This is a genomic window from Ruminococcus sp., assembly GCF_019423705.1.
Classification (GTDB): Bacteria; Bacillota; Clostridia; order Oscillospirales; family Ruminococcaceae; genus Hominimerdicola.
Map to the genome: position 1 here is coordinate 155,420 of NZ_JAHZAX010000005.1, position 57,671 is coordinate 213,090.

Genomic DNA, 57,671 nt, shown 5'->3' on the forward strand with positions numbered 1-57,671 from the left:
ATACGTCTATTTTGTCTTTCCATAATAGTGCCTCCTTTGCGAAATGCTTAAATGTCCGTTGTTCTACTAACTACATTATAATGTGGCTGAGATATTCTGTCAATGGCAAGTCTGACAAATTTGACAGGCTATTTACAGCATTTTGCATAAAAAGCCTCCGCAATCATTAGACTGCGGAGGTCGATTTTATTTGTCAGCAGGTTCTATAACTTCAACGTCTTTCGGGTCAAGGGTCTCTGCTTCGTCAGCTTCGGCGGCTCTTTTTACCGCCTCTTCCTGTGACTTTTTCAAAGCGCCTTGGATATCCTCACCGAGAAAGTCGGGGAGCGACATTCCTGCCTGCTTGAACAGATCGTTCAGAGGAGGAACTGACTGCATAAGTCCGCTGAGAAAGTTAGCTGTTGAGCCTTTTCCGTCAGCGCCTGCGCCTGTGTCCCACACTGTGATCTTGTCGATCTTGATGTTCTTGATAGCTTCTACCTGAATAGAGATGAGCTCTTCAAGCTTGTCGGCAACGATGAGCTTAACGGCGGCGTTTGCGTCTCCGCCTGCTGCTTCAACAAGCTTTCTCATACCTTCTGCCTGCTTTGTAAGTATCTCTTGATTACCTTTAGCCTCAGCTTCCATTTTTGCGAATATAGCGTCAGCTTCACCCTTTGCCTTGCGTCTTACGACTTCGGCCTGTGCTTCGGCTTCGATCTCAGCCTGCTGCTTGGATATCTGCGCCTTTACGATAACGTCAGCCGTCTGTGTTGCTTTTTCAAGCTCTGCTCTTGTCTGCTCGGCTGACTGCTGAGCGATGTAAGCTTCCTGTTTTGCCTTTGCGGCCTGAACGGCTTCGGCAGCGGTAGCTTGTCTGAGAGCTTCCGCCTCACGTTCACGTCTGAGGGCTTCTGACTGTGCAACTTCGATCTTCGCTTGGTTCTCACCGTCGATAGCGGAAGCGTTTGCGGCAGCCACTTGGATACGCTGATCCTTCTGAGCGTTTGCCTGACCGATCTCACCGTCTCTGTGCTTTTCGGCAACGGACTTCTTAGCGTCGTTGATAGCCTTTGCAGCGGCCTCTTTACCGAGGGCTTCAAGATATCCGGACTCGTCCGTGATGTCCGTTACGTTTACGTTGATGAGTTTAAGACCGATCTTTTTCAGCTCGATCTCAACGTTGTTTGATACCGCAAGCAGGAATTTATCTCTGTCGGAGTTGATCTCCTCGATATCCATTGTTGCGATGATAAGTCTCAGCTGACCAAAGATGATATCTTTTGCAAGCTCCTGTATCTCGATGAGCTTCAAGCCGAGAAGTCTCTCAGCGGCGTTTTGCATAACGCCAGGCTCTGTTGAGATACCAACAGTAAATCTTGAAGGTACGTCGATCCTGATGTTCTGCTTTGACAGAGCGTTTTTAAGATCCACATTGATCGAGATAGGCGTAAGATCCATATACTCGTATGAATGGATTATCGGCACGATGAAAGCCGCACCGCCGTGGATACATCTTGCGCTTCTTGCCTGTCCGTTCTTGTCTGTTCCGACTTTACCGTAAATGACCAGCACCTTGTCGGAAGGGCATTTTCTGTAACGTGACAGAATTGCGATCAATGCTGCAAAGAGCACGGCAACTATCACGCAAACAATAATGATAGGTGGCATAATTTTTCCTCCGTAAATTTATTTTTATAACCCATATGACCCCAATGGGAATATAAACTATTTGATCTTGTCCGTTTTGTTCTAATTTTTATTATACTATAATAATGTATATTCTATTCTTTTTCTACAACGACCGTGTCGCCTTGCAAGTCGATAACACGCACCTGCGCACCTGTTTTTATAAGCTCGTCGCCGTTATTTATCGCCGTAAGCTCGGTAAGCTGTCCGTTCACGATGACGTTTACCTTGCCAAGACCTTGATTTTTCGGCGGACAGGGGATATATACTGTTGCGGCTTCACCGATAGCGTTTTTGTAATCGGCCGTGCCGTTTTCTGTAAGCCTTGCCGACAGCTGAACGATCTTTGCCACAAGAAGCATTGTCGCAAGTCCCAGCACAAAGCCGATAACTGTTGACACAATAGGCAGGATGCCCGAATTTACCAGCACGATAGACGACCAGCTGAATACAGTCAGAAATGTTACGATAGTTTGCAGGGTGAACATTCTCATTGTCGTAAAGTCAGCAGGATTTCCGCCGTCGATATCGTGATCGCCGCCAACGTGGTGAATGCCGTGAACAGGGCAGATATCACCGTGAACGCTTATGTCCGTGTCGATATCCACCGACGTGTTAAGGTCAAGCCCCGAAGTGTCGCTGAGATCGTGCCCTCCGCCGCCGTCGTGCATTCCGAACATCGAGAACAGCGTTTGTATAAGCAGTATCATCGTTGACGGAAATGCAATGCAGTACAGAACTTTCAATATAAGTGATAAACCTTCCCACCACTCACTCATAAAGATAAGCACCTCCTTATGTAAATATTATTTACGCTTATTATATAACGTTTTTTGTCGTTTGTCAATAGGTTTTTTAGTAAAACCTAAAAAAATATTTTGGTGGGTCAAGTTGTTACAATGTTAGGTATAGCCTAACAAAAAATACATATGTTAATTTTTTGTGAAACGCTTGCAATCGGCTCTCAAATCTGTTATTATGTATGTAAATGATATTTACATAGTAAAGAGAGGTGCGATATATGGACAGCGTAACTTTGGGCAAGCGCATAAAGGAAGCAAGGCTTGCGAAGAAAATGACGCAAAGCGAAGTCGTTGGCGATTTCATAACAAGAAATATGCTGTCGCAGATAGAGAGCGGTGCGGCTGCGCCCTCAATAAAAACGCTGGAGTATCTGTGCAGAGTGCTTGAGATCGAGCCTAACGCACTTATGCCGGACGAAAACGACTGCCGCTCGGCTTACAGTGCTGACGACTATATCAATATACGAAAGGCTTTTGAGCAAAAGAACTATAAAGAGGTAACGCAAGCCGATATACCTGAGAACTTCAAGGACGAGACCGCCGCCCTTAAAGCAGCCGCATATTGCAGGCTTGCGGAGGAAAGTTCGCAGAGCGATGATATCTCCCAGCTTCAAAAAGCTGTTGACCTTGCCAAAAAGGCGGAGGAGCTTTCAAAGACGGGGATATTTGCAAACAAAGCCGTCGCCGATACCGCACAGCAGCTTCTTAAAGCCAATGCTCAGAAGCTCAGCGACTATTACAAGAGCCTGCTTCGATAAGGAGAAAGAAGTAAATGGAATATCTTGTTATAGCGGCTGTGGTGATAGTCCTCGCCCTGTGTCTTGGGGCTGATATCGCTATCGTGCCAATAATGCTGCTGGTGATGATAGCGGCGGCGCTGGTGTTTATATTCGGGTTCTTTGTGTTCAGTCTCGTGCGGCTCATCGGCACAAAGCTTGCTAAGGGCAATTTTACAAGGATAGGCAGAAGCGGCAAGAACCGCTTTGATACGGCTTTTTATATGATCGACGGCGAGGAATATCCAAACGTTTTTCCCTGCGAGATAATCTTCAGAGCAAAGCTTTATCGCACCGACAAGGTGGTAAGGCTTCGGCTGGATAAAAAGCACGGCGCTGTCTATGACGCAAATGCTCTGTGCTGTACGCTGCTTGGCTTTATGCTCAGCGGAATGTCACTTGTGATGATCGTGATGTCCTTGTTGGAAATTATCGGCGTTTTGTCATAGTTTATAATGTTTTCGGCAGACGGTGTTCTGCCGAATTTTTATGCGGTTTTATACTAAATCATAGGCTGTTTATTTTTAGGTGTTGTAAATTTCATAGTATTGTGATATAATAAATCCCGAGTAGGTGATAATTTGAAGCTTGAAAGCATTAACCGCAGGGAAGCCGCAAGATATATGGGCTTCGGCGCAAACAAACCTGATGACAGGACAAATGCTATTATAGATGAATGTGAAAAAGCTCTGCTTGACGTTATAAATCCAAAATACGTTTACAGGGTGTTCGATATCGGGTTGCTTGAGGACGGCGTGAAAGTCATTGGAACGCCGCTTTTTCTTGGCGGCAAGGATATAAGACGGCACCTTGACGGTTGCACAAAATGCGTGCTCTTTGCGGCGACTGTTTCGTCGGGGGTGGATATGCGGCTGCGTGCCTTTGAGGCGGAGGATATGACGAAAGCCGTGGTGGCTGACTGTCTTGCAAGCGCCGCTATCGAGCAGGTGTGCGATCACGTTGACGGCGAAGTCAAAGAGCGGCTGTCGGGCTATAATCAGACTTGGCGCTTTTCGCCAGGCTATGGCGATCTGCCCATAAGCGTGCAGAGGACTTTTCTTGACGTGCTGAACGCTCAGAAGCTTATCGGACTAAATGCAACGGAAAATAATATTCTGACTCCGAGAAAGTCGGTCACGGCTGTTATCGGGCTGTCGGAAAATGAGATATCAAGGGGCAGACGAGGCTGTGCCTGCTGCAATATGCGTGAAGTCTGCCAATTCAGACAAAAGGGGGATCATTGTGGATCTTAGAACATTACTGAAAACAAAGGAATTTATCATACTTGACGGCGCAATGGGCACTATGCTCCAAGCGAAGGGTCTTGAAATGGGCGCAACGCCTGAGGCTCTCAATATCGAAAAGCCCGACTGGCTGGTGGATATCCACAAGCAGTATGTTGAGGCTGGTTCGGACGTCGTTTATGCCAACACATTCGGTGCAAACAGACACAAGCTTGCCAAGTGCGGCTATACAGTTCAGCAGGCTATCCCTGCGGCTATCGAGAACGCAAGAAAGGCCTGTGAGGGTACGGACACACTTGTGGCGCTTGATATCGGCCCTATCGGACAGCTTCTCGAGCCGACAGGCACGCTGACCTTTGAAGAAGCTTATGACGTATACAAAGAGCAGATAATCGCAGGAAAGGGCGCTGACCTCATCGTATTCGAGACGATGACAGACCTTTACGAGCTGAAAGCCGCTGTCCTTGCGGCAAAGGAAAACAGCGATCTGCCGATAATATGCACGATGACATTTGAAGAGAATATGCGAACATTCACGGGCGTTTCCATAAGCTCAATGGCGCTTACCCTCGAGGGTTTGGGCGTTGACGCTATCGGCGTGAACTGTTCCCTCGGGCCGAAGGAGCTTTATCCTGTTGTTGAGGAGCTTTGCAAGTGGACAAATCTTCCTGTTGTGGTAAAGCCTAACGCCGGTCTCCCTGACCCTGTTACAAATGAATATAACTGCTCGCCTGAGGAGTTTGCTGAGTTCGCTGAAAAGCTTATACCACTTGGCGTGAAAGTCCTTGGCGGCTGCTGCGGAACTGATCCTCAGTATATCAAAAAGCTCAGCGAAATGCTTGAGGGCAAGAAGCACGTCAAGATACACCACGATATCCCTGCGGCGTGCTGTTCGGCAACCAGCACAGTCGTTATAGACCAGCCAAGAATAATCGGCGAGCGTATCAACCCGACAGGCAAAAAGCGTTTCAAGGAAGCTCTTCTTGCAGGCGATATCGACTATATCTTGGGACAGGCTATCGAGCAGATACACGCAGGCGCTGATATCCTTGACGTAAACGTTGGTCTCCCGGGTATCGACGAAAAGGCGATGATGGTTAGAGCCGTCAAGGCTTTGCAGGGCGTTGTTGACGTGCCTTTGCAGGTGGATTCGACTATCCCCGAAGTCCTTGAAGCTGCGCTGAGAGTTTACAACGGCAAGCCTATCGTCAACTCAGTAAACGCTGAGGAAAGCTCATTGCAGAACGTTTTGCCGCTGGTAAAGAAATACGGCGCTGCTGTCGTTGGTCTGACCCTTGACGAAAACGGCATACCAAAGACCGCTGACAAGCGTTTCGAGCTTGCAAAGAAAATACTTGACAGAGCGCTTGAATGTGGCATTAGAAAAGAGGACGTTTATATCGACTGTCTGACGCTGACGGCTTCCGCTGAGCAGGAAAACGTTATGCAGACTGTAAATGCAGTCGAGCGTGTTAAAAACGAGCTTGGACTTAAAACAGTTCTCGGCGTTTCAAACATAAGCTTCGGTCTGCCAAGCAGAGAGATCGTTAATCACAACTTCCTTATGATGGCGCTGACAAAGGGTCTTGATCTGCCGATTATGAACCCGAATATCGACTCTATGACCGCAACTGTGCGCTCTTATAAGCTGCTTACGAATATAGACAAGAACTCTGTTGACTTCATTGCACATTACGGCGGAGACAAGAAGCCGCAGGCTGCTGCTCCGTCAGGCGAAAAGGCTGATATCGACCTTACTTACGCTATCGAGAATGGCCTTAAAAAGGAAGCTGCCGACCTTACGGCAAAGCTGCTGAAAGAGACCGACGCTATGAATATCGTCAACGATATGCTCATACCTGCACTTGACAAGGCGGGCGCTGAATTTGAAAAGGGCAAGCTTTTCCTGCCCCAGCTTATCCAGACCGCAGGCACGGCGCAGTCCTGCTTTGAGGTAATAAAGAACCATATCCTTTCAACAGGCGAGAAGAGCGTTTCAAAGGGCAAGATTATCCTTGCCACGGTTAAGGGCGATATCCACGATATTGGCAAGAACATCGTAAAGGTGCTCCTTGAAAACTATGGCTATGACGTTATCGACCTTGGCAAGGATGTTGATTATCAGACTGTCGTTGACTGCGCTATCGAAAACGACGTTCACCTTATCGGACTTTCAGCCCTTATGACCACCACCCTTGTAAGTATGGAGAACACAGTAAAGCTTCTCCGTGAAAACAATGTTGACTGCAAGATAATCGTGGGCGGCGCTGTTGTTACCCCTGATTATGCCGAGCAGATCGGTGCGGATTATTATGCGAAGGACGCAAAGGAATCCGTTGATATTGCAAGAAAATTTTTCGGCAACTAAAAAATATCCAAAAACTGAATAAATCGTTTTAAGACCTCCCATAATCTGATCGAACGGAAATATCAGACGGGAGGTCTTTTTTTATGAGAAAATTCACGATCGCAATCATCTGCGCATTTATCGTATCGGCAAGCACACCGACTGTTCAGGCAAGCTGTACAGCTTCGGGGATAGGTGCGCTTTTTATCTTGCAGGACGCTGTCTGCGATAACGATGAAAGCGAGGATATCAAGGTCATTGACGGCGACAAGAGTGATATAAAGTTTTCTTTCAAGCTTGCGGAGATAATAAGAAGCCTGTTCGACTAAAAAGCTGAATACTGCATTGCTGTCCAAATATTCGGACATATATCAGAATTTCTTTGTTGACTTTTCTGCCTTGTCGTGGTAAAATTGTTGAGAACGATCAAAATTTACACGGAGGGAGTGCAAAGGTTTGGTAACAATTATAAGCGGCGGTTCTCATAGCCAGCGTGACAAGCTTTTTATCGACAGGATAAAAGCTGCGGCGGAAAGCGGCGAACAAGTGCTGGTGCTGATACCCGATCAGTTTTCATTTGAATATGACAAGAAGCTTTATGAAGCAATGGGTGCAAAGCTTTTCAATTCCATTCAGACAGCAGGCTTCAACAGGCTTTCAGATCTGACCGAGAAGCTTTATGGAGGCTCATCAAAGGAAAATGCTGATGAAAATGTAAAGACTATACTTATGTATAAAGCGGTAAGGCGGCTGAAAGAGACAAGGGACGTGCGTTTTTACAAGAGAAGTCTCGACAAGGGCAGCTTTATTGCCGAAGTCAACAAGCTTATAAGCCAGTTCAGAGAAAGCGGCGTCACCCCCGAAGCGTTGCAGATTGCGGCGGAAAAGCAGGGCGGTTCGCTGGCGATGAAGCTTTACGATCTGTCAAGGCTTTACGGCTTTTATATGGAGGAACTTGAAAAGGCAGGAATGCAGGATACGCTTTCGGCTATTGCGAGAAGCGTAAGACAGGTCAAGAACAACGGCTATTTCTGCGGAATGTCAGTGTTCGTGGACGCTTTCAACGATTTTACATATGATGAGCTTAAAATGCTTGATGTTGCGATTGCTCAATGCAAAGAGCTGACGGCCTCCCTTATCATTGATGATGAATGTGTCGATCAGTACGGCAATCACCCCTTTGCGGATACTATCAGAACAAGACAACAGATCATCGAACTTGCGGCAGATCACAATTACAAGGCGCAGCTCATAAGCGCGAAGAATGACGGCAGGCAGAGAGGCGAGCTCGTTTATCTCAGCAAAAATCTTTTCAATACCTGCAAAAAGCCTTATGAAGGCGAATGCAAGACTGTAAGTGTTGTGTCGGCGACAGATATCTATGAAGAGAGCGAATATGCCAGCGCAAAGATATGCGAGCTGGTGCGTGAAAAGGGCTACCATTATAATGAGATAGCCGTTCTTGTCCGTGATATAAAGCAATGTGCTTCTGTATTTGAGGGCACTTTTGAGCGCTATGAGATACCCTGCTTTGTGGATAGCAGCGACAGCGTTTCGGCTTCGTCGCTGGTGCGCTATATGAACGCAATATTCAAGTGCCTGCTCTCAAAGACCTATTCCACCGACAATATTCTCAAATACATAAAATCGCCACTGTGCGAGATGATAAACATTCAGATATCTAACCTTGAAGATTACTGCGTTATGTGGAACGTTGACGGGGATATATGGCTCGAAGATTTCACGGTATCAAATGGCTTGAGCGAGAAGCAGCTTGCGGCGATAAATCAGTCAAGACGTTTCATTATCGAGCCTTTCGAGGCGTTCAAGCACAAGGTAGGCGGCAAGGCTGCCGCACGGGATATCTGTCGGGCTCTTTACGACCTGCTTTCAAAGGTCAAGCTTTCCCAACAGATGTATTCAGTTGTGAAAAAAGCCGGCGCTTCAAGCAACGAGACCCAGCTTGAAATGTCGAGAGGCCTCAAACAGCTTTGGAACTCAGTTTTGTCGGCGATAAAGTCAATATACGATCGTATGGGCGATGAAGTCATATCTCTAAGACAGTTTTACGAGCTTTTCAAGCTTATGCTGGCGCAGATGAGCGTTTCAAGACCGCCGCAGAAGCTTGACAGCGTGAGAGTATGCGACCCCAGCCATTCAAGGCTTGACGGCGTAAAGGCTGTGTTTGCCGTTGAGGTCAACGACGGCATTTTTCCTGCGACTGTAAGCAGTTCGGGACTTATCACCGAAAGCGAAAAACAGCTTTTGCAGGACAGCGATATAACCATAAATCAAAGCGCACGAAAGGCTTTTCAGAGCGAAAAGCTTGTGTGCTATAATGCCTTGACCCTTGCGGACGAAAGGGTATATGTGCTCTATTCAGAGTCAGACCTTGTGGGCAAGGTCAAGCGGCCGTCGTCGCTGGTTGGCGAGCTGACGGCAATGTTTGGCGATATCGTCACAAAGGCGCAGAACGAGAGCCTTGATTTTTACTGCACGTCGTTCAGAACGGCATACTACAAATATATGGAACATTCAAGAGACAACACCACTCAGACGGCTTCTGTCAAGGCGGCGCTTGCCCTCAGCGATGAATATGCCGAGAAGCTGGGACGTTCAAGAAAGCTTCGTGAAAACGGCGATTACAGTCTGTCGGAAGAGACAGCCCACCAGCTTTTCTTTAGTGAAGAGCCGAAAAAGGTCTCACCGACTGCACTTGACGATTACTACAAGTGTCCATTCAAGTTTTTCTGCAAATCGGGGCTGGGTCTTAGGGTCGTGCAGTCAATTCAGATAAACAAGGTCAATAACGGACTTATTATCCACCAGCTGCTTGAAAGCATTATCGGCTGCAAAAATGAAAACGGCGATACTGTATATAATGAAGCTTTTCTGAAAATGAGCGATGATGATATCAGAGATTTCATTCACGATAACATTTCGGCATATATAAAAGACTATCTGGGCGGAACCTTCGGCAAATCGCCGTCCTTCGTGTATTTGCAGGAAAGGCTTGAAAGCAACGCTTTTCATATAGTAAAATTTATGCAGAATGAGCTTTATCATTCAAAGTTCAGACCTGCGCTGCTCGAATACAAGATAGAAAGAACGGAAAATGAGGACAGGCTTATCCTTGACGTCAACGGCAGAGACAAGATAATTCTCACAGGAACCATAGATCGTGTTGACATTTTTGAGGACGAGAACGGCGAAAAATACGTCCGCATAATCGACTACAAGACGGGAAAAATGGAGCTGAAATATTCTTGGCTTTATAATGGTCTAAACTTGCAGATGTTCGTGTATCTGACGGCTTTGCTTGAAAGCAAAAATCCTGTCAATATCGATGGCGGACTTAAACAGGCCGGCATTATCTATTACAAGGTCGGCGAAAGCGCAAAGTTTAAAGCGGAAACTTTCGACGCTGATATCGAAGAGGACGAACACAAGGCACGCCTCAAGGCCTTCAAGCCTGTGGGCAGGACTGTTGACGATAAGGAAGTGCTTGAAGCTTACAACACCGAAGAGAGCTATGCCTATGCGCCTTTTAACGCAAAGAACAATGACATCGTGACAAGTTCGTATTTCACAAAGCTGAGAGACTTTGCCACAAAGAAAGTTACAGAGTTCGGCAAAGACCTTTGCAAAGGCAGGATAGAAGCACGTCCCGTTGGCGGCGCTTGTGGATACTGCGATTACAGAGAGATATGCGGCAGGCTCAACCAAGAGGACGTTATCAATATCGACGATAAGGTCTATGGGGAAATGCTTGAGCAGGAATTGTCTGAGGGAAAGGAGGAAGAGTAAATGGCTGATGTTAAGTGGACAGATGAACAGCGGCAGGCGATAGAAGAGCGTGGCAAGGGCATAATCGTTTCGGCGGCGGCAGGAAGCGGCAAGACCGCCGTGCTCATACAGCGAATGATAGACCTTTTGTCTGACGAGAAAAACAAGATACCTGCGGACAGACTGCTTGCGGTAACATTCACAAACGAAGCTGCGGCGCAGATGAGAGACAAGCTTGCGCAGGCTTTTGAAGAAAAACTAAGACGTGAGCCCGATAACAAATGGCTGCTCAGTCAGCAGAACCTTTTGCAGCTTGCAAAGGTCTGCACCATAGACTCTTTCTGCCTTGACCTTGTAAAAAGCAACTTGCAGGAATTTGATTTTCAAGGCGGAATATCTATCTTAGATGAAAGCATACAGAATATGATCTACGATCAGGCGCAAACAGCAGCACTTGAAAGGCTCTGCCAAGAGGATTACGAAAGCTATAAGCTGCTTAACAACGCTGTTGACGTGAATGGCAACATTATAAAAGGGCTTTATGACTTTCTGCGTTCGCTGCCATTCCCGAAGCGCTGGATAAATTATACACACAGGAATTTCACCGACGACGCTGTATTTGAAGGCTTTGTGGATAATCTCTTTGAACAGATGAAGCGCAAGCTTGACAAAGCACAGGTGCTTTATGAGAAGTTTGAAGCGCTGGCTAGATATGAAAATGATTTTTTCAAGCTGTCTGACTATTCAAAGATACTTGAAACAGTTCTTGATGACGGTGAGTCTATCGGCGAGATAAGAAAGAAGATAGAAGCGAGAGATATCGACTTCTTTGCGAAATATCCTAAAAACGATAACCTTGCAAGGATAAAGCCACTTTCAAAAACAAGCAAGGTTTACAAATCGCTGGAAGATGATATCAAGATGATGTTATCAGACAGCTATGAAACGGCTAAAGCTTGCAGAGACAGCTATAAGAGCATATTGGCGGAGATATTCGTAACATTCAATGTCACAGAAGATATGATGAAAGAGAATATGCTTTTCTCTGACAGGATATTTACTATACTTTGCAATGTCTGTGACTATATCGAAGAGTTTTCACACGAGGAGAAGCTTGAGCGCAACGGATTGACATTCTCTGACGTTGAGATAATGGCAAGAGACTTGCTTGTGATCGACGGCGAGGACGGCATAAAGCGAACGGAGCTTTGCGAAGAGATAAGAAACAACAGGCTTTACGAAGTCATTTTCATTGATGAGTTCCAAGATGTAAACAATTTGCAGGAACTTGTTTTCAGACTGCTTTCCGATACCGATAACATTGAGATAATGGGCAAAAACGTGTTTGTCGTTGGTGATATCAAGCAGGCGATATATCGTTTCAGACTTTCAAACCCAGAACTTTTCAACAAGACCAAGCGTGACGCTCAGAATGAAGCCAACAAAGATCAGCTTATATCAATAAAGCTTAGCAAGAATTTCCGAAGCAGGCGTTGCGTTATCGACTTTGTAAATTACCTTTTCCACAATCTTATGACGCAGGATAACGGCGATGTCGATTATACTGAGGACGAAGAGCTGAGACTTGGCGCAGGCTATGTAGGCGAGGACAAGCCGACGGAGATCATTCTTATCAAGGACGACAGGCAGTATTCAAAGCTCAATGGCTATTCGACTGAGAATTATGCCGTTGCGCAGAAGATAAAGTCGATGATCGCAAGCGGTGAAAAGGTGGACGATCACGGCACGCTGAGAAACTGCCGTCCTGGAGATTTCTGTATACTTACGCAAACAAACAAGGGTGCTGCGCAGGCGGCAAAAGCCCTTGAAGCCGTTGGTCTGAAAGCGTATTCAGAGGACACGGACGGCTATCTGAAGTCAAGAGAGATATCCCTTGTGCTCAGTATGCTTAAAATAATCGACAATCCGATGAATGATGTTGCAATGGCGGCGGTGATGATGTCGCCTGTATTTGAGTTTTCACCAGATGAAATGGCGGCGATATCTCAGCGCACGAAGATAGAAGGCAGCAGGCTTAGAAACCATATTTATCAAGTTGTGGCAGCGGCAGGCTCGGCGGAAAACGGTCACGAAAAAGAAGCAGAACATATGGAGCTTGGCAATGAAAAGCTCCAGCAAAAGTGCATAAAGCTGAACAAATTTCTTGGCGAGCTGCGATATCTTTCGATGAGTATGGGGCTCGAGCGGTTTATAAGAAAGATCTACGATATGACCGACCTTATGGGCGTTGTGTCGCTTTATCTTGATTCGGACAAAAAGCGTGCAAATCTGCGGCTTTTGCTTGAATACGCCGCCGCATATGAGGAAAACAGCCAAGAGGGCGTAACAGGCCTCCTGCGCTATATCAAATCGGTGGAGACCAACGAAAAGGCTTTCAAGCAGGCAATGACCATAACAGAGGGCAGCGATTCGGTTTACATAAAAACGTTCCACGCTTCAAAGGGTCTCGAGTATCCTTTTGTATTCCTTTGTCAGCTTGATATACCGCTTGTTAAAAATCAGAACAGCTTTAAATCACACAATGAATACGGCTTTGCTTTTAAGTTCAAAGACAAAGAAAAGCTTATCGAAAAGACGTCGGTCTATTATGAAAATCTCAGAATGATATGCGATAATGAAGAGAAAAGCGAAAAGCTGAGGCTTCTGTATGTTGCCTGCACGAGAGCAAAGGAGAGGCTGTTTATTTGCTGCGCACCTCAGCACAGCAAAAGCAATACGACTTACGATAGTTATATTGAGAAGAAAGTCCAATACATAGAGAATGCGGCAAATCTCAGCACAAAGGCTGGGGACACTTTGGAAAAGACGGCAATAGAAGCGAATACTATGCTTGATTGGGTAATGCTGGCGCTGTCGCTTCATAAGCAGAAAGGGGAGCTTCTTGACTGGCTGGGCGGAGATACGAGCGTTATGGAGACCTGCGACTATATCCAGCCGGAGCTTGTATATAATGAGTATAGCGTTGACACCAAACAGGACGATCAGGCAGAAGAGCAGCAGATAAGTTTTGCGGCTGTCAACAATCAGCTGGTGCGTGAGCTTCTTGAAAAGTTTGACAGCAAGTATGATATGAAAGGCAGCGAGACCCCGGCAAAAATGACAGTCACTGAGATAACGGCGGCGGAAAAGGAAAAAGAATACGGCGAGAAAAATCCCGAGTTCTATCCAAATCTGCCAAGGCTTGACGATGAACTGGACAAGCTCACGGCGGCGGAGCGTGGAACTTTCACCCACAAGTTTATGGAGCTTGCCGACTACGAAAAGGCAAAGGCTGATACCGAGAGCGAACTTGCGAGACTTGTGGAAAAAGGCTTTTTCACGCAGAAAGAAGCGGACGGAGTGTATCTTGAAGCGCTGAAAGCTTTCTTTGCTTCCGACTTCTTTGGGCGAATGAACAGTTCAGAGAAAATAATGCGAGAGAAAAAGTTTCTTGTGTCTATCGCCGACCTCGACCTTAAAGACAGCCTGCCCGATATCAGCGGACAGGGCGGAATGATACAGGGTATCGCCGACTGCATTTTCAAAGAGCCTGACGGCTATGTGCTGGTGGACTATAAGACCGACAGGTTCGGAGATATCAGCGAACTTATGGGTTATAAGACACAGCTTGCCCTTTACAAGGCGGCTTTTGAGCTCATACTTGGCGAAAAAATAAAAAGCAGCTATATTTATTCTTTCTGGCTCAGAAAAGGGGTTGAAATACCTTTATAAATGTGCTATAATGTTTTGTAGAGGGTTGTTATATGTGTGTTCATAAAAAATTTACAACAGTATTTGTTATTATGCTGTTGACAATGGAGTATGAATGTAGTATAATATTTAGGTAAACAAAGCAGAACTTGATCCGTTCTCACCTTAAGCGCAGAATTATTCTGATGTAAAAAGGTCAACAATGTGCATTTTAATGAGCTTATAAAGTTTATTATGCGGGTACGGATTTTGTCTGTACCCGTTTTATTTTATTTTGGAGGTGCTGCGTCATTAGCAACAGGGAACATCAGATCAACGAAGAGATCCGAGACAAAGAGCTCAGGGTCATTGATGTTGACGGAAATCAGCTTGGTATTTTAAGCGCTGACGAGGCTCTTAAAATTGCAATGGAAAAGGATCTGGATCTTGTTAAGATCGCGCCACAGGCTACACCGCCGGTTTGCCGTATAATGGATTACGGTAAGTTCTGCTTCGAGCAGGCAAAGCGTGCGAAGGAAGCAAGAAAAAATCAGAAAGTGATCGAGATCAAGGAGATCAGAATGTTCTCAACTATCGACACTCACGATTTTAATGTAAAGGTCAATCAGGCTGTTAAATTCCTTAGCGGAGGAGATAAGTTAAAGGTTTCTGTAAGGTTCAAGAAGAGAACCTTCGCTCACCCACAGTTCGCAGAAGAGCTGCTGGTGAAGTTTAAGGACGCTATCTCCGACGTCGGCGTTGTTGACAAGCCATCCAAAATGGAGGGGCGTAACCTTGTAATGTTCGTTTCTCCGAAGGTTAACAAGTAAAATAATTAAGGAGGATAAATCAAATGCCAAAGATTAAGACACATTCCGGCGCAAAGAAGCGTTTCAGCGTAACCGGAAGCGGTAAGGTAAAGTTCCAGCACACAAACAAGAGACACAGACTTACTCAGAAGGATCACAAGCGTAAGAGAATCCTGCGTGGCGCAGCTTATGCAGACGATACCAACATCAAGAACGTAAAGGCTCTTATCCCTTACAAATAAACGAGTTGTAGGGAAAATCAAACATTAAAAATTTCAGGAGGTAATAACTATGGCTCGTGTAAAGGGAGCAATGATGACTCGTAAGAGAAGAAACAAGACTCTTAAGCTGGCTAAGGGATATTTTGGCGCTAAGAGCAAGCACTTTAAGATGGCTAAGCAGGCTGTGATGAAGTCTGGTCAGTACGCATACATCGGCAGAAAGCAGAAGAAGAGAGATTTCAGAAAGCTCTGGATCACAAGAATCTCTGCTGCTGCAAAGCTCAACGGTATGAACTATTCGACGTTTATGAACGGCGTAAACAAGGCAGGCATCACGCTTAACAGAAAGATGCTTTCCGAAATTGCGATCAACGATCCAGCTGGTTTCACAGCTATCGCTGAGAAGGCTAAGGCAGCCCTTTAATAGTAAAAAACACGCACGTTCTTGTAACCTGCGTGTTTTGTTGTATATTAAGGCAATAATATCAGGAATAAGAGGTGACGCAGTTTGCATATCAATAGTAAAGATAATCCTAAGATCAAGCTGTATAAAAAGCTTGCTTCAAACAAGAAATATCGTGACGAGCAGGGACTTTTTACGATCGAAGGTGCAAGAAACTGCGTTGACACCGCTTATGAAGCGCTCTGCGGAAATATAACCATCGAAGCTGTTTTTTATACTGCTCAGGCTCTTGAAAAGTATAAAAATAATCTTTCGGTGGACGATATTTTTCGCTGCGTGGATGATGATAAGATATTCGAGATATCGCAGGAATTGGCTGACAAAATGACCGACGAGGGAAGCTCGCAGGGCATTTTTATGATTGCGAAAAAGCTTGATATACCCTTTTGCGAGGATAATATCGACAAAGGCGGCAAATATCTTGTCCTTGACGGCTTGCAGGATCCGGGCAATCTTGGCACGCTGCTGCGTACGGCTGACGCTGTCGGCGTAAGCGGCGCTGTTATGACGGATAACTGCGTTGATCTTTACAATCCAAAGGTCGTAAGATCGGCAATGGGAAGCATTTCACGATTGAAGATTTTCGTTGTTAAACGGTTTGAGGAAGCGGCTGAGCTTTTCGGAAAAGTCGGCATACTAACGGCTGCGGCTGTTGTTAGAGACGGCGAAAGCATTACGGACTTTGATTTTTCAAAGCCTTGCGCTGTGGTAATAGGCAACGAGGGAAAAGGTCTGCCGAACGAGCACGTTGAGCTTTGCGACAGGAAAATCACTATCACGATGCACGGAAATATCGAATCGCTGAATGCAGCCTGCGCAGGAACTATTATCCTGTGGGAAATGTTCAGAGGTGAAAGCCGTGGATAACAGGACGCTTAAATTGTGGCTGTGGTCGGTGCTGGTGTTTACACCCGGAAGCAAAAGGCTGTGGCAGCTGTCGGCGAATTATGATGATATTTTCGAGTTCACGTCTGCCATAAAAAGCGGTGAGATATCGGGGCTGACTGAGAAAGAGATCGAGAGGGCAGAGAAGATAACCGACAGAGACGTTGATGAAATTCTTGAGCGCTGTGACGATCTCGGTATGAAAGTTTATTGTTACGAAAGTGAGGGCTATCCCAAAAGGCTGAAGGGCATTGCTGATCCGCCTGCTGTGCTGTTTGCATATGGTAACCTTGACTTTTTAAACGATAAATGCGTTATATCGGTGGTCGGCGCACGAAAGCCGTCTGAATATTCCATCGCCACGACTGGACGAATATGTAAAGACCTTATCGGAAGGAATATCCTGCTTGCCTCTGGCTTTGCTGGGGGAATAGATCAGATCGCAAACAACGTGTCTATCGAGTGCGGAAGCTTTCCAATTGCGGTGAGTGGTGCGGCTCTTGACAGCGATTATCCCAAGGGCAGCGGAGAGCTTAAAAATATTATTGCGCAAAAGGGCGTTATGATATCAGAACTTTTCCCCGGCTGCCGTGCTTATGGAAATGCTTTCGTGAACAGAAACCGCATACTTGTGGGCATTTCGGACGCTGTGCTGTTTGCGGAATGTAGCCAGCAGAGTCACGGACTGGACAATTTCGACCACGCTTTGTCACAAGGAAAACAGATATTTGTTATCCCGCCCCACGATATTTATGACAGCAGATATTTCGGGCAGCGTGATCTTATAAGAAACGAATGCCAGCCTGTTTTCGGTGCGGAGGATATAGTTTATTCTCTCGGATGCGAAAGGTTCGAGTTCATAAAAATGGTGAAGAGCCTCGGCGAATTTACTTTGCCGTCAGAGGACTCGGCGATATTCAGCGACGGAGTTAAGGCTGAAAACACAAAGCCTAAGAAGCGCCGCAGACAAAAGGCTGAAAAGAAAAGTAAAGAGCAAACAAAAGAAACGGCGATAAAACCACAGATAGATTATTCATCTTTAGATGAACAGCAGCAGAAGTTGTGCAGAGTGCTCGAGGGCGGCAATATGCTTGCGGACGAGCTTGCGCAGAAGCTTGAATGGGATATTTCAGACGTTCTTGCTGTGCTGACTGAACTGGAAATGTACGGCGTTGTCAGATCATTTCCGGGCAAAATGTTTGGTTTGTAATTTAATTGGAATGGAGAATTTATTTGTCTAATTTGATAATAGTAGAGTCACCGACTAAAATAAAGACGATAAAGAGATATCTCAGCGGAGACTATGAAGTTGTCGCTTCAAAGGGTCACGTCAGAGACCTGCCTAAGTCAAAGCTCGGTGTTGATATAGAGCACGATTTTGAACCTAAATATGTGAATATAAAGGATAAGGAAGGCCTTATCAAGGATATAAAGAAGCTTGCAAAGAAAAGCGATCACGTCTATCTCGCAGGAGACCCAGATCGTGAGGGAGAGGCCATTTCTTGGCATTTGGCGCTTTTGCTGGGCCTTGATCTTAACGACAAGAACAGAGTGACTTTTAATGAGCTCACCGAAACGGGTATCAAAGCTGGAATGAGCCACCCACGTTCTATTGACATCAATCTTGTCAATGCCCAGCAGGCAAGGCGTATCCTTGACAGACTTGTGGGCTATAAGCTTTCGCCTTTCCTTTGGAGAAAGATAAGAAAAGGCCTTTCCGCAGGCAGAGTTCAGTCTGTTGCGGTTAAGATGATTTGCGACAGAGAGAACGAGATACGTTCATTCGTGTCGCAGGAATATTGGTCTATCGACGGAAAGTTTTCTGCAAACGGCGAAAGAAAGACATTTGCGGCAAAGCTCAATACTGTTGACGGCAATAAGGTCGAGATAAAGACCAAAGAAGAAGCTGACGAGATACTTAAAAGGCTCGAGGATGCTGACTTTGTTATCGACAAGGTGAAAAAGAGCGTCCACAGAAAGTCACCGGCAGCTCCATTCACTACCTCGACCCTCCAGCAGGAAGCTTCAAGACGTCTCAGCTTCCAAGCGAGAAGAACGATGAAAACCGCTCAGGAACTTTATGAAGGTGTTGAGATAAAGGATATGGGTCAGACGGGTCTTATCACATATATGCGTACCGACAGCTTGAGAATTTCCGACGAAGCAAGGGCTGCGGCTTATGACTTTATCAGAAATAAATACGGTGATAAGTATATCCCCGATACCCCGAAAAAATATAAGACCAAGGGCAATGCGCAGGACGGTCACGAAGCTATCAGACCGACGCACCCAGAAGTCACCCCAGATATCGTAAAGGCCAGCGGCGTGACCAACGACCAGTACAAGCTTTACAAGCTCATTTGGGAAAGATTTATCGCTTCACAGATGTCAAACTGCCTTATGGATACAGTTTCCGTTGATATTCTTGCCAACGGCTGCAATTTCAAGGCAACAGGTTATTCCGTTAAGTTCGACGGTTTTACCGTGCTTTATGAGGAAGCAAAGGACGAAGAGGGCGAGAAGAAAAACGTTCTGCCGCCAATAAAGGCTGGGGACACGCTGAAAGTTCGCTCACTTGAGGGCAATCAGCATTTCACTCAGCCGCCAGCAAGATACACCGAAGCCACACTTGTAAAGGCTTTTGAAGAAACGGGAATAGGCAGACCGTCAACATATGTGCCGACTATCACAACTATCGTCAACAGAAATTATGTTGAGCGTGACGGAAAGCAGCTCAAGCCAACAGCTCTCGGCGAGGTGACGAACCAGCTTATGAGCGAGCATTTTGACAAGATAGTTGACGTGAAGTTCACGGCGAATATGGAGCACTCGCTTGATGAAGTCGAAAGCGGCAAGAAGAGCTGGGTAAAGACTTTGCAGGACTTTTACGGCGAGTTTGACGACGAGCTCACAAAGGCGGAAGAGGCAATGGACGGCAAGCGTATCAAAGTTCCCGACGAGGAGACCGACCAGGTCTGTGAGGTCTGCGGAAAGCCTATGGTAATAAAGATAGGCAGATACGGCAAGTTTATGGCCTGTTCGGGCTTCCCTGAGTGTACCAACACTAAGAAGATCGTTCAGGAAACAGGCGGCTTCTGCCCATATTGCGGCAAAAAGGTGCTGCTCAAAAAGTCCAAAAAGGGCAAGAAGTATTACGGCTGCGAGGATAACCCCGAGTGCAAGTTTATGACTTGGGACGTTCCGACAGAAGAAAAATGCCCGAAGTGCGGAAGCACCTTGTTCCAAAAGGGCGGCAAGAACGGAATGCTTATTTGTCATAAACCCGATTGCGGATATGAAAGGAATTTGTCCAATGGCGGTTAAGGTTATAGGCGCAGGACTTGCGGGCTGTGAAGCGGCTTGGCAGCTTGCGAACGCAGGGATAGACGTTGAGCTTTATGAAATGAAGCCGAAAAAGTTCACCCCTGCTCATAAATACAAGGGCTTTGCCGAGCTCGTTTGCTCAAATTCCTTGAAGGCGGACAGGATAGATTCTGCCGCAGGAATGTTAAAAGAGGAAATGAGAAGGCTTGGCTCGCTTACAATGGCTTGTGCCGCCGAGACAAAGGTCTCTGCAGGCGGTGCGTTGGCTGTTGACAGGGAAAAGTTTTCCGATATGGTAACGGAAAACATAAGAAATAACGAACACATAAAGGTCATCGAGGAAGAACTGACTGAGATCCCAGAGGGGGACGTTATAATAGCAACAGGCCCTCTTACAAGCGACGGACTTGCCGAGAGCATTGGCAAGATCTGCGGCGATTATCTCTATTTTCACGACGCCGCAGCGCCGATCGTGACTTATGAGAGCCTTGACAAGGACAAGGTTTTCTTTGCCTCACGTTATGGCAAGGGCGAGGCTGATTATATCAATTGCCCGATGAACAAGGAAGAGTATCTGAGATTTTATAACGAGCTTATAAATGCTGAGTCGGCACCGCTCCACGACTTTGATAAGGAGCATTTCTCAAAGGATGGTTTTAAGGTCTACGAGGGCTGTATGCCTGTTGAAGTGCTTGCAAAGCGTGGCGAGGACACAATGCGTTTTGGCCCATTAAAGCCCGTTGGACTTACTGACCCGAGAACGGGCAGCAGACCTTATGCGGTTGTACAGCTCAGAGCGGAGAACGCCGAGGGCAGCCTTTATAACCTTGTGGGATTTCAGACAAATCTGAAATTCGGCGAGCAGAAGCGAGTTTTCTCGTTGATAACAGGTCTTGAAAACGCTGAATTTATGCGCTATGGCGTTATGCACAGGAACACTTTCATAAATTCGCCGAGGCTTTTGAATGCGCAGTTCAATATGCGTGACAGAGAGAACCTTTATTTTGCAGGTCAGATGACAGGCGTTGAGGGTTACATCGAATCGGCGGCAAGCGGAATTTTTGCAGGACTGAGTATGGCAAGACGTTTGCAGGGCAAGACTGCGGTGACGCTGCCTGATACCACAATGCTGGGTGCGCTTTCAAAGTATATAAGCGACCCGACTGTTGAAAAATTCCAGCCAATGGGCTGTAATATGGGCATACTTCCCGAATTGCCCGAGCGTATAAGAGATAAAAAATTGAAGTACAAAGTGATAGCCGAAAGAGGTCTTGCTGATCTTGATAAGGCCATAGCTGAATTTTAAGGAGTTTGTATATGAACATAGTAATTGACGCATTCGGCGGAGATAACGCACCTCTCGAAGTCATCAAGGGCTCAATAGACGCTCAGAAAGATTTCGGCGTTGACGTTACTCTTGTCGGAGATGAAGCAAAGATAAAGAAATGTGCACAGGAAAATGGTCTCGATATCACAGCTTTACATATCAGGCACGCTAACACAGTTATCGAGATATGCGAAGAGCCTACCGAAGTCATCAAGGGCAAGAAAGATTGCTCAATGGCAGTCGGTATGAGAATGCTTGCTGACGGCGAGGGTGACGCCTTTGTTTCCGCAGGCTCAACAGGTGCGCTTGTAGTTGGCGCAACTTTCATCGTTAAGAGAATAAAGGGTATCAAGAGACCAGCTCTTGCAACTATCCTGCCGACAGCTTCAACACCCACAATGCTTCTTGACAGCGGCGCAAATGCAGACTGCCGTCCTGAAATGCTAACACAGTTCGGTATAATGGGTGCGGCTTATATGAACAAGATACTTGGAGTTGAGTCGCCGAGAGTTGGCCTTGCGAATATCGGCGCTGAGGAGTCAAAGGGAAGAGAGCTGGAGCTTGAAACATACAAGCAGCTCAAGAACGCACCTGTAAACTTTGTTGGCAATATCGAAGCAAGACAGCTTCCAATGGGCGATTGCGACGTTTGCGTTGCAGACGGCTTCTGCGGAAACCTTATGCTCAAGCTTTACGAGGGTATGGCAAAGTTCTTCTCAGGCGAGCTTAAGACACTTCTTACAAAGGACACAAAGTCAAAGATCGCAGCACTTATGGTAATGAAGAACGTAAAGGAATTCAAGAAAAAGGTAGACTATTCCGAATACGGCGGAGCACCGCTCCTCGGTACAGCAAAGCCTGTTATCAAGGCTCACGGCTCATCAAATGCCAGAGCATTCTACAATGCGATCAGACAGGCAAAACAGTTCACAGAAACAAAGGTCATTGACGAGATAACTTCTGCCATTGAACAGATGAAAAGCAAACAGGAGATGTTATAATGGACGAACTGACGGCTCTTAAAGAGTTTCAGAAAAGGATCGGCTATACTTTCAAGGACGAAAAGCTGCTTTATGAAGCGCTTTCGCATTCGTCCTTTGCTAATGAAAATAAAAAAGCAAGAAACAGCAACGAGAGACTTGAATTTTTGGGCGACTCCGTGCTTTCGATAGTCGTTTCAGACCATATTTTTGAGCATTACAAGCACCTGCCCGAGGGCGAGCTCACAAAAATGAGAGCGTCGCTGGTATGTGAAAAGGCGCTGTTTGAGTTCTCAAAGAAGATAGAGCTTGGCAAGTATATCTTCCTCGGCAAGGGTGAAGAGCTTACAGGCGGTCGTGAGAGACCTTCAATAATCTCCGACGCCTTTGAAGCTGTTATCGCAGCAATATATCTTGACGGCGGTATCAAGCCTGTAAGCAAGTATATCCTCTCGTTTATCCCCGAGAATATCACGCCTGACGGCTCAGCATTCCACGATTACAAGACGATCTTGCAGGAAGTTATACAGAAAAATCCCGAGGAGCGCATTGAGTATCACCTCAAGAGCGAATCGGGTCCCGATCACAACAAGAAATTTACTGTTCAGGTGCTTCTTAACAGCAACGTTATTGGCGAGGGCACAGGCAGATCAAAGAAGTCTGCGGAGCAGTTCGCCGCAAAGGAAGCATTGGAATTAATGGGCTATGGCGCACAGTAATATTTCGATTTTCGTGCCCCATATCGGCTGTCCGCATATGTGCGCATTCTGCAATCAGCGGACTATCACAGGCACGGAAAAGATTCCCCACGCAGATGATGTGCGGCGCATTTGCTCCCAGGCAATGGGTGAGGTCAAAGACCCGTCACAGACGGAGATAGCGTTTTTCGGCGGAAGCTTTACAGCCGTGCCGAGAGATTATATGCTGGAACTGCTTGAAGCGGCTGACGAGTTTGTTGGCGAGGGAAAATTCAGCGGCATAAGAATATCTACACGCCCCGATTATATCGACAGCGAAATACTTGACATACTCAAAACCCACGGCGTAACGGCAATTGAGCTCGGGGCACAGTCAATGGTGGACAGAGTGCTTGAAGCCAATGAGCGTGGGCACTCGGCGGCGGATATCGAGAACGCTTCAAAGCTTATAAAAAGCTATGGCTGCTTTGAACTTGGGCTGCAAATGATGGTGGGGCTTTATCAAAGCACAAAGGCTGACGAGCTTGAGACTTGGCGGCGGATATCGGCGCTCGAGCCGAGAACAGTTCGCATTTATCCTGTTGTGATACTTGCAGGAACGAAGCTTGGCGAGCTTTATGGAAGCGGTGAGTTCAAGCCGATGGCTTTTGATGATGTTGTCAGCCTGTGTTCTGATTTTCTTGAGGACGCAGAAAAGCGTGGCATAAACGTTATAAAGCTGGGACTTCACGCAAGCGAGGTCGTTGAAGCGCAAATGCTTGGCGGATTTTATCACCCTGCGTTCAGAGAACTTTGCGAGGGCAGGAATTACCTGAAAAAGCTGGAGCGAATGCTCGATGATGAAAACATCAAGTCTGCGGTGATGTCGGTATCACCAAAGGAGCTAAGCAAGGCTATCGGACAGAAAAAGTGCAATATAGAGCATTTCAAAAACAAAGGTATCGAGCTGAAGATCGTGCAGAAAAGCGGTGCTGAGGGCTTGAAAATAGAGGAGATCAAATATAAAGGCGGTGAGAAATAATGTATCTGAGATCGTTGGAGCTTCAAGGCTTCAAGTCATTTCCCGATAAGATAGAGCTTAAATTCAATAAAGGTATCACCGCAGTTGTAGGACCGAATGGCTCCGGCAAGAGCAATATCGGCGACGCTATGCGTTGGGTAATGGGCGAGCAGTCCTCAAAAACTCTCCGTGGCGAAAAGATGTCGGGCGTTATTTTTCACGGAACGCAAACACGCCCTAAAGCGCCTTTTGCACAGGTGACTATCACCATTGATAACGAGGACGGGGCGCTGGAGTACGACAGCGACACAGTTTCCGTTTCAAGAAAGCTTTACCGCAATGGCGACAGCGAATATATGATAAACGGCAAGGGCGTTAGACTTAAAGACGTCGTGGAGCTGTTTATGGACACAGGTCTTGGCCGTGACGGATATTCCATAATCGGACAGGGCAGGATAGCTGATATCGTCAACGGTAAGTCAAACGATCGCCGTGAGATATTTGAAGAAGCTGCTGGTATCTCGAAATTCCGTTTCAAGAAAGAGGAAGCAGAGCGAAAGCTTGTTGCTGCAGAGGATAATATTTCAAGGCTCAACGATATAATCGGCGAGCTTGAAAGCCGTGTTGGGCCGCTGAAAGCTCAGTCTGAAAAGGCGGAAAAATTCCGTGTGCTGGATACTGAAAAAAGACAGCTTGAAGTGTCGGTTTGGGTGTATAAGCTCAACGATTATATGGCGCAGATCTCGGGCTATACTGAAAAGCTCAAGGCTATGAAGAAGCAGTATGACGAGCTGACGGGCGAGCTTGAGACAATTGAAAATGAGATCGACGACAGCTTTGCAAAGAGCGCCGAAAAGGCTGAAGAGGCTGACGAACTCAAGAATAAAATACATCAGGTGGAGCTTGAGAATTCGCAAGCGCTTGCCGATATAAAGGTACTTGAAAATGATATTTCGCACCTTGAAGATAATATTTTGCAGCTCAAAGATCAGATCGAGCAGTCAAAGGCTTCAAAATACTATCTTGAGGCTGAGTTGAAAAAAAGGCGTGAAGACCTTGAAAGCTTGAATGAAAAAAGCGCACAGCAGGATAAGGCTGTTAATGACAAGGAAAACGAGCTTGCGGAGCTGCTTTCAAAAACCGAACAGTCTGACAAGACAGTTAGCGATGCAGGCAGCTTTATAAACGGTCTTTATATGAAAAAGTCTGAGACTTCTTTCAGACTTGAAAATGCTAAAAATAACATTGCTGATATCGAGGAGCAGACTGAAAAAGCTCTCGATTATCAGAGCCAGCTTGAGGAACATTCAAAGCTTTCTTCCAAAGAGCTGAGAGAACTGCGTGAGTCAAAATCAAAGGCTGACGACAGAAAAGAAGAGCTTACAAATCAGCTCGGCGGACTTAACAAGCTTCTTGAATCGAGAAGCACAAAGCTGAAAGACTGCAGCGCAAAGTTCGCAGATACGGACGTTGCGCTTCGTGAAGTAAATTCCAAGATAGGCATTTTGAATGATCTTGAAAACTCAATGGAGGGCTTCGTTTATAGCGTAAAGCACGTTATGAAAGCTTCAAAGCAGGGCAGGATAAGCGGAATATGCGGCTCGGTCGCACAGCTTATCAGCGTTGAATCAAAGTATTCTGTGGCTATCGAGACGGCTTTGGGCGGAGCCTTGCAGAACATTGTCGTTGAGAATGAGGACTCAGCAAAGCGCTGCATGAGACTGCTCAAAGACGACAAGGCGGGCAGAGCTACGTTCTTGCCAATAACTTCGGTAAAGGGCACAAGGCTAAATATGCCGCAGCTCGATAACGAGGACGGATTTGTTGCTCTCGGATGCGAACTTGTAAAATTTGACGGGAAATATAGGGGCATAATCGACAGTCTTCTTGGCAGGATATGTATTGCCGAGGATATCGACTATGCAACGAACATTGCCAAAAAATACGGCTATAAATTCCGTATCGTCACCCTTGACGGACAGGTCATAAATGCAGGCGGTTCGTTCACGGGTGGTAGCGTTTCAAAGAAAACTGGACTTTTGACCCGTAAGAACGAGATCGAAGCGCTGAACAAGAAAAAGGCAAACCTTGAACAAAGCTTTGGCGAGCTTCGTGAAAAGCGTGAAAAGCTCAGCCAAGAAGTGGCAAAGTTCAATGCCGATATCGAGGGCTATAAAGAGCAGCTTTCACAGGTCAGCGGCGATTGCTTGCGGTTTGAAATGGAGATAAAGCGTGTCAGCGAGTATTACAGCGATTATGAGAGCAAGCTCGATGAAAATGATATGCTTATCGAAAGGTTGAAGAAAAAGCTTGTTGCCGCTGAAAGCGACCTTGACAAGGCGCAGACTGATCTTGCGGCCATCGAAACTGAGATAGCTGATAACGAGGGCAAGCTTGCAGATTCGCAAAACGAGCAGGCACAGCTCAGACAGAAGCGTGAAGCAATTAGTCAGGAGCTGTCTGAAATGAAGATAAGCGCCGCTGAGATAGTCAAGGACTGCGAAGCGTGCAGGCTCTCTATCCAGCAGCTTGAAGAGACTATCAGCGGAAGCGACGACGACAGCGGCAGGCTGACACAGAACATTGCCGATTGTGAAAAAACTATCGCTGAGAAAAACAAGCTTATCGAGGATACCCGTAAAAAGCTTGGGGGCGCTGACGAGATAATTGCTTCCATAAACAAGTCTGTTGAGGCGGCTCAGCAGGAGCATTTGGAGCTTGACAACGCCGCAAACAAGCTGCGTTCAAAGCAGAAAATAAAAATGGACGAGAAGGAAACTCTCTCGGGTCAGCTTTCAAGAACTGAGGAGCAGAAAAAGTCTGTCACCGCAGGTTTTGACAAGCTGGTTGCGCAGTTGTGGGACGATTACGAGCTCACAAGAAGCGACGCTGCGGAGATCGCAGAGGAGATCGAGGACTTGACGGCGGCAAATAAGCGACTCAATGAGCTGCGCAGCAAGATAAAGGCTCTCGGTCACGTCAATCTTGGCGCTATCGAAGAGTATGCAGAGGTCTCACAGCGATATGAGCTCATAACAGGCCAGCTCTATGACGTCAACGTCTCCAAATTGAAGCTTGAAGAGCTTATCGAAGACCTGACTGAGAATATGAAAAATATGTTTATCGACACCTTCGAGAAGATAAACAGCAATTTCAAGAAGATATTCACCGAGCTTTTTGGCGGCGGCCAATGCGAGCTCATACTCACAGATATGAATAACGTGCTCACCTGCGGCATAGAGATAAACGTTCAGCCGCCGGGCAAGGTAATAACGAACCTTATGTCGCTTTCGGGCGGCGAGCAGGCGCTTGTGGCGATCGCAATATACTTTGCGATACTCAAGATATCGCCGTCGCCGTTTTGCCTTTTGGACGAGATCGAGGCGGCGCTCGATGATGTGAACGTTTCAAAATATGCGCAGTATCTTCATCACCTTACAGATAAAACACAGTTTATTACCATCACCCACAGACGTGGCACAATGGAAGAAGCCGACGTGCTTTACGGTGTAACGATGCAGGAAAAGGGCGTTTCAAAGCTTCTGAAAATGGACGTTTCACAGACGCATCAAATGGAACTTGAATAGGAGTGATAGAATGGGATTTTTTGAAAAACTGAAAAACGGACTTAAAAAGACCAAAGACTCGATGATGGGCAGGATCGAGAGCCTGCTCAGCTCATTCAGCAAGATCGACGAAGATCTTTTTGAAGAGCTTGAAGAGACTTTGATCCTTTGCGATATAGGCGTTACCACTTCTGAAAAAATATGCGATACGCTGAGGCAGCGTGTTAAGCAGGAGAGCGTTAAAGAACCCGAGAAGATCAAGGATATGCTAAAGGATATCATCACAGAAATGCTGGGAGAGCCACAGCCCCTTGATATGTCCACGACGCCGTCAGTCATTCTTGTTATCGGCGTAAACGGCGTTGGCAAGACGACAACTATCGGCAAGCTTGCTTATCAGCTCCATAATCAGGGCAAAAAGGTCATCGTTGCGGCGGCTGATACTTTCAGAGCGGCAGCTATCGACCAGCTTGAAGTTTGGACAAAGCGTGCAGGGGTCGATATCATCAAGCACAACGAGGGTTCTGACCCTGCGTCTGTTGTATATGACGCACTTTCTGCCGCAAAGGCAAGACAGGCAGATGTTGTTATCTGCGATACGGCAGGACGTCTACACAATAAAAAAAATCTTATGGACGAGCTGAAAAAGATATCTAGGATCGTTCACCAGCAGGCAGAGGGATGTGCCCTTGAGGTACTGCTTGCCCTTGACGCCACAACAGGACAGAACGCAGTCAATCAGGCGAGACAGTTCAATGAGGTTGCAGATATCACAGGCATAATCCTCACAAAGCTTGACGGAACAGCAAAGGGCGGAATAATAATCAGTATCACAGATGATCTTAAAGTGCCTGTTAAGCTTGTTACAGTCGGCGAAAAAATAGACGATATACAGCCGTTCTCTTCAAGAGATTTTGTAGAAGCGCTGTTTGAATAATTTGTATAAAAAATATTTGATTAGAAGAAAGCAATTAATAAAGTATAGTAGGGGGAAATCAAAAAATGGATAAGGTTTTGTTTGTTGTTGATATGCAGGAGATGTATGTTGGCAGGGGCAGAGATAAGTCGGCTTATCCCTATGACGCTGAGGCGCTTATCGAAAATATAAATAAAAGGATAGCGGCATATAAGCCCGAGGAAGTCTTTTATATAGTCAGCTATAAAAAGGGTCTGCTTGGCGGTTCAATGCCGAAAGAGGGAACTCCTGCGGCAAGCTTTCCGGCAAAACTCAAAGTCGTTTCCAAAAATATTTATGCAAAAAATAAACCAGATGCTTTCACAAACAATGCTCTCGAGGACTTTATGAGAGCGAGAAACGTCAAAGAGATAGAGTTTGTAGGCGTTGACGGCGGCGTGTCTATCGGAAACACGGCTATCGGTGCAATGGACTGCGATATGAGGGTCATATTCAACGAAGATTGTATCGGTACTATTTTCAAGGATAAGGCAATGAAATGCCGTGAGAAATTCAGAAAAAACAGAGTGTCATATATACACAGTTAAGGAGAATTTATGAAACTTGTTATTGCAAGCAATAATAAAGGCAAGATAAGAGAATACAAGCAGCTTTTGGAGCCGCTTGGCTATGAGGTTATGTCCCAGTCTGAGGCGGGCATTGATCTTGACGTTGAAGAGACGGGAACTACCTTTGCGGAGAATTCAGCACTTAAGGCAAGAGCCGCTTATAAGCTTTGCGGCTGTGCAGTTCTTGCAGATGACAGCGGTCTTGAGATAGACGCTTTGAACGGCGAACCGGGCGTTTATTCCGCAAGATACGGCGGACTTAGCTCTGATGAGGAGCGTACAGCTCTTGTGCTTGAAAAGCTCAAAGACGTTGCCGATGATAAGCGTGGTGCGCACTTTACCTGCACCATACATTTCATCAAGGCAGACGGCGAGGAGATCGCCGTTGAGGGCAAAGTGTTCGGAAAGATAGGCTATGAGCCTGTTGGCGAAAACGGCTTTGGCTATGACCCTATATTTATGTATGATGGCAAAAGCTTTGCGCAGGTGGACGCCGAGACAAAGAACGCCGTTTCACACAGGGCAAATGCTTTGAAAGCCTTGCTAAAGGAACTTACAAAATAAACCGAAAGGAATTAGAATATGATAACAACTAAGCAGAGAGCGGAACTCAAAGGTATGGCTTCACTTATTCAGCCTGCATTTCAGATAGGCAAGGGCGGAGTGAACGACGCACAGGTGGCTCAGATAGACGATTATCTCAGAGTGCACGAGCTCGTTAAGATAAAGGTGCTTGATAACTCGATGTACACTGCAAGAGAAGCAGCAGAGGAGATATCCGAAAAGATAAACGCCGAAGTGGTACAGGTAATCGGATCAAAGGCTGTGCTTTATAAGCGCAATGAGAAAGAGCCTGTTATAAAGCTCAAGTCCAAGTAATGAATATCGGCATTTTTGGTGGAACGTTCAATCCTGTCCATAAGGGTCACGAAAATTGTCTTGTGAGCGTTATGGCGCAGGCAGGACTTGACAGAGTAATTATTATGCCCGACAGGATACCGCCCCACAAAGAAGCCCCCGACCTTGCTTCATCTGAGGACAGGCTCAATATGTGCAGACTTGCGTTTTCAGATATAAAGGGCACTGAGATATCAGACTGGGAGCTGAGGCAGGAGGGCAAGAGCTATTCTGTCATAACGCTAAGGCATTTGAAAGCGCAGTATCCAGAGGATAAGCTGTTCTTTATTATGGGAGGCGATATGCTGCTTTCATTTGAGGCGTGGTATAACTACCGTGAGATACTGACCCTTGCGGCACTTGTGTGCGTGGCACGTTCAAGGGAAGATATTATGGCGATAGAGCAGAAAGCTGAGGAGCTAAGGGCTATCGGCGGTGATATAATCATCGTGCAGACCGAGCCTTTTGAGATATCTTCCAGCGAGATAAGGGACAGACTGAAAAAAAATCTTGATTGCTCTTGCTATTTGAATAAAAATGTTGTACAATATATAGTGGACAAAAATTTGTATAACAGAGGTTTTCCAAGTGGCAGATAAAAAAACTATCGGAGCTTATAAGGCTTATTTAAAAGAACATCTATCAAAGAAAAGATATACACATTCGGTGAATGTGGCAAATGCGGCGGTGACGCTGGCAAAAAGATACGGCGCAGACGAGGATAAGGCATATGTTGCAGGACTGCTTCACGACGTTGCCAAGGAGATACCGGCGGTGGAGCTTGCAAAAATCGTCGAGAAATCAAGCCTTGACGTTTGCGAGATCGAAAAGAAAGCAATGCCGCTTTTTCACGGCATTGCAGGGGCTGAGCTTGTGCAGACGCTTTTTGATATTCACGACCCCGAGATAATTTCCGCAATAAGATATCATACAGTTGCCTGCGGAAATATGCCGAAGCTTAGCCAGATCGTGTATCTTGCCGACCTTATATCTGAGGACAGAGATTATAAGGATGTAAAGAGAATGAGAAAATATGCCGAGCAGAGCCTTGAAAAAGCAATGCTCGAAGCCCTTAGATTTTCCATAAAGGACTCAGTCGACAAGGGCAATACCATTCCCGTGTCGACCCTTGAGGCATATAATGATTTTGCTTTAATTTCAAAATAAAGGAGATTTTTATGAGTAACATTTCTCAGAATGAAAAGCTTGCTACAATAGTAAAGGCTCTTGATTCCAAGAGAGCTGAGGATATACAGATCATCGAGATCGGCGATCTTACTATCGTTGCGGACTATTTTGTCATCGCAAACGGTACTTCCAGCACTCAGACAAAGGCGCTTGCAGAAGAAGTTGAGTTCAAGATGAGCCAGCAGGGCATCGAACCGAACAGAACTGAGGGCTATCAGGGTGCGACTTGGGTGGTACTGGATTACGGCGATATAATCGTTCACGTTTTTTACAGCGAAACAAGAAACTACTATAATCTTGAAAGACTTTGGTCTGACGGCAAAAATATCGACGTAAAACAGTTTTTGCCTGAAGAGACTCAGGACTGATTTTGACAATTATAATTTAACAAAGGATTGATAAAAATGAAGAACTATGATTTTTCCGCCATTGAAAGCAAATGGCAGAAGTATTGGGACGAGCACGGAACTTTTAAAGCCAGCGATGACTATTCAAAGAAGAAGTTCTATGGTCTTGTAGAGTTCCCATATCCTTCCGGCCACGGTATGCACGTTGGTCATATCAAGGCTTATTCCGGCCTTGAGGTCGTAAGCCGTAAGAGACGTATGCAGGGCTACAACGTTTTGTTCCCGATAGGCTTTGACGCTTATGGTCTGCCGACTGAGAACACAGCTATCAAGACCGGCGTTCACCCAAGACAGGTAACAGATGAGAACATCAAGAAGTTCACAGGTCAGCTCAAGAGAGTTGGTTTTTCTTTCGACTGGTCGAGAGTTATCGACACAACAGACGAAGGATATTATAAGTGGACGCAATGGATATTCCTCAAAATGTTCGAGAACGGCCTTGTTTTCAGAGACAAGACCCTTGTAAACTATTGCCCAAGCTGTAAGGTAGTTCTTTCAAACGAGGACTCACAGGGCGGCCATTGCGACGTTTGTCACAGCGAGATCGTTCAGAAAACAAAGGAAGTTTGGTATCTTAGGATAACAGAGTATGCCGACAAGCTCCTTCAGGGACTTGAAGAAGTTGACTATCTGCCAAATATCAAGCTCCAGCAGCAGAACTGGATAGGCAAGTCAACAGGCGCTTTCGTAAACTTCAAGATCAAGGAGCAGGACGAGCAGCTGAGAATCTATACCACACGTCCTGACACACTTTACGGCGTTACATTTATGGTCATCGCTCCTGAGCACCCTATCATTCAGAAGTACAGAGACAGCATTGCAAATATCGCTGACCTTGACGCTTATAAGACAGAGTGCGCAAAGAAGAGCGAATTTGAAAGAACACAGCTTGTGAAGGACAAGACAGGCGTTAAGATCGACGGCCTGACAGCTATAAATCCTATCACAGGCAAGGAGATCCCTATCTACATTTCAGACTATGTTATGATGGGTTACGGCACAGGCGCAATTATGGCCGTACCTGCTCACGATACAAGAGACTATGATTTCGCAAAGAAATTCGGCATTGATATAATCGAAGTTATCAAGGGCGGCGACATTTCTGAGGAAGCTTATACAGGCGACGGCGAAATGGTAAATTCGGGCGAGCTCAACGGCATTACGAACAAGAAGGAAGCTATAGAAAAAATGCTTACTGTTCTTGACAAGCTGGGCTGCGGCGAAAAGGGCGTACAGTATAAGATGAAGGACTGGGCGTTCAACCGTCAGAGATATTGGGGCGAGCCTATCCCGATCGTTCATTGCCCTCATTGCGGAATGGTACCGGTTCCATATGACGAGCTTCCGCTCAAGCTGCCACCGGTAAAGAACTTTGAGCCTGGTACAGATGGCGAGAGCCCGCTTGCTAAGATCGAGTCATTCGTAAACTGCAAGTGCCCTAAGTGCGGCTGCGACGCTAAGAGAGAAACAGACACAATGCCGCAATGGGCAGGTTCTTCTTGGTACTTCCTCCGCTATTGCGACCCTAAGAACGACAAGGAATTTGCTTCACGGGAAGCTTTGAAATACTGGATGCCTGTTGACTGGTATAACGGAGGTATGGAGCACGTTACACGTCATATGATCTACTCACGTTTCTGGCATAAGTTCCTCTATGATCTCGGCCTTGTTCCGACTTCTGAGCCTTATGCAAAGAGAACAGCACAGGGTCTTATCCTTGGCCCTGACGGCGAGAAGATGAGTAAGTCAAGAGGCAATGTCGTTGACCCTAACGACGTTGTTGACGAGTACGGCGCTGACGTCCTCAGACTTTACGTTCTGTTTATGGGCGACTATGAAAAGGCCGCACCTTGGAGCGAGAGCAGCGTTAAGGGCTGCAAGAGATTTGTTGACAGAGTATGGGCTTTGCAGGATAAGGTCGTTGACAGCAATGAATACAGCGACAAGCTCAAGTCCGCAATGCACAAGACTATCAAGAAGGTATCGGAAGATATCGAGGCAATGAAGTTCAACACAGCTATCGCCGCAATGATGTCTCTGCTCAATGAGATCTACAACGTTGGCTCTATCACAAAGAAGGAATTCAGAGACTTCCTCATTATCCTCAATCCATTCGCACCGCACGTTACTGAGGAGCTTTACCAGCTCATCGGCTGCAAGGGCGTTCTTGACGAGCAGGAGTGGGTATCTTATGATGAAGCACTCTGCAAGGACGATACTATCGAGATCGTTTGTCAGATAAACGGCAAGGTAAAGGCTAAGCTCACCATCGCCGCTGACGCTGCAAAGGACGACGTTATTGCACAGGCAAAGGCTGACGAAGCTATCGTTAAGGCAGTTGACGGAAAGAACATCGTCAAGGAGATCTACGTTCCCGGAAAGCTTGTAAATCTTGTAGTAAAATAAGCCGAAAAAATTCTTCTTATTTTTAAGAAAAATGGGAAAAAGCTATTGACTTTTTGTTCAAAATATAGTATAATTAAATTTGTAATTATATCGGTCATATAAATTCCGCAGATTAAAGACAGAGCGGTCCGAAAGCAGGACTGGGGGAACGTAAAGCGTTTCAGGTTTGCGTATGCAGACGCCTTCACTATCACCGTTGATTTTCGGAAATACCGATACGATTGCCTCTGTCACAGGTGGCAAAGGGAGGGAATAATTTTGGCAGAAATCCGTGTTGGAAAGAACGAAACTTTGGATACAGCGCTTAAGCGTTTCAAGAGATCTTGCGCTAGAGACGGCGTTATCGCTGAGGTTCGTAAAAGAGAACACTACGAAAAGCCTTCGGTAAAGCGTAAGAAGAAGTCCGAAGCTGCTCGTAAGCGTAAATACTAATATGTAATTAAAGGCGGGCATTTTTATGTCCGCTTTTTGTTTTTATAATACAGGAGTTTTTTATGTTTAAACCAACTTATGTTTTTGACAAGGTAGGAGAGATAACCCCCGATTTTCTTGCTAAAAAGCATATCAAGGGGCTGCTCCTCGATCTTGATAATACGCTGACGACACATAATAATCCCGTGCCGCCCCAGTCGAGCCTTGACTGGCTGGCTGAGATGAAAGCCGCAGGGATAAAGCTTATGATCGTTTCAAATAACCACGCACCAAGGGTGGAACCCTTTGCAAAACAGCTTGACCTTGACTTTGTGCCCGAGGGCAAAAAGCCGCTGACGTTCGGCTATACAAAGGCTATCGCAAAGCTGGGACTTGAAAAGAAAAATGTTGCGGCTGTGGGCGATCAGATATTTACTGACGTGCTGGGTTCGAATCTGAAAGGCATTCGCTCTATATTCGTTTTTCCAATAGAGCCAGAAACAAGCCTGCCATTTAGATTTAAAAGAGCCTGCGAAAAACCATTTTTGCCGAAACTTAGAAAGGAGCGCTGACAATGTCTGCACGATTTGGACCTGCGGGAAACAGCGAAGCGTTTTCTGCTAGATATAAAACAACATTGCAAGCCCCCGGCTATCTCGAAGCAATGGGACTTGACCATTACGAATATCAATGCGGCAGGGGAGTTAAGGTGTCGGACAAGATCGCCTTTGCTCTTAAAGATAAGGCTAAGGAGCATAACATCACACTTTCGCTCCACGCACCTTATTTTATTTCGCTTTCAAGCCTTGAAGCCGAGAAGCGTGACAACAGCATAAACTACATCTTGCAGTCCTGCGACGCCGCAAGCAGAATGGGCGCTGAGCGTATCGTTATCCATTCGGGAAGCTGCGCAAAGATAAGCCGTGAGGATGCTCTTGAGCTTGCTAAGGACACACTCACAAGGGCGAGAAAGACCGCCGTTGAACAGGGCTTTGAGCATATCGTTTTCTGTCCCGAAACAATGGGCAAGGTGAACCAGCTTGGCAATCTGACGGAAGTACTTGAGCTTTGCAAGCTTGACGACACATTCCTGCCCACAATAGATTTCGGACACCTTAATGCAAGAGAGTTCGGATATATAAAGGGCAAGGCTGAGTACGAAAAAATGCTTGACGAGGTGGAAAATGCTATCGGCCACGACAGGCTGAAAATTTTCCACAGTCATTTTTCAAAGATAATGTTCACAAACCCTGGCGGAGAAAAGAAGCATTTGACCTTTGATGATAACCAAGGTTTTGGTCCAGATTATGAGCCACTTATGGAGATCGTTGCAAAGAAAGGCCTTTCGCCAACATTTGTCTGCGAAAGCGCAGGCACTCAGGATAAGGACGCCTTGACAATGAAGCAATATTATATGTCAGTCAAATAGATTTGAGAGGATAAATTATGAAGAGAATTTTAGTTATACACGGCCCTAACCTCAACCTTTTGGGCGAGCGTGAGCCGGGAGTTTACGGCACGGATACTTATGAGAGCATCAACAAGGAGATCGTTGAGCACGCAAAGAAATATGATTTTGAGTGCGACGTTTTCCAATCGAACCACGAGGGTGAGATAATCGACGAGCTCCACGCTGCAAGAATTGAGTATGACGGCATTGTGCTCAATGCTGGCGCATATACACATTACAGCTATGCTATCAGAGACGCTATTGCAGCTATCAAAGTGCCTGTTATCGAAGTTCACCTTAGCAATATCCACGCCCGTGATGAGTTTAGACACACGTCTGTTATCGCACCGGTTTGTATGGGTCAGATAAGCGGCTTCGGCAAGTATTCATATTATATGGGTATAGACGCCCTCCATTACAAGCTGTCAGAGGAAAGCGGTGAGGCAAATGTCTGATTTTGAAAAGCTACAGTCAAGGGTCAAAGAAACTGCAGATTGTGCGATCATCACCGACGATGTGAACAGGCGCTATTTCACTTCAATGAAGTCAAGCGCAGGAACTCTTGTGGTTTTCCCTGAGAAGTCCTATTTCATCATTGATTTCCGATATATCGAAAAGGCGAGAAAGTCTGTCACAGCCTGCGAAGTCATTTTGCAGGGCAGGCTTTATGAGCAGATAAACGAGCTTATGGAAAGACACGGCGCAAAGACCGCCGCCATAAATGCGGACACCTGCACGGTTGCTGAGCTTATAGGCTATCAGCAGAGGATAAACGCTGATATCAAGGCTGACGGCAAGCTTGCGGAGATTATCCGTGATATCAGAACTGTTAAATCGCAGGCAGATATCGACAAGATAATAAAGGCGCAGCGCATTGCCGAGAAGGGCTTTGAGCATATGCTTGACTTTATCAAGATTGGCAGGACTGAGAAAGAAATTCAGCTTGAGCTTGATTACTTTATGCTCAGCAACGGTGCAGAGGCGCTGTCATTTGATACCATTGCGCTTTCGGGAAAAAACACATCGCTGCCCCACGGCGTTCCTTCTGATAAGAAGGTCGAAAAGGGCGACTTTGTGCTTATGGATTTCGGCGCAGTTTATGAGGGCTGGCACAGCGATATGACAAGAACTGTCTGCGTTGGCGAGCCAACAGACAAAATGCGCTACGTTTATGAGACCGTTCTGAAAGCGCAGCTTGCAGGTCTAGAAGCTGTCAAAGCCGGAATGAGCGGAAGAGAGCTTGACAAGGTGGCGAGAGATATCATTTCCGCCGCCGGTTATGGTGACAATTTCGGCCATTCCCTTGGTCACGGCGTTGGTATGGAAATTCACGAAAGTCCTTATGCTTCTCCAAGCAGGGAAGATATCTTGCCCGAAAATTCTATCGTGACTGTCGAGCCGGGAATTTACCTTGAGGACGAATTTGGCGTAAGGATAGAGGATTTCGTTATTGTCACAAAAGAGGGCTGCATTAATATGACAAAAGCCCCGAAAAAGCTTATTTGTTTGTAACTTTTTTATCTTTTATATAAAAAAGTTTTAAAAAGCCCTTGCAATAAACAAATAAATATGGTAAAATAATTATATGAGTATGTTTGACTGTTTTTGTTGTTCATACAGATAATCAAGAATGTTTATGGAGGTACTAAATAATGGTAACTGCTGGAGATTTTAGAAACGGCGTAACTTTTGAAGAGGACGGCAACGTAATGCAGATCGTGGAGTTTCAGCACGTTAAGCCTGGTAAGGGCGCTGCTTTCGTAAGAGCCAAGGTTAGAAATGTAATTTCCGGTTCCGTAGTTGAAAAGACTTACAACCCAACTGCAAAATTCCCAACAGCTTATGTTGAGAGAAAGGATATGGAGTATTCTTACAACGACGGCGATCTTTATTACTTTATGGATCCAGAGAGCTATGAGCTCGTTCCTGTAAACAAGGCTGAGCTTTCCGACAACTTTAAGTTCGTAAAGGAAAATATGGTATGTAAGATCCTTTCATACAAGGGCACAGTATTCGGCGTTGAGCCTCCTTACTTTGTAGATCTCGAAGTAACTGAGACTGAGCCTGGTATCAAGGGCGACACAGCTACAAACGCTACTAAGCCTGCAACTGTTGAGACTGGCGCTGAGATCAGAGTTCCTCTGTTCATCAACACAGGCGACAGGATCAGGATCGATACTCGTACTTGCGAGTATATGGAGCGTGCATAATAAGCAATAGCAATTAAAGCTAACGGATATTCAGAAACGGAGGGAATATTATGGAGCTGTCAAAGAAGGTTGCATATTTAAAGGGACTTATGGACGGTCTCAAGATAGACGATTCAACAAACGAGGGTAAGATTCTTTACGCAATGGCAGATATTCTTGATGAAATGGCTGCTACTGTTGAGGACGTTGCTGATGAAGTTGACGAGGCTGTTGAGCTTCTCGATACACTAGATGAAGATCTTGGCGAGCTTGAAGATGACTTCTATTGTGACGATGACGACTGCGATTGTGATGACGATTGCTGCTGCGACGATGACGATGAAGACTATGAAGATGATGACGACGCTATGTACGAGTGCGTTTGCCCTAACTGCGGCGATACGATTATGCTTGGCGAGAACATCATTGCAGAAGGCTCCATTGACTGTCCTAATTGCGGAGAGAGCCTCGAATTCGATTTCTCAGAGATTGACGATGAGGAAGACGAGGATTAATTTCTTATAAGTGTTCAGCTAAAATTTAATAATGTGTTTCAGGGGTGGTGAAATTCCACACCGGAGGTGATCGAATTTATTCGTAAGTCCTCGACCGCAGAAATGCGCTGATTCGGTGAGATTCCGAAACCGACGGTCAAAGTCCGGATGGAAGAAACGACAGATCAATTTTGCATACTTAGGCGCCCTGAAAAGATTTTCAGGGCGTTTTTGCGCTATTTGCTGCTGTTTCTCCCGATAATTTTATTTATTTGGAGGAATTAACAATGACAAGTGAAAACACAATGCCTGTTAAAAAGGCTTTTACAACAAGAAAAATGGTGACGGTGGCTATGCTCAGCGCCATCGCTACTGTGATATATTACCTTGATTTTCCTGTGCCGCTTATGCCAGGATTTATCAAGCTTGACCTTTCAAACGTTATATCCCTGCTGGCAGGATTCTCAATGGGTCCTATAGCAGGCGTGATCGTTTGCCTTATCAAGAACGTTATCCAGCTCATTATAAAAGGTCTTGGCACAACAATGGGTATCGGCAACATTTTCGACTTTGTAACAAGCGCAGCTTTCGTGCTGACGGCTTCGCTTATCTATGTAAAGCACAAGACGAAAAAGGCCGCCGTTATCGGCTGCCTGATCGGCACGCTGGTGTTTACAGTAATAAGCCTGCCGCTTAATTACTTCATCGTTTACCCGATCTACTTCAAGGCTTTCGGCGGCGAGGCTGCTATCCTTGGAATGTACAAAGAGATTATGCCTGGCGTGAAGAACATTTTCTCAGCGCTGTGCATTTTTAATCTGCCGTTTACCTTTGTGAAGGGTATCGTGTGTGCGCTTGTCACTATTCTCATATACAAGCCGCTTTCGCCCGTATTAAAGGGTTGTAACTGATTTTTATTTTAGCTGAACACAAAAAAAGAGCTGAGACATTTTATTGTCCCAGCTCTTTTTCTTATTGTAATTTTCGTTTGCCTTTAAAGTATGCAAATAAACTTGCGGCACCTATCAAGCAACATATGAACGTCCATAAAAAATCTGTTGTTTTAGGTTTTTCGGGCTTGTTTGGATCAATGTAGATCGTAATATTCTTGCCGTCTTTCATTGTAAAGCCATTGTAAGTGTTGATATGCACATCAGAATATATCTTGCCATTATATGTATAAGTCAAATATGCCTGTTTATTTTTTTTTCCCAGAGCTTCTTTGATGTACTTCTATGCTAATAAGTGCTTCAGTTTTGTCACATTTGCTTATTGTTATAATGCTAAACGCAACAAACAATGCACCTACCCCTATTAAAATTATCCCGATTATAAGCCATATTTTATCATTGTTCTTATTCATTTTTCTGCCTCTATAATTTATATATGCTGCAATTATAATAATGATACACCCCTTTCAGAAGTGTATCATTATTGCTATTTATATCTTACTTAACTGCTTCAAGAAGCTGGTCGATCCTGTCTGTCTTTTCCCAAGCAACATCAAGATCTTCACGGCCGATGTGTCCGTAAGCTGCAAGCTTCTTGTACTGTGGCTTTCTCAAGTCAAGTGTCTTGATGATAGCCGCAGGTCTGAGGTCGAATACCTTTTCAACTGCTGCTTCGATCTTTTCATCTGAAACCTTACCTGTGCCGTATGTGTCGACCATAATAGATACAGGGTGTGCAACGCCGATAGCGTAAGCAAGCTCAACTTCGCACTTCTTAGCAAGACCTGCTGCAACAATGTTCTTTGCAACGTATCTTGCAGCGTATGTTGCGCTTCTATCAACCTTTGTAGGATCCTTGCCCGAGAATGCTCCGCCGCCGTGACGAGCGTATCCGCCGTAAGTATCAACGATGATCTTTCTGCCTGTCAGACCGCTGTCGCCCTGTGGGCCGCCTACAACAAATCTGCCTGTTGGGTTTACAAAATATGTTGTGTTGTCGTCAAGAAGCTCAGCGGGGATAACTGGCTTTATTACCTTTTCGATGACATCCGCTCTGATCTGCTCAAGTGTAACAGCGTCATCGTGCTGTGATGAAACTACAACAGCGTCAACTCTTGTTGGCTTGCCGTCGTCATATTCAACTGTTACCTGTGTCTTGCCGTCCGGTCTAAGATATGGCAGAGTGCCGTTCTTTCTTACTTCTGTGAGCTTGAGGGCAAGCTTGTGAGCAAGTGAGATAGGCATTGGCATAAGCTCAGGTGTCTCATCGCAAGCAAAGCCGAACATCATGCCCTGATCGCCTGCGCCTGTGTCGAATGCGTTTTCAGCTCTGCCTTCAAGTGCATTGTCAACGCCCATTGCGATATCAGGGGACTGCTTGTCGATAGTTGTGAGAACTGAGCAAGTGTGTCCGTCAAAGCCGTACTTAGCTCTGTCATAACCGATCTCGATAACAGTATCACGAACGATCTGTGGGATATCAATTACAGCCTTAGTTGTGATCTCGCCCATACACATTACAACTCCTGTTGTTGTAACAGTCTCGCAGGCAACTCTTGACATTGGATCCTGCTCAAGAAGAGCGTCAAGTATAGCGTCAGATATCTGATCGCATATCTTATCTGGGTGTCCTTCAGTAACTGATTCTGAAGTGAACAAGTACTTTGACATAAAATTACCTCTTTTCTTAAATTTTGTTAATTTATAAACAGCCGCAAAAAAAGCGCTTCATTCCGAAACGCTTGAAAATTCTCAATTTCCTCATCTTTCGGAAATAACCGCAGGATTTAGCACCTTAGCTGAAAGCTAGGTTGCCGGGCTTCAAAGGACCTGTTTCCTCCACCACTCTTGATAAGGCTATTTAATTTTAACAAACTATATTATACTACACCCATCTGCATTTGTCAACAGTTTTAAACATATTTATCTAAATGTTTACCCTTTAGTAATGTTTTAAGTGCCGCTAACTTTTATAATAAAAGAAAAGCCGCCTGTTTCCAAGCGGCTTTGTATATTTTAGTCGTGCACTTTAAGTGTGCTTATCCCTCGATAGGCATTTCAACGCCGTTGTTAAGCTTTACAAATTCAATAGAGTGACCTCCTTATTTAAGTGCTGCGCCGTCCTTGAAAGCATTTCCGACCTTTTCGCCAAGTCTGTAATAATTGTTTCCTGCCATATCGAATGTGATAGGGAAGAACTTTTCAAGGGATACGTTTCCGTTTTCGAGAATGCTTTCATCTGCGCTTACGTTTTTGATCGTGCCGAGATATTTGCCGCCCTCATAAACTGTTACGAGCTCGCACTCGAGAGCCAAAGGCAGTTCCTTTATGATCGGAGCGTCAACAAATTCGCTCTTTTCAGCGGTGAAACCAGTCTTCTTGAACTTGTCGGGATCGCTGTTTGCCGAAACGATACCAACATAATCGCAGGCAATAACGTGATCCACGTCAGCAATGCTTATAGTGAAAGCCTTTTTGAGCATAATGTTGTCGGTTGTCTTGTGGCTGCCGAGGTCAACAATGATCTTATCAGCGCCAACAATGCCGCCCCAAGCTGCATTCATAACGTTAGGATTGCCGTCCTTATCGTATGTGCCTATCATCATAACAGGCTGTGGGAACAAATATGGCTTTGCGCCTAAATTCTTTCTGCTCATAAAAAACACTCCTTTTTTATTTTCTGATCATATTTTACCACAAAATGCGGCGATTGTACAATGCCGATTTTTCATAACGCTATAACTGGAAGTTATAGTGAAAAGTGGCTGTATAAGATCATCAACATTTATTATCATAAAGCTAATTTTTCTCCCTGCATAACTTGACATTACATCTGAGATATGGTATAATATCAATGTTTGATATTTGAATAATGCCGCTGTGGTGGAATAGGCAGACACAAGGGACTTAAAATCCCTCGGGGTAAAACCCGTACCGGTTCAAGTCCGGTTAGCGGCACCAGAAAAACGAGTTCTTATGAGCTCGTTTTTTTGTGCCTATTTTTGCCTACATTTTTGAAGCCTTGCGATAAATGAATACCGAAGCGACAGCCGTCAGAACTTCCGTTATCCAGAATGCGTGCCATACGCCGACTGCGCCAATAGATCTGCTGATGATAAAGGCTATCGGGAGTATCAGTACGATAAATCTTAGCAGGGATATTACAAGTGAGGGCAGACCTTTCCCGAGACCCTCAAGCGCACCCGATGAAGTCACCGAAACGGCAGAGATTATGAAGCCTATGCAGATGTATCGCAGAGCTGTTTCGCCGATCTTGATAGTTTCGGGGGTTGATGTGAAAAGCCCCATAAGCTGTGCTGGAAGCGCAAAGCATATCGCCGTGCCGATAGCCATAATAATTCCCGTCATACACAGCACAACTTTGTATATCTCCTTAACACGCTGCTTTTCCCCTGCGCCGTAATTGAAGCCGATAACAGGGCGCATTCCCTGTATAACGCCGTTTGCAGGCAGATAAAGGAACGTTTGCAGCTTGTAATAAATGCCCAGAACCAGCACATAGCTTTGTGAAAATGCCGCAAGTATCGCATTAAGGGCTGAAATGAGTATGGACGGCAGAGCAAGATTAAGCGTGGCAGGAATGCCGATAGCGTACATTTTGCCGATTATCCTGCCGTCGGGTCGAATATGTTTAAGGCTGATCTCAACGGGAATGTTGGTGAGCTTGTAAGCCACGATGTAAATAACAAGGGTGAGTGTCTGCCCGATACCCGTTGCGAGGGCGGCGCCTTTAATGCCCATTTTCGGGAAAAAGCCGATACCGAAGATCAGCATCGGGTCAAGGATAATGTTTGCGATACAGCCGCACATCATACTCATCATCGTGATCTTCATTCTGCCGACTGACTGGAATATCTTTTCAAATGATATCCCAAGCATTATTATTGTGGAGAACGAAAACGCTATCTGCGAATACTGCACGCCGAGGTCGATAACGTTCTGTTGCTTTGTGAATATTCCCAAGAACCACGGCATTGCGATAATGCTTATGACCATAAGTATTATGCCGTGAATGAAGGACAGGGCTAACCCCTGTGTAGCGGCAAGGTCTGCCTTTTCGCTTTTTCCTGCGCCGAGATATATTGCGATAACGGCGTTGATGCCGATACCAAAGCCGATAGCTGTTGCGCTGATGAAGTTCTGAACAGGGAACACAAGTGAAAGTGCTGTCATTGCGTCTTCACTTATCTTTGCGACAAAAAAGCTGTCGATTATGTTGTAAAGCGAGTTCACCAGCATTGATATTACCATTGGCAAAGACATTGACAATAGCAGCGGGAAAACAGGCTTTGTTTTCATAAAATTGTTATCCATATATTTCTCCTTGATCTGCTGGGCATAAAAATACCACCCAGCCAAATTTAGCTGTGTGGCGAAAAGGTGACTGTATTGCCCGGAAAAATCCACTACAAGTTTTCAGTCAATATTTTAACATACATCACGACATTTGTCAAATAAATTTCTGTGAATAAAAAGCGCACAAAGCCAATCATTGACTTTGTGCGCTTTTGTTATTTTTCTTTTGGCAGATAAAATCTTCCCGATAGCTTTTGGGTCTTGACCTCGTTGATGAAAGCCTTCGGGTCGGTCTCTTTGATTGCGTGGATAACTTTCTTGCTTTGTGCGGCGGAGACAACCGAATAAACAACGTTTCGCTCGCAATGCTCATATGAGCCTTCTCCTTCAAGGATCGTTGCGCCGTGCTGGCTGACGGAGTAAATGACCTCTGAGACCTCTTTAGGCTTATTGGTGACGATGAGAAAAGTGCTTTGCTGGAACTTTTTGTAGAGCATATGGAGCACCGCTGTTGAAGCGTACTGGAAGATTATCGAATACAGAGCCTTATCCCAGCCGAAAATAAAGCCTGCCACGCAGAGGATAACGGCATTGAAGCCGAGGATAATGTTGAAGGAGTCCATATTGCTTTTTTCGGAAAGATATATGGAAATAAAGTCCGTTCCCCCCGAGGTCGCCCCACGATTTAGGCAAAGGCTTATGGCAACGCCGTTTATCATTCCGCCGAAAATGCTTATAAGCAAAACGTCCTCTGTGACGATATGATCGGGTATGATATCGGTGAAAAAGCTGTTTAGAAGTATCATCACGCAGGAATAGGCGGTGAATTTCTTGCCGATAAACCGAAATCCGATATAGGCAGGGAAGATGTTGAGGATAATGTTAATCAAGCTGAATGGCAGGCTGATATCTGCAAGCTGCTTGAATGCACGCTGGATAAGGATAGTCATTCCCGTTATGCCGCCCGGATAAAGTCCTCCTGTGTTTACGAAAGTTTTGGTGTTGAGCGCCATTAAAAATGCGGCGGCTGTCACCGATAGAAGTGTGAATATGTCCTTTTTGATATCTGTTTTCATTTATGTTCTCCCGCAAATTTTGCAATTGTGTTTTTTATTTCTTACGCTCATTATATCATAAAATCGGCTTGATTTCAATAAATCGCCCTGTGTATATTATACAGCATTTTGACCAAAATAATACCATAAAATTTTACACGGAGGCTATTATAATGAACGAAATGTTTTGCTTTCAATGTCAGCAAACTGCCCACAACAAGGGCTGTGACGGCAAGGTGGGCGTATGCGGTAAAAAGGCTGATACCGCCAATTTGCAGGACGAGCTCATCGGTGCGCTGATAGCAATGTCAAAAGCGGCTGAAAACGGTTCGCCAGCAGAAAAAACTGACGAACTTATGCTGAAAGGCCTGTTCACAACGATAACAAATGTGAATTTCAATGACGTCACGATCAAGCAAATGACCACCGCTGTCAGAGAAGAAAAGGGCAGGATAAACAGCAACAGGTTTGAAGACCACGATATGAAAGAGCTTTGGAAAGAGCACGAGGATATCCGCTCGCTGAAATCCCTTATCCTCTTTGGTATCAAGGGTATGGCGGCTTATGCTTATCACGCCCTTGCTCTGGGCAAGAAAGATGATGAGGTCAACGGCTTTTTCTATAAGGCTCTGCGTGCTATCGCCGACGAAAAGGACGCCGACAAGCTTCTTGCATTGGTGCTTGAAACGGGCAAAGTGAATTTCAAATGTATGGCAATGCTTGACGCCGCCAACACGGAAGCTTACGGCGACCCTGTGCCAACGAAAGTTCCTCTCACTATCGAGAAAGGTCCATTTATCGTTGTCAGCGGTCACGATCTGCACGATATGAAGCTTCTGCTGGAGCAGACAAAGGGCAAAGGCATAAATATCTACACCCACAGCGAAATGCTGCCTGCTCACGGATATCCGAAGCTAAAGGCGTACCCGCACCTCAAAGGCAATTTCGGCACGGGCTGGCAGAACCAGCAGTCAGAGTTTCACAATATCCCTGCGCCGATTCTCTTCACCACAAACTGCATTATGCCCGTGAGACAAAGCTATTGCGACAGAGTTTTCACCACCTCTGTTGTGTCCTATCCTGAGCTTGTCCACATCGGCGATGACAAGGACTTTACGCCTGTTATCGAAAAGGCTATCGAGTGCGGCGGTTATGATGAGGACAAGGAAATGACGGGAATGAACGGCGGACACGTTGTCACGACTGGTTTTGCCCACAATTCTGTTCTTGAAAACGCTGGAAAGATCGTGGAGCTCGTGAAAGTAGGAAAGATAAGCCATTTCTTCCTTATCGGCGGCTGCGACGGCGCTTCACCAAGCAGAAGCTATTACACGGATTTTGCAAAACTTACGCCAAAGGACAGCATTATTCTCACACTTGCCTGCGGAAAATACCGTATCAACGATCTTGACCTGGGCAACATCGAGGGTATCCCGAGGATACTCGACTGCGGTCAATGCAACGACGCTTACTCGGCAATAAAGATCGCACTTGCATTGGCTGAGGCTTTTGACTGCGGCGTCAACGATCTGCCGCTGACGCTGGTGCTTTCTTGGTATGAGCAAAAGGCAGTCTGTATCCTGCTGACGCTTTTGTATCTCGGTATCAAGAACATCTACCTTGGCCCGACCATACCTGCGTTCGTGTCGAGCGGTGTGCTGAACGTGCTGGTGGACAAATTCCAGCTTATGCCAATTAGCACGCCTGAGGAGGATATCAAGAAAATACTTGGCTGATAAAACAAGGCTCGGAGAAATTCTGAGCCTTGTTTTATTTGAAAAAATATGCTATAATTTAATTATGATAGCGATTTGTGACGAAGTTATTATGGACGGAGGTAACAAAATATGTCTGAGATAAAATGCCCTCATTGCGGTGAGGTCTTTAAAGTAGATGAACAGGGCTATGCTGCCATCGTTTCACAGGTGCGCAACGAGCAGTTCAATGACGAAGTTGACAAGCGTGTCAAGGACGAGAAAGAGAAAGCTTTGCAGCTTGCACAGCTGGATTTTGACAGCCGTTACAGCAAGGCGATGAGCGAAAAGGATATGGAGATACAAAAGCTCAAAGCGGCGGCTGACAATGGCGAGAATGAGAAAAATCTCGCTGTGACTGAGGCTCAGCAGAAAACACGCAGCGAGTATGAAGCAATGGTCGAAGAGCTGAAAAAGCGTCTCAGCGACAATGAAAAGCTTATCGCTGAGCTGACAGCGCAGTCAAAGTCCAAGGAGACTGAGAAAGACCTTGCGGTATCTCAAGCGCTTGTTAAGGCGAAGGCTGATTTTGAGGACGAAAAGGACAAACTCAAACAGCAGCTTTCAGAGCGAGATATGAAGATATCTCAGCTCAATTCCGAGCACAAGCTTGAGCTCCAGCAGTCCGAAAGCGCTTACAAAGCGGAGATAACGAAGCTTGAAGCTGATATCAAGGCGAAGGACACCGAGAAAAAACTCGAGGTGCAAAACGCTGTTGCCGTTGTGGAGAATGAGAAAAATTCTCTCATCGCCGACCTTAATGCGCAGATAAAAGGAAAGGACGAGCTTATCGACTATTACAAGGATTTCAAGCTTCAGCTTTCAACAAAAATGGTGGGCGAGAGCCTTGAGCAATATTGCCTTACCGAGTTCAATAAGATCCGTGCAACGGCGTTCAGAAGCGCATATTTTGATAAAGATAACGACGCACGAACGGGCAGCAAGGGCGATTTCATCTACCGTGAGACGGACGAAGAGGGCAACGAGCTTATCTCAATAATGTTCGAGATGAAAAACGAGAACGAGACCACCACGACCAAAAAGCGCAACGAGCATTTCTTTAAAGAGCTTGACAAAGACAGGCGTGAAAAGGGCTGCGAATATGCGGTGCTCGTGTCGCTCCTCGAGCCGGAAAGTGAGCTTTACAATTCGGGTATCGTGGACGTTTCTTATGCCTATGAAAAAATGTATGTTGTAAGGCCGCAATGCTTTATCCCGATAATCACGATCTTGCGCAACGCCGCACTTAACACAATGTCCTATAAGGCGGAGCTTGCGAGGGTGAGAAGCGAGAACATTGATATTTCCAATTTTGAGGACAATATCAACACCTTCAAAGAGGGCTTTGCAAGGAATTTTGACCTTGCCAGCCGAAAGTTCCAAACTGCTATTGACGAGATCGACAAGACTATCGAACATTTGAAAAAGACAAAGGACGCTTTGCTTTCGTCTGAGCGTAACCTGCGGCTTGCAAATGACAAGGCTGACCAGCTGACGATCAAGAAGCTGACAAAGAATAGTCCCACAATGCGTGATAAGTTTGCCGAGCTGAAAGAGCACGAAAAGGCGCAGAAGGCTTTAGAAGAACAGTCTGACAGCTAAGGCCGAAAACACAAAACCTGCAATATCCGAAAAGCCTGCCGCTATGAAAACTGAGGGGTAGGCTTTTTTCTTTATGGCGGAAAAATACACGGCGATAGTGTAAAATGTGGTCTCCGTTGAGCCAATTAAAACGCTTGCGACCCTGCCTGTATAGCTGTCTGGTGAGACGTTTGAAAGGATAGTTTCAAGGCAGGCGAGAGCTCCGCTGCCCGAGATTGGTCTTATGAGCGCCAATGAAATGCACTCGTCGGGGAAGCCGAGAAAGCTTGTTATTGGCGAAAACACTTTTGCAATGATCTCGCAGGCTCCAGAGTTTGTGAACATTCCGACAGCCGTCATAAGCAGGATAAGCATAGGCAGAAGTTCCACCGCCGTTTTGAGGTTTTCAGCAGCGCCCTCGCAAAATGTCGCAACGATATCAACTTTTTTTAAAAGCCCGTACACAAGTATAAAAACTATGAGCAGCGGAGCGAAAAGGCTGCTAAAGCTCACGGCGATCACCCTTTCTGAGGTTCAGGGCATAGACCACAGCGCAGCCGATAGTCACGGATATGAGGGACGAGAAAATTATTGCCGGGGAAATATCGAAAGGTTCGGCGGCGCCGTGTTCAAGGCGCATTGCGGCGATAGTGGAGGGGATAAGCTGTATCGAGGCGGTGTTGAGCACCACGAGCATTGAAATGCAGCGCTTTCGGCCGTGGGGAAGCTTGTCAAGCTCTTTGGCGGCGGCAATGCCTGTTGGAGTTGCTGCGTTGCCAAGTCCTAACAGGTTGGCGGTGATGTTCATAGTTATGGCAGACATTGCCTTTTTATTTGCTGCGGCGTCCTTGAAAAGAAGTTTTGTGACAGGGGAGAGCAATCGTGCGATCTTGCCAGTTAATCCCGACTTTTCACAAATTCTGATAAGTCCGCCCCACAATGCCATTGAGCCGCAAAGGTATATCACAAGCTCCACAGCCTTGCCGCAGGCGCTCAGCGACGATGAACTGACATCAGCGATTTTCCCCGTAAATACGCCGCAAACCAACGATACGACTATCAAAAAAGTGATAACAAGACCCAGCATAATTTGTGCTCCTAACCCTCAGTATTCATAGTAATTTCATATATAAAAAACTTTGACAATAAGTGTGAAATTTTGGTGTATGTGCTTGACAAATGAATTAATATTTGTTATAATGTGTATATCATAAGATTTATGTTAAAAGAAATGCAAAAATGCGTTTCAATTTGATTTAAAGGGGATTGATTTTATGAAATCTACAGGAATTGTAAGAAAAGTTGACGAGCTCGGAAGAATCGTATTGCCGATCGAGCTCAGAAGAACCTATGACCTCGCTGTTAAGGACGCTATCGAGATCTATACAGATGACGATAAGATTATCCTTAAGAAGTTCCAGAGAACTTGTATCTTTTGCGGAAGCGGCGAAGAGTGTGTTGAATACAAGGGCAAGACAATTTGCGCAGCTTGTATGGCAGAACTCAAGGGTGAAAACAAGTAATTACATATTGAAAGCAACAGGACAGACTAAGGTTTGTCCTGTTTTCATTTTATGATAGGATTTTTATTTTATGAAAAAGAGAGCGTATGATTTTTTATCACACACTCTCTTTTTTACATTATAAACTTTTTTATATCGTCCTCGCTGCCGTTAAATACAGCCATTTCAAGGTATCCGCCGCTTTCGTAATAGGAAAACTTTATGCGGTCGGTGTAGCTCCAAAACTGCCAGTTGATATTCTCATCAGGCTTTGAATAGAGGCTTTCGTACCAAATAGGGCAGTCGTCAAAGCGCTTGTCGCCCTCGATCATCTTGCTGTATGTCCTGCTGGTGCAGTAGATAACAGGCTTGACGCCATATTGTTCGTATATCTTGTCGCAGTAGGCAGAAAGATTATCGGAGGCTTCGTAAAAATCGGGCGGCAGCAGCTTATAAAGCCCACGGAGACGAATTTCTACCGCAGGGATAAGCCTGCCGTTAAGATCGTCGCCGACTGTTTCGATAAAGTGCTCAGCCTGCTTTTCTCCGTCTGAATCCAGCACGAGAACGTGGTATGCGCCAACATAAAGCTCGCTATTTTCTGAATCGTTCCAGTTATCACGGAAGTTTGCGTCCTCAAAGCTTGTGCCTTTTGTGGCTCGTATATACGCCATTTGAATGTTCTGAGAGCCGAAGCTTTTCCAACTTATCTTGCCCATTTCTTCGGTCACAACAGGCCCTCTTATTGGATAATCACGCTTTTTCGGTTCGTTGAACCAAAGCCTGCCTGTGTAAAGCAGGATAGCAATGTTCACGATCATCACGATAACGCAGAGTATCACCAACCGTATGATAAGCTTTTTCAGAAACCTGTGCTTTGGCTTTTCTTCTTCATATACGTCATAATTGGTGTAGTCCGAAAGGTCTTTGTCGTCAAATTCGCTGTTTATCTTTTTGACAGCTTCTTTATCAAGCTTGAACTTCCTGCTGCGTTTCATTGGTGGTTTCCTTTGGTTTGAACTTTTCAGAATTGCCGATAAGGTCGGCGAAGGTGTATTCTTCAAGCTTGTCCCTTACAGTCTGAGATATCTCGTTGAAAGCACGCTGATAACAGCACGCCCCCGAAAGCCCCCTATTGCAAATGCCGTCAGGGGAGAGACACCTTGAAAAATAGTATGTACCTTCGATACACTCGATGACCATTCTGAGGGTTATCTCAGAGGGTTCTTTTGCGATTATATATCCGCCCTGAGTGCCCTTGAAGGATTTTACAAGACCGGAAGCCACCAGCTTTCTGAGAATTTTCAGCGCAAATCTAAGCGTAACTGTTGCATCGTTGGAAATGGTCTTTGCGTCCATTTTATTGCGTGTGCGGCACAGCACGGAAACTATCCTTACTGCATAATCCGCTTCTAAGGTAATAAACATTTTAACTTACTCCCTCACGATCAATCGAGGTAATCTCTTACCTTGTTGCTTCTGTTAGGGTGACGGAGCTTTCTAAGCGCCTTTGCTTCGATCTGTCTTATTCTCTCACGAGTGACATTGAACTGCTGACCAACTTCTTCAAGTGTTCTTGAACGTCCGTCCTCAAGACCGAAACGCAGTCTAAGCACCTTTTCTTCTCTCTCTGTAAGAGTTGAAAGCACCTGATTGATCTGCTCTTTAAGAAGCACAAGTGAAGCTGCCTCAGCCGGAGCGGGAGCGTCATCGTCAGGGATAAAGTCGCCAAGGTGAGAATCTTCCTCTTCGCCGATAGGTGTTTCAAGAGAAACAGGGTCTTGTGCGATTCGCATAATCTCTCTTACTCTCTCAACGCTCATATCAAGCTCCTTAGCAATCTCCTCAGGTGAAGGATCGTGACCGTTTTTGTGTAGAAGCTGTGAGGAAACTTTCTTTACCTTTGTGATAGTCTCCACCATATGAACTGGTATTCTGATAGTTCTTGCTTGGTCTGCGATAGCTCTTGTGATAGCCTGTCTTATCCACCAAGTAGCGTATGTGGAGAACTTGAAGCCCTTTGTATAGTCGAACTTTTCAACGGCCTTGATAAGACCCATATTGCCTTCCTGTATAAGATCGAGGAAGCTCATACCTCTGCCAACATATCTCTTTGCGATAGATACAACAAGTCTGAGGTTAGCTTCTGCAAGTCTCTTTCTTGCTTTCTTTGCGTCCTTTTCATTGCCGCTTGACATCTTCTCAGCAAGCTGTATCTCTTCCTCAGAAGTCAGAAGAGGCACTCTTCCGATCTCCTTGAGATATATCTTAACAGGGTCGTCGATAGCGATACCGTCAGTTGAAAGGGAAATGTCAACGCCGTCCTGATCAAGCTCTTCCTCAGGGTTTACAAGGTCAAGGGTGTCGTCTGGGATAATATCGTCAATGATCTCAATGTTGTTTGCGGCGCAAGCGTCATAGAAGCTGTCCATCTGCTCAACGTCATAGTCAAGCTTTTCAAGAGCGTCGGTGATCTCCTTTGTTGTCAGCTTGCCGGTCTCTTTTCCGTGAGCCATAAGGTTGTCCATAATAGATTTCTTGTCTGTCATTTCAAGCACTCCATTCTTAATTTTTACATCTTTATGTTATTTCTTATTTTGTCTTAATTCCTGCATTTTTCTGATAAAATCGTCATCAGAAATGCCGTCATCGTCGGCATTTTTAGGCCTATAATCCAAAAGAGTTCTGACATAGTCGTCGACCACCGACGTATCAACGCCAAGCTCGTCATATTTATCAATTATCTCGGTTATTTTGCCCACTTCCTCGGGCGAAAATTCGCCGTTAAAGGAGGATATAGAGCAATCTTCAAGATTTTTGATCTTTTCGGCAAGGCTTGAATACACTCGTCTGTTAAAAGCCGTAACGAACTTTTCGGGAGGCAGCTTGCTCAGAAGCTCATTGCAGGCGTCGTGATTATTATACAAATAGTATATGATACCGCTTTCCGCCGCCGCTTCCTTTTTGTGATCGAAGGCTTCGGGGTTGATATCGTCACGCTTGTCTGCAAAGGTGATCGTCCGTGTCCATTCTCTTTTGCTGTACTGATAACGTTCTTTTCGTATCAATGCGTTGACCTCTGCGGTTATAGCTTCACGGCTGACGTTCTGTTCAGTTGCGACTTTGTTGATGTAGATATCACGTTCAACAGGCGAGCCGATCTCCGCCAAAACTTTGTAGGTCTTTTTCAAATAATCTATCTTACCAAGCTCAGAGTCGGTGTCAATGCCGTCTTTGCACTTGCTAAGTTCAAAATTTATCGCTCCGTCAGAATTGTTTAGCAGATGACGGAAATGGTCTGCTCCGAATTTATTTATGTATTCGTCGGGGTCTTTTGCACCGTTCATTTTAATGACCGTGGTTTTAAGACCTGTGTCGCCGAGAATTTTTATCGCTCTTGAAGTCGCTTTCTGACCTGCGCCGTCGGCATCATAGCAGATAACGACTGTGTCGGCATAATTCGAGATTATCTTTGCCTGTTCGGGGGTCAGCGCCGTTCCGCAGGAAGCAACTGCGTTCTCAAAACCAGCTTGGTTAAGGGATATAACGTCAAGATTTCCCTCGCAGAGCAGAACAGTTTTGTCCTTGACAGCGGCATTTTTTGCAAAATTCATCGAGAAGAGAAACCTGTTTTTTGAATAAACAAGGGTATCTTTCGAGTTAAGATATTTTCTCTTATCGTCCGCCGAAAGTGCTCGTCCGCCAAAGCCAACGATATGGCCTGCTAGGTCGATAAACGGGAACATCGCACGGTTTACAAAGAAGTCAAAAGTGTTTTTTGTGTTTCTCTGTGAACGTGAGATAAGCGACCCTGCTTCAAGCTCCTGCTCAGTAAAGCCCTCACTAAGCATATACATTTTAAGCGCCGACCAACTGTTTGGCGCAAAGCCCATACCGTACTTTTTTATAGTATCAATGCTGAGCTTTCGCTTGTTGAGCAGATAGTCAAGGCACTCTTTGCCCTGCGGCGTTTTAAGCTGATGATAGAAAAACCTTGCGGCGACTTTATTCATTTCGTAAAAACGCTTTCGGGTATCTGAACGCTGGCTATTGTAGCCGTTATCTTCGGGGAGCGGTACTCCGCCACGCTCTGCAAGGAGCTTTACGGCTTCCCAATAGTCCAAATTATTGTACTTCATTGTGAAGGTTATAACATCTCCGCCGGCGCCGCAGCCGAAACAATGAAAATATTCCTTGTCTGGGTGAACGTGGCAGGAGGGCGTTTTCTCATTATGGAAAGGGCAGAGACAAATATAATCTCGACCTGTTCTTTTAAGGGAAACATAGCTGCCCATTACTTCGGCGATAGGGTTTGCAGCTTTTAATCTTTCGATAAATTCAACAGGCAATGCCAATTTATTTCCCTCACTTTCTCAAAAAAATCTAGTATTTTGTCCACCCGAGAGGAATGAAGAGATTTTTGAAAGTTTCGATTGCGAAACCGTCGGTCATTCCAGAAATATAGTCGCATATGGCACGGTCGATGCCGCATTGATACGCAAGGTTCATATACATCGCAGGAAGCTTTTCGATATGGTGGACATAATAATCGTAAAGCTTTGCGATCATATCCTGCGCTTTCACCTCTTCGGATTTGCACTTAGGATTGGTGTAAACAAATTCAAACATAAATCTGTGCAGGGCTTTGTAAGCGGCGTCAACTTCCTCGTCCATATGCAGCTCTTCTGCACCGCCTTTTACAAGGGAAGTTACCAGCGTGGTGATACGCTGGGATTTTGACGAGCCGAGAACTTTTCTGATATTCTTCGGGATATCGTCCTCAGTCATAATGCCTGCACGGACAGAGTCGTCGATATCGTGATTTATGTAGGCGATAACGTCCGCAAAGCGCACAACATAGCCCTCTTTCGTGTCGGCGATCTGATTTGTATGTTTCAAAATTCCGTCACGAACTTCGGCGGTAAGGTTAAGGCCTTTGCCGTCTTTTTCGAGACTTTCCACAACTCTGAGGCTTTGCTCATAATGATGAAAGCCGTCGGGATTGAGCTCATTGAGAGCACGTTCGCCAGCGTGACCGAATGGCGTGTGACCAAGATCGTGGCCCAAAGCGATAGCTTCGGTAAGGTCTTCATTGAGCCGCAGCGCTCTTGTAACAGTCCGTGCGATCTGACTGACTTCAAGGGTATGGGTCAGTCGTGTTCTGTAATGATCGCCGGCAGGGGAGAGATAGACCTGAGTTTTATGCTTGAGACGTCGAAATGAATTGCAATGAAGTATCCTGTCACGATCACGCTGAAAATCAGTCCTCAGCGGACAGGGTTCTTCCTCTTTAACTCTGCCTTTTGTCTGCGTGGACAGAAAGGCATATTTGCAAAGATACTCTTTTTCAAAAAGCTCTGTTTGTTCTCTGGGCAGCATAATGATCCTCCCTCTAAATGTAAAAATACCTCCTGTTATAAGCGCATAACACACCCTATTTAATATATACTATATTAGTTCAAAAAAGCCTTTATTTTTACATAAAGGCTAAGAAATTTTGTTTTATTGCACAATTATCAAGCGAAATCAGCAAGCAAATCTGTTTCTTCTGCTATCTCGAGCTTGCCGCAGGATATATCCGTAAGCTGCTTTTTAAGCTTATCGGCAAGTTCTGATCTGACAAGAAAAGCAAGGTCCACGGTGTCGGCAAAGTCCTCTTTTTCCATAATAACGCCATAATCGGGCAGGGCATAGCTGACCTTGCCGTAAAGAGTATAATCGCAGGAAAAAGATATTCGTGAGCACTCACACATTTCCATTTTTCGTGCGGCGTTTATTGCAATCGTGCAACCTTGAGCGTAAGCTCTTGTAAGGCCGCTTGCGCCAAGCAATATGCCGCCGAAATACCTCGTCACAACAACGCAGACGTCCGTCAGCCCCGACTTGTTTATGACATCAAGGACAGGGACTCCGCCTGTGCCTTGGGGTTCGCCGTCATCGCTATATCTTGAAACATTGCCGTCACGGACAACATAGGCGTAAACATTGTGCCGAGCCTTGCGGTTTTCAGATTTGATACGATTTATAAATTCAACAGCCTCGTCGGCGGTTTTTACAGGGGCAATGTGTCCGATAAACTCAGACTTCTTTTCGATAAAGCTATCCTGTGCCTCTTCATATATGGTCGTATATCCCATTTTGTACACCTCCGAAAGCTGCTGTTATGGCAAAGAAAAAAGGAACGGAAATTATCCGTTCCTTCTGAAAATTAGTCAAGATTAAATCTCTTCTTGAATCTGTCAACACGTCCGCCTGTATCTACGAGCTTCTGCTTACCTGTGTAGAATGGGTGGCACTTTGAACAAATTTCAACCTTGATATCCTTCTTTGTAGAACGAGTGTGGATAACATTACCGCAAGCGCAAGTAATTGTAGTCTCCTCGTACTTTGGGTGAATACCTTCTCTCACTTTGACATCCTCCTTCCAAACTAAAATTATGACTCATAGAAGCCCATCATTTCAGTTTAGACAGTAGTTCTATGCAGTAATTTTTGTTTTGCTATACAAACCAGCTTTATTATTATACCATTGTATAATACGCTTGTCAAGCACTTAATATTTTTTTTACAATTAAGCCTTGCAATAACAAAAATTACTTTGCGGCAATGCTGACTGTTACGCTGCCAACATTCTGCTTTTCAGAGCTTTCGCTCAATTTACCTGAGATTTTTAGTTTAGCACTTGCAGTCGGTGCGCTATCAGTTGCGAGACCTTCTGCCGATTTAAGTGACAAGCTTGTTATTACGGTATTATTGTTGTAAAATGTGCCTGCTATGTCCGAATATCCAGTGTTTGCGGTAAAACCAAGCGAAGCTGTTATTGCTGCATTTGAATGGTTTGTTATTGTAATGGTATCTGCGCCATTTGCACAACTCCAACCACCTTCGACCGCACCTTCATACTTTTGTATTGTTGGATTCCACGTGCCTTTTGAACCTTCCTTATAAGTGTATTCAAGTGAGCCCCAAGAGATATCAACAGAGTAAACGGTTGCGGCGTCGTCTGCGGAAACATAGGTTGCGCTTACGGCTTTGCTGTCTGTTTTAACTGCCTTTCCGCTTGTGTCAGTTTCACTGTCGTTGTTGAAAGTCATAAGCATATATTTAGCGCTTGAGAGTGCTGCGATCGGCATACTGTTTTCACTTTTTACTGCCAATTCAGATGTGTTCTTACGATCTGCGCCATAGCGTATTACCATATCTTTGCCGGCAAGAATTGAACAGTTTTGAAGTGAGAACAATTGCTTGTCAGTTGGCACTTCGATTTGTAAAGTTCCTGTACCTACGAATGTTATGTTAGTATTGTTGGAATATATACCGAAATCAGCTGCAGCGTCGGCAGATATGAAGTTATCACCAGTAAGATTTATTGTTAACTCAGATTCCGTAGTGCTTGTGATACCAATACCGCAGCGTATAGTTTCTACATCGCTCGCTTCGTTAATATTTGCGCTATTTAGATAAAGTGTTTCATCACTAGCAACATATTTGATATTACCATACTCTACAATATCATTTCCTACGTCAACAAAAGGTGTTTGTCCATAGCCATCAACATTAATGATTATATTCTCTGGTGGGTTTCCAGCCGCTGAAACGCTAATAGCCGAGAACGTGAACACCAAAGCGGCAGCAAGGGCTAAAATTTTCTTCATAACCATACCTCCAATACGATTTTTAGTATTTATATACAAAAATTGTATCATTGACCGCCCGAATTGTCAATAGTTTATACGACATTTGCTGACATATGGCGATATATTCTACATTTGTTTTAAATTTTGGTGGGGTTTATTGTGCAATATTATATGTTTATTTATAATATTTGGTATCTTACGTGAGTTTCAGAATGGTGTTTCATCATCTGATGTTTCTTCTGAATTATTTCTTACATACTCGTCATTGGCTTCAATTTCAGCCATATAGCATTCGATAGCGTTATTGATAAATTCATTCATA

The 57,671-nt window shown here is 45.4% G+C and carries 54 protein-coding genes, 1 tRNA gene and 2 riboswitches; of the genes, 38 read left to right on the forward strand and 17 right to left on the reverse strand.

Annotation, left to right across the window (positions count from 1 at the left end; translation table 11 throughout):
- Nucleotides 1–186: 186 nt before the first annotated feature.
- Both QZ371_RS05835 and QZ371_RS05840 read right to left on the reverse strand, forming a co-directional pair.
- The gene (locus tag QZ371_RS05835) at nucleotides 187–1,650 is read right to left on the reverse strand and encodes a flotillin family protein (RefSeq protein ID WP_295210573.1); all 1,464 of its coding nucleotides are present in this window, start codon (nucleotides 1,648–1,650) and stop codon (nucleotides 187–189) included.
- A 113-nt stretch (nucleotides 1,651–1,763) separates the two neighbouring features.
- Nucleotides 1,764–2,447: an NfeD family protein gene (locus QZ371_RS05840; protein ID WP_295210574.1), complete on the reverse strand. Its 684-nt coding sequence runs from the start codon at nucleotides 2,445–2,447 to the stop codon at nucleotides 1,764–1,766.
- 242 nt (nucleotides 2,448–2,689) lie between these two features.
- On the opposite strand from QZ371_RS05840, the gene QZ371_RS05845 reads away from it, so the two are divergent.
- From QZ371_RS05845 to QZ371_RS06010, 34 genes are all read left to right on the forward strand, one after another.
- Nucleotides 2,690–3,229, forward strand: a complete 540-nt coding sequence (locus QZ371_RS05845; RefSeq protein WP_295210576.1) for a helix-turn-helix transcriptional regulator — start codon at nucleotides 2,690–2,692, stop codon at nucleotides 3,227–3,229.
- A gap of 14 nt (nucleotides 3,230–3,243) precedes the next feature.
- Nucleotides 3,244–3,696 (forward strand): hypothetical protein, encoded by a 453-nt coding sequence (locus QZ371_RS05850; RefSeq protein WP_295210578.1) that lies wholly within the window; start codon nucleotides 3,244–3,246, stop codon nucleotides 3,694–3,696.
- A 132-nt stretch (nucleotides 3,697–3,828) separates the two neighbouring features.
- Nucleotides 3,829–4,500: a vitamin B12 dependent-methionine synthase activation domain-containing protein gene (locus QZ371_RS05855; protein WP_295210580.1), complete on the forward strand. Its 672-nt coding sequence runs from the start codon at nucleotides 3,829–3,831 to the stop codon at nucleotides 4,498–4,500.
- Nucleotides 4,490–6,859, forward strand: coding sequence for a homocysteine S-methyltransferase family protein (locus QZ371_RS05860; protein ID WP_295210582.1), 2,370 nt, complete (start codon nucleotides 4,490–4,492; stop codon nucleotides 6,857–6,859). Before QZ371_RS05855 ends, QZ371_RS05860 begins: the two co-directional genes overlap by 11 nt.
- Nucleotides 6,860–6,942: 83 nt before the next feature.
- Nucleotides 6,943–7,167, forward strand: a complete 225-nt coding sequence (locus tag QZ371_RS05865; RefSeq protein ID WP_295210584.1) for a hypothetical protein — start codon at nucleotides 6,943–6,945, stop codon at nucleotides 7,165–7,167.
- A gap of 127 nt (nucleotides 7,168–7,294) precedes the next feature.
- Nucleotides 7,295–10,645 (forward strand): PD-(D/E)XK nuclease family protein, encoded by a 3,351-nt coding sequence (locus tag QZ371_RS05870; protein WP_295210585.1) that lies wholly within the window; start codon nucleotides 7,295–7,297, stop codon nucleotides 10,643–10,645.
- A complete protein-coding gene (locus tag QZ371_RS05875) occupies nucleotides 10,646–14,356 on the forward strand; it encodes a UvrD-helicase domain-containing protein (protein ID WP_295210587.1) in 3,711 nt (1,236 codons plus the stop codon).
- Between the two features lie 269 nt (nucleotides 14,357–14,625).
- Nucleotides 14,626–15,144, forward strand: coding sequence for a translation initiation factor IF-3 (infC, locus tag QZ371_RS05880; protein ID WP_295210682.1), 519 nt, complete (start codon nucleotides 14,626–14,628; stop codon nucleotides 15,142–15,144).
- Between the two features lie 23 nt (nucleotides 15,145–15,167).
- Nucleotides 15,168–15,365 carry a 50S ribosomal protein L35 gene (gene rpmI / locus QZ371_RS05885; RefSeq protein ID WP_022286867.1) on the forward strand — a complete coding sequence of 66 codons (198 nt, stop codon included), beginning with the start codon at nucleotides 15,168–15,170 and terminating at the stop codon, nucleotides 15,363–15,365.
- A 49-nt stretch (nucleotides 15,366–15,414) separates the two neighbouring features.
- The gene (gene rplT, locus QZ371_RS05890) at nucleotides 15,415–15,768 is read left to right on the forward strand and encodes a 50S ribosomal protein L20 (protein ID WP_295210589.1); all 354 of its coding nucleotides are present in this window, start codon (nucleotides 15,415–15,417) and stop codon (nucleotides 15,766–15,768) included.
- 84 nt (nucleotides 15,769–15,852) lie between these two features.
- Nucleotides 15,853–16,674, forward strand: coding sequence for an RNA methyltransferase (locus QZ371_RS05895; protein ID WP_295210591.1), 822 nt, complete (start codon nucleotides 15,853–15,855; stop codon nucleotides 16,672–16,674).
- A complete protein-coding gene (locus QZ371_RS05900) occupies nucleotides 16,667–17,902 on the forward strand; it encodes a DNA-processing protein DprA (RefSeq protein ID WP_295210593.1) in 1,236 nt (411 codons plus the stop codon). The genes QZ371_RS05895 and QZ371_RS05900 overlap by 8 nt, the downstream gene beginning before the upstream one ends.
- Before the next feature lie 23 nt (nucleotides 17,903–17,925).
- Nucleotides 17,926–20,016: a type I DNA topoisomerase gene (gene topA, locus QZ371_RS05905; protein WP_295210595.1), complete on the forward strand. Its 2,091-nt coding sequence runs from the start codon at nucleotides 17,926–17,928 to the stop codon at nucleotides 20,014–20,016.
- Nucleotides 20,006–21,322: a methylenetetrahydrofolate--tRNA-(uracil(54)-C(5))-methyltransferase (FADH(2)-oxidizing) TrmFO gene (gene trmFO, locus QZ371_RS05910; RefSeq protein WP_295210597.1), complete on the forward strand. Its 1,317-nt coding sequence runs from the start codon at nucleotides 20,006–20,008 to the stop codon at nucleotides 21,320–21,322. Before topA ends, trmFO begins: the two co-directional genes overlap by 11 nt.
- 11 nt (nucleotides 21,323–21,333) lie before the next feature.
- Nucleotides 21,334–22,344, forward strand: a complete 1,011-nt coding sequence (plsX, locus tag QZ371_RS05915) for a phosphate acyltransferase PlsX (RefSeq protein WP_295210598.1) — start codon at nucleotides 21,334–21,336, stop codon at nucleotides 22,342–22,344.
- A complete protein-coding gene (gene rnc / locus QZ371_RS05920) occupies nucleotides 22,344–23,042 on the forward strand; it encodes a ribonuclease III (RefSeq protein ID WP_295210600.1) in 699 nt (232 codons plus the stop codon). Before plsX ends, rnc begins: the two co-directional genes overlap by 1 nt.
- Nucleotides 23,029–24,042: a radical SAM protein gene (locus tag QZ371_RS05925; protein WP_295210602.1), complete on the forward strand. Its 1,014-nt coding sequence runs from the start codon at nucleotides 23,029–23,031 to the stop codon at nucleotides 24,040–24,042. Before rnc ends, QZ371_RS05925 begins: the two co-directional genes overlap by 14 nt.
- Nucleotides 24,042–27,608: a chromosome segregation protein SMC gene (gene smc / locus QZ371_RS05930; RefSeq protein ID WP_295210604.1), complete on the forward strand. Its 3,567-nt coding sequence runs from the start codon at nucleotides 24,042–24,044 to the stop codon at nucleotides 27,606–27,608. The genes QZ371_RS05925 and smc overlap by 1 nt, the downstream gene beginning before the upstream one ends.
- 10 nt (nucleotides 27,609–27,618) lie before the next feature.
- Nucleotides 27,619–28,524: a signal recognition particle-docking protein FtsY gene (gene ftsY, locus QZ371_RS05935; protein WP_295210606.1), complete on the forward strand. Its 906-nt coding sequence runs from the start codon at nucleotides 27,619–27,621 to the stop codon at nucleotides 28,522–28,524.
- A 65-nt stretch (nucleotides 28,525–28,589) separates the two neighbouring features.
- The gene (locus QZ371_RS05940; protein WP_295210608.1) at nucleotides 28,590–29,090 is read left to right on the forward strand and encodes an isochorismatase family cysteine hydrolase; all 501 of its coding nucleotides are present in this window, start codon (nucleotides 28,590–28,592) and stop codon (nucleotides 29,088–29,090) included.
- A 9-nt stretch (nucleotides 29,091–29,099) separates the two neighbouring features.
- Complete coding sequence (gene rdgB / locus QZ371_RS05945; RefSeq protein WP_295210610.1) at nucleotides 29,100–29,675, forward strand: RdgB/HAM1 family non-canonical purine NTP pyrophosphatase; 576 nt, start codon at nucleotides 29,100–29,102, stop codon at nucleotides 29,673–29,675.
- Nucleotides 29,676–29,693: 18 nt separating this feature from the next.
- Nucleotides 29,694–29,990 (forward strand): YhbY family RNA-binding protein, encoded by a 297-nt coding sequence (locus tag QZ371_RS05950; protein WP_295210612.1) that lies wholly within the window; start codon nucleotides 29,694–29,696, stop codon nucleotides 29,988–29,990.
- Nucleotides 29,990–30,607 carry a nicotinate (nicotinamide) nucleotide adenylyltransferase gene (gene nadD / locus QZ371_RS05955; protein WP_295210613.1) on the forward strand — a complete coding sequence of 206 codons (618 nt, stop codon included), beginning with the start codon at nucleotides 29,990–29,992 and terminating at the stop codon, nucleotides 30,605–30,607. Before QZ371_RS05950 ends, nadD begins: the two co-directional genes overlap by 1 nt.
- Nucleotides 30,597–31,175 carry a bis(5'-nucleosyl)-tetraphosphatase (symmetrical) YqeK gene (yqeK, locus tag QZ371_RS05960; RefSeq protein ID WP_295210615.1) on the forward strand — a complete coding sequence of 193 codons (579 nt, stop codon included), beginning with the start codon at nucleotides 30,597–30,599 and terminating at the stop codon, nucleotides 31,173–31,175. The genes nadD and yqeK overlap by 11 nt, the downstream gene beginning before the upstream one ends.
- An 11-nt stretch (nucleotides 31,176–31,186) precedes the next feature.
- Nucleotides 31,187–31,564, forward strand: coding sequence for a ribosome silencing factor (gene rsfS, locus QZ371_RS05965; RefSeq protein ID WP_295210617.1), 378 nt, complete (start codon nucleotides 31,187–31,189; stop codon nucleotides 31,562–31,564).
- Between the two features lie 30 nt (nucleotides 31,565–31,594).
- Entirely contained in the window at nucleotides 31,595–34,009 is a 2,415-nt protein-coding gene (gene leuS, locus QZ371_RS05970) for a leucine--tRNA ligase (protein WP_366558706.1), read from the forward strand.
- Between the two features lie 258 nt (nucleotides 34,010–34,267).
- A complete protein-coding gene (gene rpsU / locus QZ371_RS05975; RefSeq protein ID WP_002847085.1) occupies nucleotides 34,268–34,441 on the forward strand; it encodes a 30S ribosomal protein S21 in 174 nt (57 codons plus the stop codon).
- Nucleotides 34,442–34,503: 62 nt separating this feature from the next.
- Nucleotides 34,504–34,992, forward strand: a complete 489-nt coding sequence (locus QZ371_RS05980) for a YqeG family HAD IIIA-type phosphatase (RefSeq protein WP_295210621.1) — start codon at nucleotides 34,504–34,506, stop codon at nucleotides 34,990–34,992.
- A 2-nt stretch (nucleotides 34,993–34,994) separates the two neighbouring features.
- Complete coding sequence (locus tag QZ371_RS05985; protein ID WP_295210623.1) at nucleotides 34,995–35,849, forward strand: TIM barrel protein; 855 nt, start codon at nucleotides 34,995–34,997, stop codon at nucleotides 35,847–35,849.
- Nucleotides 35,850–35,866: 17 nt separating this feature from the next.
- Complete coding sequence (gene aroQ, locus QZ371_RS05990) at nucleotides 35,867–36,325, forward strand: type II 3-dehydroquinate dehydratase (protein WP_295210625.1); 459 nt, start codon at nucleotides 35,867–35,869, stop codon at nucleotides 36,323–36,325.
- Nucleotides 36,318–37,382, forward strand: coding sequence for an aminopeptidase P family protein (locus QZ371_RS05995; RefSeq protein WP_295210627.1), 1,065 nt, complete (start codon nucleotides 36,318–36,320; stop codon nucleotides 37,380–37,382). The genes aroQ and QZ371_RS05995 overlap by 8 nt, the downstream gene beginning before the upstream one ends.
- A gap of 140 nt (nucleotides 37,383–37,522) precedes the next feature.
- Nucleotides 37,523–38,080 (forward strand): elongation factor P, encoded by a 558-nt coding sequence (efp, locus tag QZ371_RS06000; RefSeq protein WP_022286889.1) that lies wholly within the window; start codon nucleotides 37,523–37,525, stop codon nucleotides 38,078–38,080.
- Between the two features lie 50 nt (nucleotides 38,081–38,130).
- Nucleotides 38,131–38,574 carry a CD1247 N-terminal domain-containing protein gene (locus QZ371_RS06005; protein WP_295210630.1) on the forward strand — a complete coding sequence of 148 codons (444 nt, stop codon included), beginning with the start codon at nucleotides 38,131–38,133 and terminating at the stop codon, nucleotides 38,572–38,574.
- A 30-nt stretch (nucleotides 38,575–38,604) separates the two neighbouring features.
- A riboswitch (FMN riboswitch) is annotated at nucleotides 38,605–38,737 on the forward strand.
- A gap of 103 nt (nucleotides 38,738–38,840) precedes the next feature.
- Entirely contained in the window at nucleotides 38,841–39,464 is a 624-nt protein-coding gene (locus tag QZ371_RS06010) for an ECF transporter S component (RefSeq protein ID WP_295210631.1), read from the forward strand.
- Nucleotides 39,465–39,751: 287 nt separating this feature from the next.
- Here the strand turns inward: QZ371_RS06010 and QZ371_RS06015 are convergent, their stop codons facing one another.
- The 3 genes from QZ371_RS06015 to QZ371_RS06025 all read right to left on the reverse strand — a co-directional run bounded on the left by QZ371_RS06015 (nucleotide 39,752) and on the right by QZ371_RS06025 (nucleotide 42,160).
- On the reverse strand, nucleotides 39,752–39,916 hold the full coding sequence (locus tag QZ371_RS06015; protein WP_295210633.1) for a hypothetical protein: 165 nt from the start codon (nucleotides 39,914–39,916) through the stop codon (nucleotides 39,752–39,754).
- 85 nt (nucleotides 39,917–40,001) lie between these two features.
- Nucleotides 40,002–41,174, reverse strand: a complete 1,173-nt coding sequence (metK, locus tag QZ371_RS06020; RefSeq protein ID WP_295210635.1) for a methionine adenosyltransferase — start codon at nucleotides 41,172–41,174, stop codon at nucleotides 40,002–40,004.
- 87 nt (nucleotides 41,175–41,261) lie between these two features.
- Nucleotides 41,262–41,361, reverse strand: a riboswitch (SAM riboswitch).
- 244 nt (nucleotides 41,362–41,605) lie between these two features.
- Nucleotides 41,606–42,160 carry a flavin reductase family protein gene (locus QZ371_RS06025; protein ID WP_295210637.1) on the reverse strand — a complete coding sequence of 185 codons (555 nt, stop codon included), beginning with the start codon at nucleotides 42,158–42,160 and terminating at the stop codon, nucleotides 41,606–41,608.
- Nucleotides 42,161–42,377: 217 nt separating this feature from the next.
- Here QZ371_RS06025 and QZ371_RS06030 point away from each other — a divergent pair.
- Nucleotides 42,378–42,464 (forward strand) — tRNA-Leu (locus tag QZ371_RS06030).
- A 45-nt stretch (nucleotides 42,465–42,509) separates the two neighbouring features.
- On the opposite strand, the gene QZ371_RS06035 is transcribed toward QZ371_RS06030, so the two are convergent.
- On the reverse strand, nucleotides 42,510–43,838 hold the full coding sequence (locus QZ371_RS06035; RefSeq protein WP_295210638.1) for an MATE family efflux transporter: 1,329 nt from the start codon (nucleotides 43,836–43,838) through the stop codon (nucleotides 42,510–42,512).
- A gap of 197 nt (nucleotides 43,839–44,035) precedes the next feature.
- Nucleotides 44,036–44,896, reverse strand: coding sequence for a YitT family protein (locus QZ371_RS06040; RefSeq protein WP_295210640.1), 861 nt, complete (start codon nucleotides 44,894–44,896; stop codon nucleotides 44,036–44,038).
- A 152-nt stretch (nucleotides 44,897–45,048) separates the two neighbouring features.
- Here QZ371_RS06040 and hcp point away from each other — a divergent pair, with 152 nt between their 5' ends.
- On the forward strand, nucleotides 45,049–46,611 hold the full coding sequence (gene hcp / locus QZ371_RS06045) for a hydroxylamine reductase (RefSeq protein WP_295210642.1): 1,563 nt from the start codon (nucleotides 45,049–45,051) through the stop codon (nucleotides 46,609–46,611).
- 111 nt (nucleotides 46,612–46,722) lie between these two features.
- The gene (locus tag QZ371_RS06050; RefSeq protein ID WP_295210643.1) at nucleotides 46,723–48,231 is read left to right on the forward strand and encodes a DUF2130 domain-containing protein; all 1,509 of its coding nucleotides are present in this window, start codon (nucleotides 46,723–46,725) and stop codon (nucleotides 48,229–48,231) included.
- Here QZ371_RS06050 and QZ371_RS06055 read toward each other — a convergent pair.
- Nucleotides 48,208–48,723 carry a nucleoside recognition domain-containing protein gene (locus QZ371_RS06055; protein WP_295210645.1) on the reverse strand — a complete coding sequence of 172 codons (516 nt, stop codon included), beginning with the start codon at nucleotides 48,721–48,723 and terminating at the stop codon, nucleotides 48,208–48,210. The genes QZ371_RS06050 and QZ371_RS06055 overlap by 24 nt on opposite strands.
- On the reverse strand, nucleotides 48,713–49,297 hold the full coding sequence (locus tag QZ371_RS06060; RefSeq protein WP_295210647.1) for a nucleoside recognition domain-containing protein: 585 nt from the start codon (nucleotides 49,295–49,297) through the stop codon (nucleotides 48,713–48,715). The genes QZ371_RS06055 and QZ371_RS06060 overlap by 11 nt, the downstream gene beginning before the upstream one ends.
- 187 nt (nucleotides 49,298–49,484) lie before the next feature.
- Between QZ371_RS06060 and QZ371_RS06065 the strand changes: the two genes are divergently transcribed.
- Nucleotides 49,485–49,733, forward strand: a complete 249-nt coding sequence (locus QZ371_RS06065) for an AbrB/MazE/SpoVT family DNA-binding domain-containing protein (RefSeq protein ID WP_046440767.1) — start codon at nucleotides 49,485–49,487, stop codon at nucleotides 49,731–49,733.
- A 113-nt stretch (nucleotides 49,734–49,846) separates the two neighbouring features.
- On the opposite strand, the gene QZ371_RS06070 is transcribed toward QZ371_RS06065, so the two are convergent.
- The 8 genes from QZ371_RS06070 to QZ371_RS06105 all read right to left on the reverse strand — a co-directional run bounded on the left by QZ371_RS06070 (nucleotide 49,847) and on the right by QZ371_RS06105 (nucleotide 57,367).
- Nucleotides 49,847–50,710, reverse strand: a complete 864-nt coding sequence (locus QZ371_RS06070) for a GH25 family lysozyme (protein WP_295210650.1) — start codon at nucleotides 50,708–50,710, stop codon at nucleotides 49,847–49,849.
- Nucleotides 50,682–51,140 carry an Rrf2 family transcriptional regulator gene (locus QZ371_RS06075; protein WP_295210651.1) on the reverse strand — a complete coding sequence of 153 codons (459 nt, stop codon included), beginning with the start codon at nucleotides 51,138–51,140 and terminating at the stop codon, nucleotides 50,682–50,684. Before QZ371_RS06075 ends, QZ371_RS06070 begins: the two co-directional genes overlap by 29 nt.
- A gap of 20 nt (nucleotides 51,141–51,160) precedes the next feature.
- The gene (rpoD, locus tag QZ371_RS06080; protein ID WP_295210653.1) at nucleotides 51,161–52,261 is read right to left on the reverse strand and encodes an RNA polymerase sigma factor RpoD; all 1,101 of its coding nucleotides are present in this window, start codon (nucleotides 52,259–52,261) and stop codon (nucleotides 51,161–51,163) included.
- A gap of 36 nt (nucleotides 52,262–52,297) precedes the next feature.
- On the reverse strand, nucleotides 52,298–54,067 hold the full coding sequence (gene dnaG, locus QZ371_RS06085; protein WP_295210655.1) for a DNA primase: 1,770 nt from the start codon (nucleotides 54,065–54,067) through the stop codon (nucleotides 52,298–52,300).
- Nucleotides 54,068–54,095: 28 nt separating this feature from the next.
- Nucleotides 54,096–55,091, reverse strand: coding sequence for a deoxyguanosinetriphosphate triphosphohydrolase (locus QZ371_RS06090; RefSeq protein ID WP_295210657.1), 996 nt, complete (start codon nucleotides 55,089–55,091; stop codon nucleotides 54,096–54,098).
- 137 nt (nucleotides 55,092–55,228) lie between these two features.
- Nucleotides 55,229–55,849 carry a YigZ family protein gene (locus QZ371_RS06095; protein ID WP_295210659.1) on the reverse strand — a complete coding sequence of 207 codons (621 nt, stop codon included), beginning with the start codon at nucleotides 55,847–55,849 and terminating at the stop codon, nucleotides 55,229–55,231.
- 71 nt (nucleotides 55,850–55,920) lie between these two features.
- A complete protein-coding gene (gene rpmE / locus QZ371_RS06100; protein WP_022288282.1) occupies nucleotides 55,921–56,121 on the reverse strand; it encodes a 50S ribosomal protein L31 in 201 nt (66 codons plus the stop codon).
- Between the two features lie 184 nt (nucleotides 56,122–56,305).
- A complete protein-coding gene (locus QZ371_RS06105; RefSeq protein ID WP_295210662.1) occupies nucleotides 56,306–57,367 on the reverse strand; it encodes a hypothetical protein in 1,062 nt (353 codons plus the stop codon).
- Between the last annotated feature and the right edge of the window lie 304 nt (nucleotides 57,368–57,671).

Excerpts from the sequence above, each read along its gene's own strand:
- efp (WP_022286889.1), top strand. The coding sequence starts at position 37,523 with ATGGTAACTGCTGGAGATTTTAGAAACGGCGTAACTTTTGAAGAGGAC.
- rdgB (WP_295210610.1), top strand. The coding sequence starts at position 29,100 with ATGAAACTTGTTATTGCAAGCAATAATAAAGGCAAGATAAGAGAATAC.
- QZ371_RS06025 (WP_295210637.1), bottom strand. The coding sequence starts at position 42,160 with ATGAGCAGAAAGAATTTAGGCGCAAAGCCATATTTGTTCCCACAGCCT.
- QZ371_RS06015 (WP_295210633.1), bottom strand. The coding sequence starts at position 39,916 with ATGAATAAGAACAATGATAAAATATGGCTTATAATCGGGATAATTTTA.
- QZ371_RS05925 (WP_295210602.1), top strand. The coding sequence starts at position 23,029 with ATGGCGCACAGTAATATTTCGATTTTCGTGCCCCATATCGGCTGTCCG.
- nadD (WP_295210613.1), top strand. The coding sequence starts at position 29,990 with ATGAATATCGGCATTTTTGGTGGAACGTTCAATCCTGTCCATAAGGGT.
- hcp (WP_295210642.1), top strand. The coding sequence starts at position 45,049 with ATGAACGAAATGTTTTGCTTTCAATGTCAGCAAACTGCCCACAACAAG.
- aroQ (WP_295210625.1), top strand. The coding sequence starts at position 35,867 with ATGAAGAGAATTTTAGTTATACACGGCCCTAACCTCAACCTTTTGGGC.
- rplT (WP_295210589.1), top strand. The coding sequence starts at position 15,415 with ATGGCTCGTGTAAAGGGAGCAATGATGACTCGTAAGAGAAGAAACAAG.
- QZ371_RS05980 (WP_295210621.1), top strand. The coding sequence starts at position 34,504 with ATGTTTAAACCAACTTATGTTTTTGACAAGGTAGGAGAGATAACCCCC.
- QZ371_RS06070 (WP_295210650.1), bottom strand. The coding sequence starts at position 50,710 with ATGAAACGCAGCAGGAAGTTCAAGCTTGATAAAGAAGCTGTCAAAAAG.
- ftsY (WP_295210606.1), top strand. The coding sequence starts at position 27,619 with ATGGGATTTTTTGAAAAACTGAAAAACGGACTTAAAAAGACCAAAGAC.
- QZ371_RS06040 (WP_295210640.1), bottom strand. The coding sequence starts at position 44,896 with ATGAAAACAGATATCAAAAAGGACATATTCACACTTCTATCGGTGACA.
- QZ371_RS06050 (WP_295210643.1), top strand. The coding sequence starts at position 46,723 with ATGTCTGAGATAAAATGCCCTCATTGCGGTGAGGTCTTTAAAGTAGAT.
- rsfS (WP_295210617.1), top strand. The coding sequence starts at position 31,187 with ATGAGTAACATTTCTCAGAATGAAAAGCTTGCTACAATAGTAAAGGCT.
- QZ371_RS06035 (WP_295210638.1), bottom strand. The coding sequence starts at position 43,838 with ATGGATAACAATTTTATGAAAACAAAGCCTGTTTTCCCGCTGCTATTG.
- QZ371_RS06105 (WP_295210662.1), bottom strand. The coding sequence starts at position 57,367 with ATGAAGAAAATTTTAGCCCTTGCTGCCGCTTTGGTGTTCACGTTCTCG.
- plsX (WP_295210598.1), top strand. The coding sequence starts at position 21,334 with ATGAACATAGTAATTGACGCATTCGGCGGAGATAACGCACCTCTCGAA.
- QZ371_RS05875 (WP_295210587.1), top strand. The coding sequence starts at position 10,646 with ATGGCTGATGTTAAGTGGACAGATGAACAGCGGCAGGCGATAGAAGAG.
- QZ371_RS05850 (WP_295210578.1), top strand. The coding sequence starts at position 3,244 with ATGGAATATCTTGTTATAGCGGCTGTGGTGATAGTCCTCGCCCTGTGT.
- QZ371_RS06095 (WP_295210659.1), bottom strand. The coding sequence starts at position 55,849 with ATGGGATATACGACCATATATGAAGAGGCACAGGATAGCTTTATCGAA.
- QZ371_RS06065 (WP_046440767.1), top strand. The coding sequence starts at position 49,485 with ATGAAATCTACAGGAATTGTAAGAAAAGTTGACGAGCTCGGAAGAATC.
- trmFO (WP_295210597.1), top strand. The coding sequence starts at position 20,006 with ATGGCGGTTAAGGTTATAGGCGCAGGACTTGCGGGCTGTGAAGCGGCT.
- QZ371_RS05985 (WP_295210623.1), top strand. The coding sequence starts at position 34,995 with ATGTCTGCACGATTTGGACCTGCGGGAAACAGCGAAGCGTTTTCTGCT.
- metK (WP_295210635.1), bottom strand. The coding sequence starts at position 41,174 with ATGTCAAAGTACTTGTTCACTTCAGAATCAGTTACTGAAGGACACCCA.
- QZ371_RS05840 (WP_295210574.1), bottom strand. The coding sequence starts at position 2,447 with ATGAGTGAGTGGTGGGAAGGTTTATCACTTATATTGAAAGTTCTGTAC.
- rpoD (WP_295210653.1), bottom strand. The coding sequence starts at position 52,261 with ATGACAGACAAGAAATCTATTATGGACAACCTTATGGCTCACGGAAAA.
- QZ371_RS06010 (WP_295210631.1), top strand. The coding sequence starts at position 38,841 with ATGACAAGTGAAAACACAATGCCTGTTAAAAAGGCTTTTACAACAAGA.
- rpmI (WP_022286867.1), top strand. The coding sequence starts at position 15,168 with ATGCCAAAGATTAAGACACATTCCGGCGCAAAGAAGCGTTTCAGCGTA.
- QZ371_RS05940 (WP_295210608.1), top strand. The coding sequence starts at position 28,590 with ATGGATAAGGTTTTGTTTGTTGTTGATATGCAGGAGATGTATGTTGGC.
- QZ371_RS05995 (WP_295210627.1), top strand. The coding sequence starts at position 36,318 with ATGTCTGATTTTGAAAAGCTACAGTCAAGGGTCAAAGAAACTGCAGAT.
- smc (WP_295210604.1), top strand. The coding sequence starts at position 24,042 with ATGTATCTGAGATCGTTGGAGCTTCAAGGCTTCAAGTCATTTCCCGAT.
- QZ371_RS06005 (WP_295210630.1), top strand. The coding sequence starts at position 38,131 with ATGGAGCTGTCAAAGAAGGTTGCATATTTAAAGGGACTTATGGACGGT.
- QZ371_RS06090 (WP_295210657.1), bottom strand. The coding sequence starts at position 55,091 with ATGCTGCCCAGAGAACAAACAGAGCTTTTTGAAAAAGAGTATCTTTGC.
- QZ371_RS05845 (WP_295210576.1), top strand. The coding sequence starts at position 2,690 with ATGGACAGCGTAACTTTGGGCAAGCGCATAAAGGAAGCAAGGCTTGCG.
- QZ371_RS06060 (WP_295210647.1), bottom strand. The coding sequence starts at position 49,297 with ATGCTGGGTCTTGTTATCACTTTTTTGATAGTCGTATCGTTGGTTTGC.
- QZ371_RS05865 (WP_295210584.1), top strand. The coding sequence starts at position 6,943 with ATGAGAAAATTCACGATCGCAATCATCTGCGCATTTATCGTATCGGCA.
- QZ371_RS05950 (WP_295210612.1), top strand. The coding sequence starts at position 29,694 with ATGATAACAACTAAGCAGAGAGCGGAACTCAAAGGTATGGCTTCACTT.
- QZ371_RS06075 (WP_295210651.1), bottom strand. The coding sequence starts at position 51,140 with ATGTTTATTACCTTAGAAGCGGATTATGCAGTAAGGATAGTTTCCGTG.
- rnc (WP_295210600.1), top strand. The coding sequence starts at position 22,344 with ATGGACGAACTGACGGCTCTTAAAGAGTTTCAGAAAAGGATCGGCTAT.
- QZ371_RS05835 (WP_295210573.1), bottom strand. The coding sequence starts at position 1,650 with ATGCCACCTATCATTATTGTTTGCGTGATAGTTGCCGTGCTCTTTGCA.